This window comes from Providencia sp. PROV032, assembly GCF_028484875.1.
GTDB classification, from domain to species: Bacteria; Pseudomonadota; Gammaproteobacteria; order Enterobacterales; family Enterobacteriaceae; genus Providencia; species Providencia rettgeri_E.
Genome location: NZ_JAMPSX010000016.1, coordinates 1 through 57,671, shown reverse-complemented (window position 1 = coordinate 57,671; position 57,671 = coordinate 1). Strand labels below are relative to the sequence as shown.

General features: G+C 39.8%; 51 protein-coding genes, 2 pseudogenes and 1 other annotated feature (1 of these 54 running past the window's edge). Of the genes and pseudogenes, 25 read left to right on the top strand and 28 right to left on the bottom strand.

Annotated features, from left to right (window positions below):
• The 5 genes from oppA to oppF all read left to right on the top strand — a co-directional run.
• Positions 1-133, top strand: the end of a protein-coding gene (gene oppA, locus PSF42_RS11955) for an oligopeptide ABC transporter substrate-binding protein OppA (protein WP_125893087.1). Its footprint begins 1,508 nt before the window's first position; only the last 133 of its 1,641 coding nucleotides appear in the window; its start codon lies beyond the left edge, outside the window; the stop codon is at positions 131-133.
• 72 nt (positions 134-205) lie between these two features.
• Positions 206-1,126 carry an oligopeptide ABC transporter permease OppB gene (oppB, locus tag PSF42_RS11950; RefSeq protein WP_102138645.1) on the top strand — a complete coding sequence of 307 codons (921 nt, stop codon included), beginning with the start codon at positions 206-208 and terminating at the stop codon, positions 1,124-1,126.
• 14 nt (positions 1,127-1,140) lie between these two features.
• Positions 1,141-2,049 (top strand): oligopeptide ABC transporter permease OppC, encoded by a 909-nt coding sequence (oppC, locus tag PSF42_RS11945; protein ID WP_125893091.1) that lies wholly within the window; start codon positions 1,141-1,143, stop codon positions 2,047-2,049.
• Positions 2,050-2,059: 10 nt separating this feature from the next.
• Positions 2,060-3,049 carry an ABC transporter ATP-binding protein gene (locus PSF42_RS11940; RefSeq protein WP_125893092.1) on the top strand — a complete coding sequence of 330 codons (990 nt, stop codon included), beginning with the start codon at positions 2,060-2,062 and terminating at the stop codon, positions 3,047-3,049.
• The gene (gene oppF / locus PSF42_RS11935; RefSeq protein ID WP_004254119.1) at positions 3,046-4,047 is read left to right on the top strand and encodes a murein tripeptide/oligopeptide ABC transporter ATP binding protein OppF; all 1,002 of its coding nucleotides are present in this window, start codon (positions 3,046-3,048) and stop codon (positions 4,045-4,047) included. The genes PSF42_RS11940 and oppF overlap by 4 nt, the downstream gene beginning before the upstream one ends.
• A gap of 76 nt (positions 4,048-4,123) precedes the next feature.
• Here the strand turns inward: oppF and PSF42_RS11930 are convergent, their stop codons facing one another.
• Positions 4,124-4,456 (bottom strand): HI1450 family dsDNA-mimic protein, encoded by a 333-nt coding sequence (locus tag PSF42_RS11930; protein ID WP_125893095.1) that lies wholly within the window; start codon positions 4,454-4,456, stop codon positions 4,124-4,126.
• Between the two features lie 22 nt (positions 4,457-4,478).
• Entirely contained in the window at positions 4,479-5,939 is a 1,461-nt protein-coding gene (gene cls / locus PSF42_RS11925; RefSeq protein WP_125893097.1) for a cardiolipin synthase, read from the bottom strand.
• 289 nt (positions 5,940-6,228) lie between these two features.
• Between cls and PSF42_RS11920 the strand changes: the two genes are divergently transcribed.
• Both PSF42_RS11920 and PSF42_RS11915 read left to right on the top strand, forming a co-directional pair.
• Positions 6,229-6,402, top strand: coding sequence for a YciY family protein (locus PSF42_RS11920; protein WP_004254127.1), 174 nt, complete (start codon positions 6,229-6,231; stop codon positions 6,400-6,402).
• A 126-nt stretch (positions 6,403-6,528) separates the two neighbouring features.
• Positions 6,529-7,254, top strand: a complete 726-nt coding sequence (locus tag PSF42_RS11915) for a TonB family protein (RefSeq protein WP_248466576.1) — start codon at positions 6,529-6,531, stop codon at positions 7,252-7,254.
• 82 nt (positions 7,255-7,336) lie between these two features.
• Here PSF42_RS11915 and yciA read toward each other — a convergent pair whose 3' ends face one another.
• Positions 7,337-7,771, bottom strand: a complete 435-nt coding sequence (yciA, locus tag PSF42_RS11910) for an acyl-CoA thioester hydrolase YciA (protein ID WP_125893101.1) — start codon at positions 7,769-7,771, stop codon at positions 7,337-7,339.
• Positions 7,772-8,060: 289 nt separating this feature from the next.
• Here yciA and PSF42_RS11905 point away from each other — a divergent pair, with 289 nt between their 5' ends.
• A complete protein-coding gene (locus tag PSF42_RS11905; RefSeq protein WP_248466575.1) occupies positions 8,061-8,258 on the top strand; it encodes a YqaE/Pmp3 family membrane protein in 198 nt (65 codons plus the stop codon).
• Positions 8,259-8,315: 57 nt separating this feature from the next.
• Here the strand turns inward: PSF42_RS11905 and PSF42_RS11900 are convergent, their stop codons facing one another.
• Positions 8,316-8,873 carry a septation protein A gene (locus PSF42_RS11900; RefSeq protein WP_125893103.1) on the bottom strand — a complete coding sequence of 186 codons (558 nt, stop codon included), beginning with the start codon at positions 8,871-8,873 and terminating at the stop codon, positions 8,316-8,318.
• A gap of 225 nt (positions 8,874-9,098) precedes the next feature.
• Here PSF42_RS11900 and PSF42_RS11895 point away from each other — a divergent pair, with 225 nt between their 5' ends.
• Entirely contained in the window at positions 9,099-10,901 is a 1,803-nt protein-coding gene (locus tag PSF42_RS11895) for a SulP family inorganic anion transporter (RefSeq protein ID WP_272680067.1), read from the top strand.
• A 54-nt stretch (positions 10,902-10,955) separates the two neighbouring features.
• Here PSF42_RS11895 and PSF42_RS11890 read toward each other — a convergent pair whose 3' ends face one another.
• Positions 10,956-11,708, bottom strand: a complete 753-nt coding sequence (locus PSF42_RS11890) for a YciC family protein (RefSeq protein WP_125893107.1) — start codon at positions 11,706-11,708, stop codon at positions 10,956-10,958.
• A gap of 403 nt (positions 11,709-12,111) precedes the next feature.
• On the opposite strand from PSF42_RS11890, the gene ompW reads away from it, so the two are divergent.
• Entirely contained in the window at positions 12,112-12,762 is a 651-nt protein-coding gene (ompW, locus tag PSF42_RS11885) for an outer membrane protein OmpW (RefSeq protein WP_213912677.1), read from the top strand.
• Between the two features lie 346 nt (positions 12,763-13,108).
• Here the strand turns inward: ompW and PSF42_RS11880 are convergent, their stop codons facing one another.
• The 8 genes and pseudogenes from PSF42_RS11880 to PSF42_RS11845 form a co-directional block, all read right to left on the bottom strand.
• Positions 13,109-14,791, bottom strand: a complete 1,683-nt coding sequence (locus PSF42_RS11880) for a ShlB/FhaC/HecB family hemolysin secretion/activation protein (RefSeq protein ID WP_272680066.1) — start codon at positions 14,789-14,791, stop codon at positions 13,109-13,111.
• 536 nt (positions 14,792-15,327) lie between these two features.
• Entirely contained in the window at positions 15,328-17,481 is a 2,154-nt protein-coding gene (locus tag PSF42_RS11875; RefSeq protein WP_272680065.1) for a two-partner secretion domain-containing protein, read from the bottom strand.
• 498 nt (positions 17,482-17,979) lie between these two features.
• Positions 17,980-18,786 carry a tryptophan synthase subunit alpha gene (trpA, locus tag PSF42_RS11870; RefSeq protein ID WP_125893115.1) on the bottom strand — a complete coding sequence of 269 codons (807 nt, stop codon included), beginning with the start codon at positions 18,784-18,786 and terminating at the stop codon, positions 17,980-17,982.
• The gene (gene trpB / locus PSF42_RS11865) at positions 18,786-19,976 is read right to left on the bottom strand and encodes a tryptophan synthase subunit beta (RefSeq protein WP_125893117.1); all 1,191 of its coding nucleotides are present in this window, start codon (positions 19,974-19,976) and stop codon (positions 18,786-18,788) included. Before trpB ends, trpA begins: the two co-directional genes overlap by 1 nt.
• A 62-nt stretch (positions 19,977-20,038) precedes the next feature.
• Positions 20,039-21,415, bottom strand: a complete 1,377-nt coding sequence (gene trpCF, locus PSF42_RS11860; protein ID WP_272680064.1) for a bifunctional indole-3-glycerol-phosphate synthase TrpC/phosphoribosylanthranilate isomerase TrpF — start codon at positions 21,413-21,415, stop codon at positions 20,039-20,041.
• A 1-nt stretch (position 21,416) separates the two neighbouring features.
• Positions 21,417-22,409: pseudogene (gene trpD, locus PSF42_RS11855) on the bottom strand (anthranilate phosphoribosyltransferase); the annotation flags it as partial.
• Between the two features lie 72 nt (positions 22,410-22,481).
• Positions 22,482-23,051: pseudogene (locus tag PSF42_RS11850) on the bottom strand (glutamine amidotransferase-related protein); the annotation flags it as partial.
• Positions 23,051-24,625, bottom strand: a complete 1,575-nt coding sequence (locus tag PSF42_RS11845; protein WP_272680063.1) for an anthranilate synthase component 1 — start codon at positions 24,623-24,625, stop codon at positions 23,051-23,053. The gene PSF42_RS11845 and the pseudogene PSF42_RS11850, both read right to left, overlap by 1 nt.
• Before the next feature lie 26 nt (positions 24,626-24,651).
• Positions 24,652-24,753, bottom strand: a sequence feature (Trp leader region).
• A gap of 162 nt (positions 24,754-24,915) precedes the next feature.
• Here PSF42_RS11845 and rnm point away from each other — a divergent pair.
• The 4 genes from rnm to aphA all read left to right on the top strand — a co-directional run bounded on the left by rnm (position 24,916) and on the right by aphA (position 28,790).
• On the top strand, positions 24,916-25,788 hold the full coding sequence (rnm, locus tag PSF42_RS11840; RefSeq protein ID WP_272680121.1) for an RNase RNM: 873 nt from the start codon (positions 24,916-24,918) through the stop codon (positions 25,786-25,788).
• Between the two features lie 149 nt (positions 25,789-25,937).
• On the top strand, positions 25,938-26,558 hold the full coding sequence (locus PSF42_RS11835; RefSeq protein WP_125893127.1) for an L-threonylcarbamoyladenylate synthase: 621 nt from the start codon (positions 25,938-25,940) through the stop codon (positions 26,556-26,558).
• 200 nt (positions 26,559-26,758) lie between these two features.
• Entirely contained in the window at positions 26,759-27,676 is a 918-nt protein-coding gene (rluB, locus tag PSF42_RS11830; RefSeq protein ID WP_272680062.1) for a 23S rRNA pseudouridine(2605) synthase RluB, read from the top strand.
• Between the two features lie 400 nt (positions 27,677-28,076).
• Entirely contained in the window at positions 28,077-28,790 is a 714-nt protein-coding gene (aphA, locus tag PSF42_RS11825; protein ID WP_125893131.1) for an acid phosphatase AphA, read from the top strand.
• A 60-nt stretch (positions 28,791-28,850) separates the two neighbouring features.
• On the opposite strand, the gene PSF42_RS11820 is transcribed toward aphA, so the two are convergent.
• The 3 genes from PSF42_RS11820 to PSF42_RS11810 all read right to left on the bottom strand — a co-directional run bounded on the left by PSF42_RS11820 (position 28,851) and on the right by PSF42_RS11810 (position 32,905).
• Complete coding sequence (locus PSF42_RS11820) at positions 28,851-30,998, bottom strand: two-partner secretion domain-containing protein (RefSeq protein ID WP_272680061.1); 2,148 nt, start codon at positions 30,996-30,998, stop codon at positions 28,851-28,853.
• A gap of 545 nt (positions 30,999-31,543) precedes the next feature.
• Positions 31,544-32,134 carry a cob(I)yrinic acid a,c-diamide adenosyltransferase gene (gene cobO / locus PSF42_RS11815; RefSeq protein ID WP_272680060.1) on the bottom strand — a complete coding sequence of 197 codons (591 nt, stop codon included), beginning with the start codon at positions 32,132-32,134 and terminating at the stop codon, positions 31,544-31,546.
• 6 nt (positions 32,135-32,140) lie between these two features.
• Positions 32,141-32,905: a YciK family oxidoreductase gene (locus PSF42_RS11810; protein ID WP_272680059.1), complete on the bottom strand. Its 765-nt coding sequence runs from the start codon at positions 32,903-32,905 to the stop codon at positions 32,141-32,143.
• Positions 32,906-33,083: 178 nt separating this feature from the next.
• On the opposite strand from PSF42_RS11810, the gene sohB reads away from it, so the two are divergent.
• The gene (gene sohB, locus PSF42_RS11805) at positions 33,084-34,130 is read left to right on the top strand and encodes a protease SohB (protein ID WP_125893139.1); all 1,047 of its coding nucleotides are present in this window, start codon (positions 33,084-33,086) and stop codon (positions 34,128-34,130) included.
• A gap of 96 nt (positions 34,131-34,226) precedes the next feature.
• On the opposite strand, the gene PSF42_RS11800 is transcribed toward sohB, so the two are convergent.
• Positions 34,227-34,484 (bottom strand): DUF2498 family protein, encoded by a 258-nt coding sequence (locus PSF42_RS11800; RefSeq protein ID WP_102138622.1) that lies wholly within the window; start codon positions 34,482-34,484, stop codon positions 34,227-34,229.
• A 290-nt stretch (positions 34,485-34,774) separates the two neighbouring features.
• Here PSF42_RS11800 and topA point away from each other — a divergent pair, with 290 nt between their 5' ends.
• Both topA and sodC read left to right on the top strand, forming a co-directional pair.
• Positions 34,775-37,381, top strand: a complete 2,607-nt coding sequence (gene topA, locus PSF42_RS11795; protein WP_125893141.1) for a type I DNA topoisomerase — start codon at positions 34,775-34,777, stop codon at positions 37,379-37,381.
• Positions 37,382-37,699: 318 nt separating this feature from the next.
• Positions 37,700-38,224 carry a superoxide dismutase family protein gene (sodC, locus tag PSF42_RS11790; RefSeq protein WP_125893143.1) on the top strand — a complete coding sequence of 175 codons (525 nt, stop codon included), beginning with the start codon at positions 37,700-37,702 and terminating at the stop codon, positions 38,222-38,224.
• Between the two features lie 276 nt (positions 38,225-38,500).
• Here the strand turns inward: sodC and PSF42_RS11785 are convergent, their stop codons facing one another.
• Positions 38,501-40,534: a M13 family metallopeptidase gene (locus PSF42_RS11785; protein WP_125893145.1), complete on the bottom strand. Its 2,034-nt coding sequence runs from the start codon at positions 40,532-40,534 to the stop codon at positions 38,501-38,503.
• A 316-nt stretch (positions 40,535-40,850) separates the two neighbouring features.
• Here PSF42_RS11785 and cysB point away from each other — a divergent pair, with 316 nt between their 5' ends.
• From cysB to PSF42_RS11770, 3 genes are all read left to right on the top strand, one after another.
• On the top strand, positions 40,851-41,825 hold the full coding sequence (gene cysB, locus PSF42_RS11780; protein ID WP_272680058.1) for an HTH-type transcriptional regulator CysB: 975 nt from the start codon (positions 40,851-40,853) through the stop codon (positions 41,823-41,825).
• A 292-nt stretch (positions 41,826-42,117) separates the two neighbouring features.
• Positions 42,118-44,790, top strand: a complete 2,673-nt coding sequence (acnA, locus tag PSF42_RS11775; RefSeq protein WP_272680057.1) for an aconitate hydratase AcnA — start codon at positions 42,118-42,120, stop codon at positions 44,788-44,790.
• Between the two features lie 296 nt (positions 44,791-45,086).
• Entirely contained in the window at positions 45,087-45,530 is a 444-nt protein-coding gene (locus PSF42_RS11770) for a hypothetical protein (RefSeq protein WP_272680056.1), read from the top strand.
• Between the two features lie 110 nt (positions 45,531-45,640).
• Here PSF42_RS11770 and hemB read toward each other — a convergent pair whose 3' ends face one another.
• Both hemB and ribA read right to left on the bottom strand, forming a co-directional pair.
• The gene (gene hemB, locus PSF42_RS11765) at positions 45,641-46,618 is read right to left on the bottom strand and encodes a porphobilinogen synthase (protein ID WP_110731948.1); all 978 of its coding nucleotides are present in this window, start codon (positions 46,616-46,618) and stop codon (positions 45,641-45,643) included.
• Positions 46,619-46,808: 190 nt separating this feature from the next.
• Positions 46,809-47,405, bottom strand: a complete 597-nt coding sequence (gene ribA / locus PSF42_RS11760; RefSeq protein WP_102138729.1) for a GTP cyclohydrolase II — start codon at positions 47,403-47,405, stop codon at positions 46,809-46,811.
• Positions 47,406-47,618: 213 nt separating this feature from the next.
• Here ribA and PSF42_RS11755 point away from each other — a divergent pair, with 213 nt between their 5' ends.
• The 5 genes from PSF42_RS11755 (at position 47,619) to yciH (ending at position 51,077) form a co-directional block, all read left to right on the top strand.
• Positions 47,619-48,341, top strand: coding sequence for a phosphatase PAP2 family protein (locus tag PSF42_RS11755; protein WP_125893155.1), 723 nt, complete (start codon positions 47,619-47,621; stop codon positions 48,339-48,341).
• A gap of 145 nt (positions 48,342-48,486) precedes the next feature.
• Entirely contained in the window at positions 48,487-48,804 is a 318-nt protein-coding gene (locus PSF42_RS11750; protein ID WP_125893157.1) for a LapA family protein, read from the top strand.
• A 6-nt stretch (positions 48,805-48,810) separates the two neighbouring features.
• Positions 48,811-49,983 (top strand): lipopolysaccharide assembly protein LapB, encoded by a 1,173-nt coding sequence (gene lapB / locus PSF42_RS11745; RefSeq protein ID WP_125893159.1) that lies wholly within the window; start codon positions 48,811-48,813, stop codon positions 49,981-49,983.
• 45 nt (positions 49,984-50,028) lie between these two features.
• Positions 50,029-50,754, top strand: coding sequence for an orotidine-5'-phosphate decarboxylase (gene pyrF, locus PSF42_RS11740; protein WP_125893161.1), 726 nt, complete (start codon positions 50,029-50,031; stop codon positions 50,752-50,754).
• Positions 50,751-51,077, top strand: coding sequence for a stress response translation initiation inhibitor YciH (gene yciH, locus PSF42_RS11735; protein ID WP_213912692.1), 327 nt, complete (start codon positions 50,751-50,753; stop codon positions 51,075-51,077). Before pyrF ends, yciH begins: the two co-directional genes overlap by 4 nt.
• A gap of 66 nt (positions 51,078-51,143) precedes the next feature.
• Here the strand turns inward: yciH and nadS are convergent, their stop codons facing one another.
• The 8 genes from nadS to rsxD form a co-directional block, all read right to left on the bottom strand.
• A complete protein-coding gene (nadS, locus tag PSF42_RS11730; protein WP_125893165.1) occupies positions 51,144-51,428 on the bottom strand; it encodes a NadS family protein in 285 nt (94 codons plus the stop codon).
• A 1-nt stretch (position 51,429) separates the two neighbouring features.
• Positions 51,430-51,762 carry a type II toxin-antitoxin system RelE/ParE family toxin gene (locus PSF42_RS11725; protein ID WP_102138728.1) on the bottom strand — a complete coding sequence of 111 codons (333 nt, stop codon included), beginning with the start codon at positions 51,760-51,762 and terminating at the stop codon, positions 51,430-51,432.
• A 145-nt stretch (positions 51,763-51,907) separates the two neighbouring features.
• Positions 51,908-52,126: an osmotically-inducible lipoprotein OsmB gene (gene osmB, locus PSF42_RS11720; RefSeq protein ID WP_213912693.1), complete on the bottom strand. Its 219-nt coding sequence runs from the start codon at positions 52,124-52,126 to the stop codon at positions 51,908-51,910.
• Between the two features lie 202 nt (positions 52,127-52,328).
• Entirely contained in the window at positions 52,329-54,272 is a 1,944-nt protein-coding gene (locus PSF42_RS11715; protein ID WP_125893169.1) for an exoribonuclease II, read from the bottom strand.
• A gap of 138 nt (positions 54,273-54,410) precedes the next feature.
• On the bottom strand, positions 54,411-55,052 hold the full coding sequence (gene nth, locus PSF42_RS11710; protein WP_125893171.1) for an endonuclease III: 642 nt from the start codon (positions 55,050-55,052) through the stop codon (positions 54,411-54,413).
• Positions 55,053-55,071: 19 nt separating this feature from the next.
• Complete coding sequence (locus PSF42_RS11705; protein WP_125893173.1) at positions 55,072-55,788, bottom strand: electron transport complex subunit E; 717 nt, start codon at positions 55,786-55,788, stop codon at positions 55,072-55,074.
• Positions 55,788-56,417 (bottom strand): electron transport complex subunit RsxG, encoded by a 630-nt coding sequence (rsxG, locus tag PSF42_RS11700; RefSeq protein WP_125893175.1) that lies wholly within the window; start codon positions 56,415-56,417, stop codon positions 55,788-55,790. Before rsxG ends, PSF42_RS11705 begins: the two co-directional genes overlap by 1 nt.
• A 10-nt stretch (positions 56,418-56,427) precedes the next feature.
• On the bottom strand, positions 56,428-57,513 hold the full coding sequence (gene rsxD, locus PSF42_RS11695) for an electron transport complex subunit RsxD (RefSeq protein ID WP_125893177.1): 1,086 nt from the start codon (positions 57,511-57,513) through the stop codon (positions 56,428-56,430).
• Positions 57,514-57,671: the final 158 nt, after the last annotated feature.

Below are 57,671 nucleotides of genomic sequence, written 5' to 3'. Positions count from 1 at the left end.
TAACGACTCCGGTGTTGTTCCTCTTTACTACTATGTTAATACGCGTTTAGTGAAACCTTATGTAGGGGGATATAGTGGCAAAGACCCATTAGATAACCTGCATACTAAAGATTTATATATTATTAAACACTAATAAAAGTTGCTCTGGCTCCATTGATTGGGGCCAGATATTCGCCTATTTGGGCAATAGAAGTAGGAAAGAGCGATGTTGAAATTTATTTTTCGTCGGTTGTTAGAAGCCATTCCGACTCTTTTGGTTCTGATTACCATTTCGTTTTTCATGATGCGATTAGCACCGGGGAGCCCATTCACTGGCGAGCGGAAATTGCCACCGGAAGTGATGGCAAATATTGAAGCTAAATATCATCTAAATGACCCAATGTATAAGCAGTACTTTAATTATTTAATTCAGCTTTCAAAAGGTGACTTCGGACCCTCATTTAAGTACAAAGACTACAGTGTGAATGATTTAGTGGCTAAAGCATTTCCTGTTTCTGCAAAATTAGGGGCAACCGCGTTTATTGTTGCTGTTTTATTTGGGGTATCTGCCGGGGTGATAGCCGCACTCAACCAAAATACCAAATGGGACTTTACAGTCATGGGGTTTGCCATGACGGGGGTTGTTATTCCAAGCTTTGTTGTGGCACCGTTATTGGTGCTGATTTTTGCCATTCACTTGAAATGGTTCCCTGGTGGTGGATGGGATGGCGGGAACCTAAAACATATGGTTCTGCCCATGGTTGCGCTTTCATTAGCGTATATTGCGAGTATTTCCCGTATTACACGCGGTTCGATGATCGAAATTATGCATTCTAATTTTATTCGTACTGCCCGTGCAAAAGGGTTACCACTAAGAACTATCATTTTACGCCATGCCCTTAAACCTGCGTTGCTTCCTGTGCTTTCCTATATGGGCCCCGCCTTTGTAGGGATAATTACAGGGTCAATGGTCATTGAAACCATTTTTGGGTTACCGGGGATCGGCCAACTCTTTGTTAACGGAGCACTTAATCGTGATTATTCGCTGGTATTGAGCTTAACAATTTTAGTTGGGGTACTGACAATTGCATTTAATGCGATTGTCGATGTTTTGTATGCCGTTATTGACCCTAAAATTCGTTACTAAGTCGGAGAAACACGATGCTATCGAACCAGAAAAATAGTGAAGCTCTGGCGAACTTTTCAGAGCAGCTCGATATTGAAGGGCGCAGTTTATGGCAAGATGCCCGGCGCCGTTTTATGCACAACCGTGCGGCCATTTTCAGCTTATGTGTCTTGTTTTTAATTACGTTGTTTGTCATTTTTGCGCCCATGTTGTCGCCTTTTTTGTACGACGATACCGATTGGGAAATGATGTCAATGCCTCCTGATATGGTCAGTGGACATTATTTTGGTACCGATGCTTCAGGCCGAGATCTATTAGTGCGTGTTGCCATCGGTGGGCGAATTTCCTTAATGGTTGGGGTGGCTGCGGCACTAGTCGCTGTGGTAGTAGGGACTTTGTACGGTTCATTAGCTGGCTATGTAGGTGGAAAAGTGGATTCCATCATGATGCGTATATTAGAAATTTTAAACTCCTTCCCATTTATGTTTTTTGTGATCCTATTAGTCACATTGTTTGGTACCAATATTTTACTGATATTTGTGGCGATAGGAATGGTGTCATGGTTGGATATGGCGCGTATTGTTCGCGGGCAAACACTTGGATTAAAGCGTAAAGAATTTATTGAAGCAGCGCTTGTTTGTGGTGTGAGTACGCGGCAGATTATTCTGCGACATATTGTCCCTAACGTTTTAGGGGTGGTCGTGGTATACGCTTCACTATTAGTTCCAAGTATGATTTTGTTTGAATCATTCTTAAGCTTTTTAGGCTTAGGGACACAAGAACCGTTAAGTAGTTGGGGGGCTTTATTAAGTGATGGGGCGAACTCAATGGAAGTCACTCCGTGGTTGTTATTGATCCCTGCTGGTTTTTTAGTCATCACGCTATTTTGTTTTAACTTTATCGGTGATGGGCTGCGTGATGCGCTCGACCCGAAAGATCGCTAGAGGGAATAATATGTTAAATAACTCAATGAAAAGCCCTCTGTTATCCGTGAATGATCTCAGTGTGACATTCGCGACCCAAGATGGTGATGTGACGGCAGTGAATAAATTGAATTTTGAGCTAAGTGCTGGGGAAACGCTTGGCATTGTTGGCGAATCAGGTTCAGGAAAATCACAAACCGCGTTTGCTCTCATGGGCTTACTCGCCAAAAATGGCAAGATTAATGGCTCAGCCATGTTTAATGGCCGTGAGATTTTGAACTTAAGAGAAAAAGAATTAAACCGTATGCGTGCGGAAGAGATTTCAATGATTTTCCAAGACCCAATGACATCATTGAATCCGTATTTGAAAATTGGTACTCAACTGTCGGAAGTGCTCATGTTACATAAGGGCATGAGTAAAAGAGCGGCTTTCGAAGAGTCAGTTCGGATGTTAGATGCCGTTAAAATGCCAGAAGCACGTAAGCGGATGAATATGTATCCACATGAATTTTCAGGAGGTATGAGGCAGCGAGTCATGATAGCAATGGCATTGTTATGCCAACCAAAATTGTTAATTGCTGATGAACCCACGACTGCACTTGATGTGACAGTACAAGCGCAAATCATGACGTTGCTCAATGAGTTAAAACATGAGTTTGATACGGCGATTATTTTGATCACCCATGACCTTGGGGTCGTCGCAGGGGTATGTGATAAAGTCCTCGTGATGTATGCGGGACGCACGATGGAGTACGGTACCGCTAAAGACATCTTTTATCACCCATCTCATCCATATTCACTTGGTTTGTTAGCTGCTGTTCCGCGCCTTGATGGTGATGATGAGAGTTTAGCTACCATTCCCGGTAACCCGCCTAATTTACTACGTTTACCCAAAGGCTGTCCATTTTCACCTCGTTGCCAATATGCGGTTCAGCAATGTATTGACCAAGAACCTGCATTAACCACATTTGGTCAAACTCGGTTACGTGCCTGCTTTAAGCCGCTGGAGGAGTTGGTATGAGTACTCATGAAAATCGACCGGTATTGTTAGAAGTGAATGACCTTAAAGTCCACTTTGAGATCCGAGATAAAAAACAGTGGTTTTGGCAACCAAATAAAAGCCTTAAAGCAGTAGACGGTGTAACACTGCGTTTATATGAAGGTGAAACATTAGGTGTCGTCGGGGAATCAGGGTGTGGTAAATCCACTTTTGCTCGGGCACTCATTGGGTTAGTGAAAGCAACGGATGGTACGGTAAGTTGGCTTGGGCAGAATTTATTAGGTAAAACTGATAAAGAGTGGCGTAGCGTTCGCAGCGATATCCAAATGATTTTCCAAGATCCACTGGCTTCGCTTAATCCGCGAATGACCATCGGTGATATTATCGCAGAGCCATTAAAAACCTATCATCCTAAAATGCCACCATCACAAATCACAGAAAAAGTGAAAAAAATGATGATGCGGGTTGGCTTATTACCTAATTTGATTAACCGCTATCCCCATGAGTTTTCGGGGGGGCAATGCCAGCGTATCGGTATCGCAAGAGCATTGATTTTAGAACCTAAACTCGTGATTTGCGATGAGCCAGTTTCTGCATTAGATGTGTCAATTCAAGCACAAGTTGTTAATTTATTGCAAGAGTTACAACGTGAAATGAAATTGTCGCTGATCTTTATTGCGCACGACTTGGCGGTTGTTAAGCATATTTCTGACCGTGTATTAGTGATGTATTTGGGACATGCTGTGGAACTTGGTACCTATGATGAGGTATATAATAATCCCTTACACCCTTATACACGCGCATTGATGTCAGCTGTGCCTGTTCCTGATCCTGATAAAGAAAAAAATAAGGTAATAGAGCTTTTAGAAGGTGAATTGCCATCGCCAATTAACCCACCTTCAGGTTGTGTATTTAGAACTCGTTGCCCATTAGCAGATGAAGAGTGTGCAAAAACAAGGCCGTTATTAGAAGGAAGCTTTAAACATGCGGTGTCTTGTTTGAAAATTGACCCACTGTAATGGTTTTCTCATGATGGTCAAAAGGGGGCTTTTGCTTTAATTAATCTAAAAGGGACGAAACGTCCCTTTTAATCAACTACTTCTTCCAAAAAATATGGTGAAATGGTTTAGAAGGGTGGCGGCTAATTAATACGCGAGCAAAAATATCGTCTAATTCGGCGTCAGGGCTTTGAGCTAACCCAATAACCACCTCACTTAATTGGTTTAAATCAAGCTCTTCGGTAATCATCTCTTGCCAATTAAGGGTAACAGGAACAATTTCTGCGGCACCTAACTCTTCAAACTGCAAAGCAAAAATTAATTGGTCAGCGGGCTCTAAATTATCCATTGCTCCGTCAAGAAAAAGGTCATAAGCCATTTCAATGATGTCATCTTCATCGATTAAAGGTGTGTTTTGTATTTCAGTCATGACCTTTCCTAATTAACTTAATTTATAACAATGGGCTAAAGAAGTAGCAAATGCGCTCAACAACGCGGTTCCAGAATGGGCGTTGTTCCCACTCTTCGATTTCTAAACGCGTTGAACGTGCAATATAATCATACTGAACTAGCGTGAGATCGCTACCAAAACTTTTATCATCAATGACTACGGTGATTTCAAAATTGAGCCATAAGCTACGCATATCAAGATTCACTGAGCCGACAAGGCTAAGCTCACCATCAACCAATACGCTCTTGGTGTGCAATAAGCCATCTTCAAATTGGTAAATTTTAACGCCAGCAGCTAATAATTCACTATAAAATGAGCGGCTTGCCCAGCGAACAAGGAATGAGTCATTTTGCCTTGGCATAATAATACTAACATCGACACCCCGCATTGCTGCTGTACAAATTGCATGCAAAAGGTCATCGCTAGGCACAAAATAAGGGGTAGTCATGATCAGTTGTTTGCGTGCAGAGAACATTGCAGTCATCAGCGACTGTTGAATCAACTCATCAGGGAAACCTGGGCCTGAGGCGATAATTTGAGTTGTATGCCCATTCGCTTGTTCAAAAGGCATAATATTACTGTCAGGCGGTGGTGGAAGTACGCGTTGGCCAGTTTCCATTTCCCAGTCAAAAGCATACACAATGCCTAATGTGGTACTCACAGGGCCTTCCATCCGCACTAAAATATCAACCCATTCGCCAACCCCTGCATCTTGTTTAAAATAACGCGGGTCAACCATATTCATACTGCCTGTATATGAAATATAGTTATCGATAACGACTATTTTACGGTGTTGACGTAAATCCATTCGACGCAAGAAGAAACGCATCAAATTAACTTTTAGCGATTCTATAAATTCAATACCTGCCGCGCGCATTTTTTCAGGGTAATCGCTACGGAAAAAATGCCAACTTCCCGCGGAGTCCACCATAATTCGGCACTTAACCCCCCGTTTAGCGGCGTTGAGTAATGCTTCGGTAACCCCATCGACTAAACCACCAGGCTGCCAAATATAGAACACCATTTCAATCGAGTGCTGAGCATTGTTGATATCATTGACAATCGCTTTTAATGAATCTTCACAAGTGGTTAGAAGTTGAATTCTATTACCTTTAACCCCAGCAATGCCTTGGCGCTTTTCAATTAACTGAAATAATGGCTCAGCAACAGGGCTGTTATCAGTGGCAAAGATATGTTTTGAATTCCGTAAATTTTCTAACCAAGTAGCGACAGAAGGCCACATGTCACGCGCTTTATCAACCCGGCGTTTACCAAGGTGAAGCTCACCGAAGGCAATATATGCAATAATTCCGACTAATGGCAGAATATAAATGATCAGGAGCCATGTCATGGCTGAGGTGACAGGCCTTCTTTTGACTAAAATGCGGACGGTAATTGCTGCAATAATTAGCCAATATAGGAAGAACAAAAGCCAACTCATAAGTGTATAGACGGTTGCCATAACGGGTCAGATGCCTCACTAATAAGAAAAAAGGTTCGGAAAAAGATAATTTAGCTAAAAAAACTGTTAGCAAAATATCAACTTAATAGAATTTAGCAAAATTTTGCAGTAAAAGCTTTGTGAAATAGAGGAATTCGTTAGGAAATAATAGTTTCTTAAATTGATATTACCTTGATGAAATCAAAGGAAGCGTGCTAAGCCGACAGAAAAACTTCCTCTTGGTTCTTTTTTTCAAAGGAATATAATATTTTTTTCCACTAATTTTTAGACAATAAAAGGACACGATTAAATGAGACGTAGTAGGCATGAAGTAGGGCGTTGGCGTATGTTAAGACAATCCCTACGTCGCCGTAGACGCTGGTTAGAAGGGCATTCTAGGCGAAACATGCGCATCTATGCAATGCGTAAAATTGATATTTACCATCGTCGGCATTCCCTGCTTTTTACTCAATGGATTGAGTAAGGTTATTACAGCGTACACTCACATTTTTCACTTTGTATGACAAACCTTATTGAATATGATTGCTATTTGCATTTAAACTATCAGTCATATTCTTTTTGGTAGACAGGTGTAGGGTAGAAATTGCATATGCGTTGGATGCGTTGGACTTTAATAATCGTCATTTCATTATCTATTCATGCGGGCCTTGCGATGGCATGGATTTTTAATCAACCAAACTTGGTTAGAGACCCGGAGCCATTGACGATTGCTATGGTTTCTTTTGCCGCCCCTGAAGCCGCTTCTGAGCCCGTTGAACAGGTTGAAACACCGGTAGAGCCAGAACCTGAACCTGTTATTGAGCCAGAACCTGAACCGGTAGTTGAACCGGTCATTGCACTGCCTAAGAAAAAGCCTGAGGTGAAGAAAAAACCTAAGCCAAAACCAAAACAGGAAGAAAAGAAAAAAATTAAAGAAGATGTTAAGCCCGTTGAGAAGCAGCTGGCCATGAACAATCTGAAATCAGACGTCATTGCACCTAAAACGAATAATAGCCCTATCAAGACTGCAAATAATACAGGGGCAAGTAATAGTCAATCGACTAAGAAAGGCGGCCCGAGGGCTCTGCATAAACAAGCTCCTGCTTATTCAGAACGTGCGCGTCGTTTAGGTAAAGAAGGGTATGTGAAAGTTCGCTATGACATTAATGATGATGGCCGAGTGACAAATATTGAATTTGTTGAAGCTACACCTAAAGGGCTGTTTGAGCGAGACGTGAAACGCGCAATGAACCGTTGGACTTTTGAAAAGCAACCGGCAAAAGGCTACGTGACTGAAATTTATTTCAAATTGGATGGCACTGTTAGCCAAGTCTAATGGTTATAATCAGTCTGTACAAAAAAAGCACCACAGCGATGATGGTGCTTTTTGTTTTTTACATAATGAATGGAGCAAAAACTTAGGCTTCGTTAGTTTTTTGATCTGAACTTGCTAACTGAAAATGTTGTTTTTCTTTGGGTAATGAACGTGAAGTACTATCATCATTAACTGCGACATAAGTAAATATCGCATCAGTAGCACGGTAACGTTGGCCAACAGGCTCCGTTGCGACTTTTTTTACCCAAACCTCAATATTAATGGTAATTGAGCTTTTCCCCGTTTTTAAACAGCGTGCATAGCAACAAACAACATCGCCTACGGCAACGGGCTTTTGAAATTTAATACCGTTTACCGCCACAGTGACCACGCGTCCTAGCGCAATCTCTTTTGCTAAGATAGCGCCACCTATATCCATTTGTGACATCAACCAGCCGCCAAAAATATCACCATTTGCATTAGTATCTGCAGGCATGGCTAATGTACGTAAAACTAACTCACCGTTCGGCAATTGCATATCTGACTCGTATTAAAAGGGTTATTACTTTTGATTTTGCATTTATAACAAATTACATATGCAATAGTAAACCGGAACTACTCAGTTATTGATTGATAATAGCTATTTAATTGAATTGCTGCAAAAATAAGATAAATAGAGTAGCCATTGCTGATAAACGGGTTTTAAACTTGGCAATAAGATCAATTTTTGCAAAGAAAAAGCAAGAAGTGTTTTTTATATTTAGTCAATTGATTGAATTGGCTATACTCAATAGTATGAAATTTATTTATTTACTTAGAGGTATGAAATGAGATTGTTATTGGCAATATTATTACCTTGGTTGCAATTTTTTACGATAGGGCGTCCTTTTGCTGGGATCATTTGCTTAATTTTACAGATCACCCTTATTGGTTGGTTACCCGCTGCCATTTGGTCGGTATATGCGCTATCACAGTACAATACAGATAAAAAAATTGAAAAAGCATTTGGTGAAAAACGTTATTAAGATATAAAAAAACCTGCTAATCAATGTGTATTAGCAGGTTTTTAACACTATTTTTAATTATTCTTCGTGTTTTTCTGCGGGCTCTTTAACCATATTTTTAAAAATATAGACCACACTCAGTACTGTAAATATTAATGTTCCTGCTGTCAGACCAAAGACTTTGAAATTGACCCAGATATCTTGAGCCATCCAGAAAGCAACGTAAATATTCAGCAATGCGCAGAAAATAAAGAAAATAGCCCATGCACTATTGAGTTTTATCCAATAACTATCGGCTAATTTTATTTCTTGGTTACTACCTAACATTCGCTGAATTAAAGGCTTTTCAGTAAACCATTGGCTAAAGAGTAATGCACCAGCGAATGCACCATAGATAATAGTGACTTTCCACTTAATAAATGCATCACTATGGAAAATAAGCGTTAAGGCAGCAAAGCCCATCACGATTGCACAGGTAATTTTTGCAACTTTTTCAACTTTCTTATAGATAAGATAAGTTGCTAATAACGCCAAAGGAGTGGTAACCATTAAAGCACCACTCGCATAGAAAATATCGTATCTTTTATAGACAATAAAAAAGATTATCAAAGGAATAAAATCAATAAGTTGTTTCATAACAGTGAATGCAGCGCCTCAACGTAAAGGTAATAGACTAGTTTAACCGATTTTGGCTTTAATTGTTAAAAGTTTGCACCTTTTTACCAATAAACATGCTTTGTTACCAATCATATTTGCACTATTTTACGATTATTTGACTTACTTCTAGATAAACTTTATTAGTTCGGATATATATAGTATGGAAAATAATTTAACTTACTAATTTATAGGTGCTTTTCTCCCATGATAAAGGCAAGGCTATTTGTCTGGATGCCAGGTTTAAAAACACTGTTTAACTATCAACGTACAGACCTAGGCCCTGATGTTAAAGCAGGGTTGTCTGTCGCTGCGGTTGCTTTACCTGTTGCTATTGCCTATGCCGAATTAATGGGGGTGAATGCAATTGTTGGATTATATTCATGTATTTTACCTATGTTTTTCTATGCGCTGTTTGGCACGTCGAAGCAATTAATTATTGGGCCTGATGCCGCAACATGTGCGGTGATTGCAGCTGCAGTTGCTCCACTCGCAATGGGAGACGAAACTGTTCGTTGGCAGCTGATTATTGTCATGAGTTTTATGACTGGGATTTGGTGTTTGATTGCTGCAAGATTTCGTTTAGGGACTTTTGCCGATTTTTTATCTAGACCAATATTGCAAGGTTTATTAAATGGGGTTGCTCTCACGATCATCGTTAGTCAAATTAGTAAAATATTTGGTATTACGACCTTACCTTCAGGGTTTATTGAGCGATTAATAGCTTTTCCATTAGCGATAGTAGAAACACATATTCCAACATTATTCCTTGCTATTGTGACATTGGTGATTACCTTAGTGATTAAGCGAGTACGTAGTAAGTGGCCATCTTTATTAATTGCAATGGTTTTGGCAACAGCGGCAAGTATTTTATTTAATCTTGAGCAATATGGTATTAGCACAGTAGGGGATTTAGGTGAAGGGCTACCCCATATACCAATGCCTGATTTTCCACCGAGCTTACTCCGAGACCTCGTTATTCCATCATTAAACTTAGCCGTGATTAGCTTTGTCAGTTTTATGATGACGGCTCGCAGTTTTGCAAGCAAAAATGGTTATACCGTCGATGCAGACCAAGAATTAAGAGCGTTAGGGATGGCAAATATTGCTTCTGCTTTTGGCCAGGGATTCGCAGTTAGTGCTGCGAGTAGCCGCACAGCGGTTAATGATATGATGGGAGGGAAAACACAATTGGTTTCTCTCGTTGCGGCGGTAACAATTTTAGCGGTTTTACTTTTTTCTGTGAATTTATTGGAATATATCCCTATGGCTGCTTTAGGGATGGTTTTAATTATTTCGACTTATTCATTGCTTAGTTTTCGTAGCATTTTATCAATGCGCAAACGCAATAGAGAAGCTTTTTTCTTATGTATTTTTACATTATGTGCAGTGCTGGTGGTTGGTTTGATCAGTGGTGTCGGCTTAGCTGTTCTACTGGGTTTGTTGCAGTTTATCCGAGTCATATTTAGGCCAACAGACCAATTATTAGGTGTTGATGAACATGGTATGCTTCATTCTATGACATCCGAAAATAATATTCAGGAAGTCGATGGCGTCCTGATTTATCGATTCAATTCTCCCCTCACTTATTTTAATGTGAATTACTTTAAAGAGCGATTGAATAAACATATAGATAATCAACGAAAAAGACCTGCTTGGGTGATTGTGGATGCTGCCGTCAGTTTTACGCATAATGATGTGAGCGTCTTTTCTACATTGAATGACATTGTAACGTCTTTGAAAGCCAAAGGGGTAACTTTGGTATTAGCAGGGCGTAGAACTTCGCTAAATCGCTGGTTAGAACAAAATAAAATCAATCGTTCAGATGATGACCTATTAGTAGTACCGGATATTTATTTTGCTATTCGTTTAATTCAAAGTAAGCAACAAATCCAAATGAAATGTGTTGAGGAAAGAAAAGCACAAGAGTACCAAAGGGATTCAAATATATTAGAGCATGACGGTGAAAATCAAATTACACCAACGGAAATTCTTTCAGATAACTCTTAGAAATAACATAAATAGAAAGGTACCTTTTGATACCTTTCTGTTTTATGGGTTAGATTAATTTTTAGTGACTAACATATATAAACGATAAAAGTAAATTAAAGCGAATGCAGCTACAACATTATTGAGTAGAAAAGAGATGCCATTAATAAGGATATGATTCATATTAAGGTTGCCCAATAGCACACTGATAAGCATTTGAGCTGCCATCCAAATTAAAATCATCGGTAAGACAACACGCCAGTTTGCATAGGCCAATTTCCAGCTTTTTCCCATCGCACTGAATGAATTGGTACTTTCTGAGATTAAAATTGCTGGTGCTAAGGAGAAACCAATGGCGAGTACAATACCAGGTAGAACCATAATTGTGATGCCTAATTGGATAAGCAGTGAGCAAACAACCAATAGAAGAAACATAGATGGTGCTTTGTTCAGTGACGATGTTATTGCCTGAAGCCCGGTCATCTCTTCACCGCGAGACATACCAGAGATATAGGATAACGTACCACAAATAAGGAATAAGCTTCCAAGAGTGACGGAAAGGATCAACCCGAAAGAAACGCGTAATATACTACTTTTATCTTCTTCGGATAGACTTAAAATCCAGTCTTGTAAGCCCGTATTACCGGATTCAATCATCTTACTTTGTGCTTGTGCTAGAACAGCTATCATCTGCTCACTAGGGATCATCACTGCATAGATCACAAGGCTCACTACGGTGGCTAAGAGCACAATAGTGAAAAGGCCACTCAATTGATTTTTAAAGAAATTGATACTATCACTAATGAGTGAGTTGGCCGAAATGGACATGACACTGCTCCTATCTACAAACGGGATCAAAATTTTAGCCCAATTGTAACCGAGTATCACGCCTAGAGGTAGAGAAAGATAATAAAAACCGGGAGGTTAAGGAAATATATTGGATATAAAAGTTCAATTTAATTAACCAAAATAAGTGGAAGTATCTAAGTTGCATTTTAAATATATATTTAAGTTTCTGGGGAAATATATATATTTTGAAATCAAGTTTTTATTTTGTTAGTTATTTTCTAAAAATTGATTTAAATCAAAAATAAAAAAATAAGAGATGAAATAATAAAGCGACATTTATTGGTTTACCTATAAATTATCAAAAGATGTGATCTTGATTTGAACATCAATTTAAATAATACGGTATATTTTCCTAAAATAAAAAACAGGAATGGGATTGATAATGAAAAAACTCACTGCGCTTGTATTAGCTGCTGCAACTTTAGCTCCAGCAATTTCTATTGCTCATGAAGCTGGCGACTTTCTTTTCCGCGCGGGTACTGCAACAGTCAGACCTAATGTTGGAGGAGATGATGTTAAAATTAATGGATTAGGTAATTTAGGTACCTTTGATGCAAATAATAATACTCAATTAGGTTTAACATTTGGGTATATGATCACTGATAATATTGGTGTTGAATTATTAGCAGCAACTCCGTTTGAACATAAAGTTGGTACAGGCCCTACAGGTAATATTGCAACGGTAAAACATTTACCACCAACATTAATGGCGCAGTATTATTTTGGTAGTAAAGAAGATAAATTACGCCCTTATTTAGGTGCTGGTGTTAACTATACCTTCTTCTTTGATGAGAAATTTAACTCAACAGGGAAAGAAGCTGGCTTATCTGATCTAGATTTATCAAGCTCGTGGGGCTTTGCAGCACAAGCAGGTATGGATTACATGCTGACTGATAACTGGATGCTAAACGCTTCTCTTTGGTGGATGAATATTGAGAGTGATGTGAAATTTAAAGCAGGTGGTGAACAGTATAAAGTGAATACTCGTTTAGACCCATTTGTATTTATGTTCGGTGCGGGTTACCGTTTTTAAGAATTTGATAGGACGCAATACAGGTAGTACCTGAATTCTGAAGGATTAGAGAGAAGTAGGAAATCCGAGAATATTCGTATTCTCGGATTTTTCAATTTTTATTAGTGTCAAACATATATTTAATAGTCAGCGATCATAAAAGTAACAATTATTATTGATAATGATGTTTATAATATAATAATTGGTTTTATAGAGTGATAATAAAGTAAAGGTACTTATTGGCTGTCACTATTTAGGGCAAATAATAACAAATAATAAAAGATTGAGACTAATTACCTTGAAATAAAAAAACTGAATACAGGAGCATATTCAGCTTTAAGATATTATTCAAATTTGCAATATTAAATTACCAAAACCATTGTACGTTTAACCCTGCATTAACGCTACTAGTTTCATATTCATCCGGTTTATGAAGTGGTACACCTAAAAATAAATCATAACTGAAGATATTAATATTACCCCTCATGCCTATAGCCGTTCCTAATAATTGGTCATCAGAATAGAGACCAATTGGATATACACCTCCGAATATTCGACCATAGTCAAGTGCGTAGTATGGGTAAAAGGAAAAGTCAGGAATATAAAAGTTTAGTTCATTTCGTAAGTAAAATCCCTTATCTCCGATTAATGAAAACTCCTCATCGAAACCACGTACAGTCCAACGGTTACCTAACGAGAATTGATCTTGAATAGTTAAGCGATCTCGTGAATATTGTACAAATAGTTGTGGGTTATAACTCATAATAAAATTGTCAAAGACAAAAGGAAACATACCGGAAATATCGGCAGTATAAACACGGCCCATAGTGCTAACATCACCATACTTCATATCCCAGCTTTCTTCAGCGCCAAACCAAGGTACATTGCGTTGGTAATATATTGAAGCATCGACGGTTGAATTATTGATATTTTGACGGTGGCTAACGCCGAGTTTAAGACTGGTAAGGTCACGTTGTTGAGAAAGTAGTGCTACATCCTCCAACTTATATTTTGATTTTCTTTTAATTAACTGAATTGATGCTGTATCTTTAAATGTTTGCCCCCGTAAAAAGACATTACTGGCAGTGGCGTTATAATATTTACTATCACCATAATATTTATAACTAAGTACAGAGTCATTAATAGTTTGCTTATAGTCACTTTTACTTGCATACAATGAGAAAAGCCAATAATTATAGGGAACTGCATAATAAATAGACGCATTACTAGTGCTATTGCGTGCTTGGTTTTTTAAATTTTTCCCTGCAGAGACATATATAGTATCGTTTAAACTGGTTAAGTTGTTAGCATATAGGGTTACGCCAGCTTGATCTTTACCTGTTTGGCGGCTTCCAGAGTTATTGTAATATCCACCTACATTGAAGTGAGAAGATTTTTCTCTTTGTATGGAAATATCAGATGTGGAAAACTCTTTACCTGGCGCTAATTCAATATTCACTTTAGCACCAGGGATCCGCTCAAGGTTTTCTAAACCTTGTTCAATGTCACGGATATTCAGAATATCTCCTTCTTTAGCGGGCATAATTGCCCCCAAGGTAATATAAGTATCACTACCTTCAGCAAGTTTAACATTAGCCACTTTGCCTGGAATAATTTGCAGTGTTAAAGTCCCTTCACTGATATTTTGTTCTGGAATATTAACTCTAGTGGTAACGTAACCTGATTTAATTATTTTATCTTGTAAGCCTTTTGCTAAGGTTTCAACACCATTAATACCAATACATACACCAACAACTTGGTTTGCATATGTTTCAAGAGGACGCATAGAAGGGAGTTTAGGTTCAGAGAGCAAAATGACTTGCTTCATTTGAAAGCAATCTTTTTCATCATCGAAAACTAAAATATTATTTGACCGCTCTCTTGTTTTACCTAAGACATCTTTAGTTTCTAGTTGAGTCTGTTGTTGGCGAGAGCGATCTTGGCTGGTTTGGTTATTGATTTGTTGGTCAATAATTTGTGCAGTATTACCTGATACGTATAATGGAAAAGATAATAAAGTTGCAGATAAAAAAATAAATCGAAAATTCATGGTTACCACATATATTCTTATGATTAAAATATAATTAGAAGAGGCTTGTAGAAAATAATTTCTATCTTATATGAGAATTATCTTATCTATGTATAGCATTGTTAGCATTTTAAGACGGTTTTCATATATCCCCTTATAATAAAATTGTCGTTATGAAAATATTTATTTTTAGCTGATTTGAAATTACTAAGATTATGCTTTAAATTTAAATTTATTAAAAATTAATTATATTAACTAACTAATGAAAAACAAAATGGGAGGTTAATGCTAATATTGATTTAGTTATGGTTTTATATTTTTAGATGCGATTGTTTTTTTAATGAAATCAAAAGGTAATATTTACTCCGTTATAGGGTGAATAGGGTTTTATACTTAGATGTATAAACACGAAAATGAAAGGGGAAATAAGATAAACATTAGTATGTTTTAACCATTAAATATTTTAATAAGAAATAATAACTATCGGGTTTTTTAGCTAAGTGAATATAAGGTAGGTATCATGAATCAGGAGACCAAAGGCCTCCTGAATCATCTAATTAGTAATAATTAGATGTGTTTAAAACGACAGTAGAGCCTAAGATGCGGCCATAAGGACCATTGTAAATTACAGGGCTTGTAATCTCAGTTTTTCCATATGAACTTAATACCCCATTGTTGTTTTCTACGCGGCTAAATGCGTTAATGGAGAGATCTTTACCAGCACGGATAAAGCCAGAATAGGTATTATTTAACCTATTCATATCCAAGTTAATGGTTTTAGACGCTAGGATTTTTCCGTAGCTATTTTCAAGGTTGTTTTTTAAGTTGATTTTAACATCGCCATCAGTTCCTACATTTTGGAACGTATTAGCTGAGATAATTCCATATTTATTATTTAAATTAGTTCCTTTGATAGTTACAGAACCATTTTTGGCATAGATACCACCAGTATAGCCGGCAGCACCGAAGATATTTCCGCTATTATTGAATTGTGCTGAATTAGTGTTATCTATCTGACTCGAATTTATGACAACATTAGAGTCTGCAGTAATTAAGCCTTTATCATTTCCAACATAGGTTGCTTTGATATTAAGGTTGTTCCCTTTGATATATCCATTTTGATTATTTAAAGTAGTTACATTGTATTTAGATTTACCTGCATTTGAAATGAGTGAACCGTCATTGTAAAGGATATTTGCATTAATATTTAATGCCTTACCACTATCAATAACACCATGACGGTTATTTAATAAATTACTTGATAGCGTAATATTAGTTTGGCCGTTAGTTGATTTTATCAAAGCATTCTGGTTTTGTAGTGTTTCAGCATCAATATCGATTCTTCTTTTTGCGATAATTTGGCCATTACTATCATTAGTAATAATATAACGCCCTGTTAATGCAACGTCCTGTCCTGAAAGAACTGAATTATTGTTATGGAGTTTGGTAGTATCGATGGTTAATTTCCCACCGGCTCTGATACCACGCTCAGGCTCATTGATAGCGCCATGATAGATAGAATATGAATTATCTATAGAGTTTGTAGAAGTAATATCAATATTGCCTTGTTTAGTTTTAATTGAGCCGTTGTTGTTAGTTAAATGATTTGTATTAATTTCTATATCTTGCTGTGCATGAATAACCCCCCTCTGGTTGTTATTGATAGTACCAGCGGCGATTTTGATATTACCACCGTTAGATTTAATTAACCCCGCATTGTTGCTAATAACTGTATTGTGATTGTTGATACTTATATCACCTTGAGCAACGATGGATGAGTTGTTATATAAACCGTTAGATTTAATATCGATGGTTCCATTCGAATTCATTAGTGCATTTTGGTTATAAACTAGTCCAGTCGAATCTATTTTAATACCACCTGAACCTGCTGATAACATACCTAGGTTAGAGACACCAGTTCCACTCTCAGTAGAAACTAAAGTAATTTTATCTGCGTACATACCACCCATAGCGGCAACATCAATACCAACACGAGGTGTTGAATTTGAGCCTGGTAGTTTAGTGATGTTAGTTGCATCTGCATCAACAAAGTTATTACCAGTAATAACATTAATTTCTTTAGCTGTAATATTTCCACGAATAACTGCCGAACGAGCGATGATATCTGTTGGTGAGTCTGACTGTAGACGGTTGTTTATCGTGATTTGACCATTTGAAACGTTGTAGCCAAGAACTTCACCTCCAGCGACAATTGGTTTACCCGTTGTGAGTGTCACACGATCGGTATTGATAAAACCACAGTTATTACATGTGATGCCAGATGCGTTAGCAACGATAACTTGTGCTTTATCACCAGCGACTTCAATCATACCACCTAAGGTGCTTGCTTTATTTGAATTAACTTCATTTAAAATAACTTTCGCAGGGCCATTGCCATTGCCTAAATTTAGGTTTCCATTAATTTGGCCGCCTAAAGTGGTATTTGTGTTGGTCGTACTGTTGTTTAAAATAACACCTTTTTGGTCAACATCAAATTGGCTATAGATGTTATGTGAGACACCTTTGTCACTTGCTCCTTTAATCTGCACAATAGTAGGGCCATTGCTTTGATTTATAACACCAGCACCATTGGTATTAATAACCGCGCCGTGAGCAATAGATATTGAACCTAAAATAATAGATACATTTAAAAAGAGTGGTTTAATTTTCATCATAGGATGAGTAATTGAATGGTTAGAAGTATGTTTCATAAATATCCCTAAAATAGACTATAGATAAAATTAAAAATAGCTAATAAAAATCCCATTAAAGCATAAGAATTATGCATGATATTAATTTTCATTAAAATTTAATTGTACTTAAGTCGGTGCTGGGGAATGTAAGAAGAGTAAAATATCTATATTGTAACATAAATGGTATATTATATATTTAACCTGAAAATAATTATTTAAATCAATTGGTAATGATTACTCCGCTACGGATTTAATACGAAAAAACACCAGTGTAATAACACGTAGCTATTGATTTTGACATTAGCGTATTGTATTAATAAATATTATGATTGGTGGTTTTTGATGATGTAAGATTTTTTTATTCGAATAAGGTCGAGTATATTTTAGCGTATTTTTATTGTCGAAATGAAAATAATACTAAAATAGTCAAAGTAGACTATTTTAAAATTAATTATCTTATTTTAGTAATCAAGTCATTAAATATGAATATGACTTGATTACTCTTTATTCGTCCATCTACCTTTGTGTTGCGGCTTTCATATTTTCAACAAACTCCGTTAATGATTTAAGCATAACATCAGGTCGATTGAGGTTATTTTCGATAATTTTAACTACTGCGGAACCTGAAATCGCACCAGCGGCACCATTTTTAATGGCTTCTCTGACTTGTTCCGGTTCTGATATTCCAAAACCTTGCAAGGCAGGAGCTGCTTTATATTGGTTTAATTGACTTATTAAATGAGTCAAAGGCATTTCAGCGCGTTTTTCTGTACCCGTCACACCAGCACGAGATAACAAATAAGTATAACCTTGGCTGTGTTCGCCAATTTGCTGGAGTAACTTTTCATCAGCATTTGGTGGGCAAATAAAAATAGGGGCGATACTGTGTTTTAATGCAGCTTCACGAAAAAGTTTTGATTCAGACATAGGAACATCTGCAACGAGTACAGAGTCAACGCCTGCATTTTCGCAGCGAATATAAAAATTTTCGATACCATTGGTGAATACTAAATTTGCATACACTAATAAACCAATAGGAACAGTAGGGTGCTTTTCTCTAATTCGACGGAGTAATTCGAAACAAATTGTCGGGGTGATTTCACTTTTAAATGCACGTAAATTAGCATTTTGGATGGTTGGACCATCTGCCAGAGGGTCAGAAAATGGAATACCGATCTCTAATGCATCAGCACCACCAGCAATCAAAGCATCGACAATTTTTAATGATAATTCAGCATCTGGGTCACCTAAAGTGACAAATGGAACAAATGCGCCTTGGTTATTGTGAGCTAAACGTTCAAAAAGTTGTGTGTAGCGTTCCATTAGATTTCTCCTTTGCTGGCTAAAATATCATGCACTGTAAAAATATCTTTATCACCGCGACCAGACAAATTAACGATTAATAATTGTTCTTTGTTGGGTGCTTGCTCTGCCATTTTCAACGCATGTGCCAGTGCATGAGACGATTCTAGTGCAGGAATAATCCCTTCTTTACGTGATAATAATTTAAACGCATTCAAGGCTTCATCATCGGTAATAGAAACATATTCAGCGCGACCAATACTGTTTAAATGCGCGTGTTGTGGCCCTACAGAGGGAAAGTCCAATCCTGCAGAGATGGAATACGATTCTTCAATTTGACCTTCACTCGTTTGCATCATCGGTGATTTCATACCGAAATAAATCCCTACACGGCCATGTTTTAACGGTGCGCCGTGTTGCCCTGAATCAATGCCTAACCCAGCAGGTTCAACCCCAATTAATTTCACATTTTCTTCTGGAATAAAAGAGGCAAACAAACCTATGGCATTTGAACCACCGCCAATACAGGCTACTACAGCATCAGGCAAACGGCCTTCTTTTTCGAGGATCTGTTGTTTTGCTTCGTCACCAATCATGCGTTGGAATTCACGTACAATTGTTGGATATGGGTGAGGACCTGCCGCTGTTCCTAATAAATAGTGGGCTTTATCATAGCTGCCAGACCAGTCCCTTAATGCTTCATTGCAGGCATCTTTTAATGTTGCCGAGCCACTATGAACAGGAATAACTTCAGCGCCCATCAATTTCATGCGAAATACATTGGGAGACTGGCGTTCTACATCTTTGGCACCCATATAGATACGGCATTTCATGTTCAGTAATGCACAAGCCAGTGCTGTCGCAACCCCATGTTGCCCAGCACCTGTTTCTGCAATAATTTCAGTTTTTCCCATTCGCTTAGCCAGTAGTGCTTGGCCTAATACTTGGTTAGTCTTATGGGCACCGCCGTGCAGTAAATCTTCCCGCTTTAAATAGAGTTTTGTTTTTGTACCTGCGGTTAGATTTTTACATAACGTTAGCGCAGTCGGGCGACCTGCATAGTTTTTTAGTAAGTCGTGAAACTCACGAATAAATTCATCATCATTCTGTGCGTCGATAAACGCGTCTTCTAATTGGTTTAATGCAGGAATAAGAATTTCTGGGACATATTGCCCACCAAACTCGCCAAAATACGGATCTAATTTGCTCATTATTTATTGTCCATTTTTTAAGTTACATTAATTGGTGTTGGAGTTTTATCTTTCGTTGTGTATTAGTGAGCCGTTGATTCGGCTAACAACGCTGATAACACCAAATTTATTTTTTGTTCGCTTTTTATACCCGGTTCAATTTCAACCCCTGAATTAAAGTCTAATCCGTTGCACAGTAACTTTGCCGCGTCTAGGCAGTTATCAAGGGTAAGCCCGCCCGCTATCATTAATTTCTGTGTTGTGGACGAGGGCGCTGCTGACCAATCGAAGGTTTTGCCAGTTCCACCGGAGCCATTATCCAGTAGTAACACATCAATACCTTGTGTGTCGTAGTCATTTAAAGTCGTTCGTGACATATCGAGTGCTTTCCAAACTTCACAGTAGCTTGGTAGAAATGTTCTTAACGTATTGATATAAGAAACATCTTCATCGCCATGTAATTGCACAGCAGATAACGCAAGCTGCTTAGCGATATGGGCAACAAAGTCAGCGGACTGATTACGGAAAACACCGACATATTTTAAAGGCGCGGCATGAATGATATTTTGCGCCCGTGACAGCGTCACTTTTCGGGGGGAGGTTTCAGCAAAAATTAACCCGCCGTAGTATGCGCCTGCTTCAAATGCGGCTTTTGCATCTTGTTCGCGGGTCAAACCACAGACTTTATGCTCTCCAACTAATAGGCGATGAATAGCTTTATCTAGGTTGGCTTGCTCCATTAGGGCACTGCCAATTAAAAAGCCATTTGCAAATTTTCTAAGTGATTGGATATGCTGATGTAAATTGATCCCCGACTCACTAATTACGATGGTATCTTCAGCTAAGCGAGGCGCGAGTTCACGAGTTCGATTTAAATCAATAGAAAGGTCACGTAAATCACGGTTATTGATGCCAACAACCTTGGCTTTTAACCGAATCGCTCTCTCTAATTCTTCTTCATTACTGACTTCTGTTAAAATTCCCATACTCAGTTGATGAGCAACTTCAGCTAATGCTATATATTCATCATCATCTAAGACAGATAACATCAGTAAGATAGCATCCGCTTGATAGTAACGTGCGAGATAGATTTGGTATGGGTCAATAATAAAATCTTTGCACAACACGGGTTGTGTTACGGTATTACTGACAATCGTCAGGTAATCCATTTTACCTTGAAAATATTTTTCATCTGTGAGAACTGAAATGGCGCTGGCATAAGGTGCATATGCCTTGGCTATCATAGCAGGGTCGAAGTCTGCACGCAGCAAGCCCTTTGATGGAGATGCTTTTTTGCACTCTAAAATGAAAACAGGGCGTTTTGCGCTTAGAGCGTGATAGAAGCTACGCTGACTAGGCTGAATATTATCAATAAAGCTCTCTAACGGTTGCTTGGTTTTGCGTTCAATTAAATAGTCAACTTTATCATCAACAATTTTTTGTAAGACAGTCGCTTTCATTTTATTGGTTCCTTGCCGCGAGTGCTGTAACGCGGTCAAATGCTTTACCGCTACGAATGATTGCGAGTGCATGCTCGCTGTTTTGTTTTAAATCTTCATGGCCATTAATACGCATCAACATGGCAACATTGGCCGCAACCGCGGCTTCGTGAGCGGCTTGCCCATGGCCTTGAAGTAAATGGCTAAGTAATAGGCGGTTTTCATCTGGTGTACCGCCTTCTAAGTCACGTAATTGATATGGTGCTAACCCAAAATCATCTGCTGTTAATTGGTAATGTTGTACTTTGCCATCTTTTAATTCAGCAACTTGCGTGACTGCATGTAATGAAACTTCATCCATCCCCCCACTGTGTACCACAGCAGCACGGGTAAAACCAAGCATCTGTAATGTTTCAGACACGGGTTTTACCAATGACGCTTGATAAACACCGATAAGGGCAATCGGTGGGCGAGCCGGATTAATTAAAGGCCCCAATACATTAAATAACGTTCGAGTTTTTAGTTGAGTACGTACAGGGGCCGCATGGCGGAACCCACTGTGATATTGCGGTGCAAATAAGAAACAAACTCCAAGCTCATCTAATGCGTCACGAGCACTTTGTGCACTAAGATCTAGAGCGATACCAAAAGCTGCAAGTAAATCTGAAGATCCTGAACGGCTCGAAACACTGCGATTACCGTGTTTAGCGACTTTAATACCGCATTCCGCAGCAACGAATGCGCTCGCTGTTGAAATATTGATACTATTTGCGCCATCACCTCCCGTGCCAACAATATCACTGAATGAGTAGTCAGGACGAGGAAAGGGTTGTGCATTTTCTAAACAAGCTAGAGCAGCACCCGCAATTTCTTGCGGTTGTTCACCACGCATTTTCATGCTGATTAATACTGCAGCTAACTGAGGCTCTGTCAATTCACCTTGAATGATGGCATTAAATAAGAACTGGCTTTCTTGCTGAGTCAGCGGTTGCGCTTTAAATAATTTATCATAAATATTTTGCATAATTGGCTCTTTAGTCTTCCGTTAGTGCGAATGAGAGGATTCGATTGCATTGGGAGTAGAAAGAGCCCATGCCACGGTGTTTTCTAACAACTGTTTACCTTGCGTTGTTAAAATGGATTCAGGATGAAACTGGAATCCACATACTCTATCGCTATCACTACGAACAGCCATGACCATGCCATTTGACTGGGCACAAATGGTCAAGCTTTCAGGAATTTGGCTACCAACAAGAGAGTGGTAGCGAGCCACGGATATTGGGTTTTCAAGATGATTAAACATGGCTAAACCATCATGTGTGGCGATTGATGATTTACCATGCAAAATTTCACCTGCGGCAGAGACGGTTCCACCATAGGCTTCTACGATAGCTTGGTGACCTAAGCAAATACCGATAACAGGAATTTTGCCTTTTACTCGCATTAAAACTTCTGGCATTGAACCTGCTTCGCTCGGTTTTCCTGGACCGGGCGATAAGACTAAAATTGGTGAAACCATTTGTTCTAATACAGATAAAATATGTTCTACATTGACGGTGTTGCGGTAAATAACCACGTTATGGCCACCTGCACGCAGTTGGTCTACAAGGTTATAAGTAAAGGAGTCAACGTTATCGAGCAGTAAAATGTTGGCCATTAGAATAACTCCTTAACTTGGTGTGCTTGGGCAATTGCGCGGATCACTGCACGTGCTTTATTACGGGTCTCATCGGCTTCGGCTTGAGGGACTGAGTCTAGAACGACGCCACCTCCCGCTTGTACAGTGGCAATGCCATTTTCTACGTAAGCAGAACGAATGACGATGCAGGTATCAAAATCACCATTTCCTTGAAAATATCCTACGGCTCCGCCGTATGATCCGCGGCGCTCTTGTTCATATTGCGCAATCAGCTGCATTGCTTTGACCTTTGGTGCCCCCGTTAAAGTCCCCATATTCATACAGGCTTGATATGCATGAAAAACATCTAAATCTTGGCGTAATGTTCCTACGACATGAGAAACTAAATGCATCACGAAAGAGTAGCGATCAACCTTAGTTAGATTGGCAACGTAACGGCTACCCGCTTCACAAATACGGGCTAAATCGTTGCGTGCTAGGTCAACTAACATAATGTGTTCAGCAAGCTCTTTTTCATCTGAGCGCATGGAAAGCTCAATTCGGCTATCTAAATCAAGGTCTAATTCACCTTGTGCATTACGGCCTCGAGGGCGAGTTCCAGCGATTGGGTAAATTTCCACCTTGCGGTTTTCTGTCGCATATTTGAGAGCACTTTCAGGCGAAGCGCCAAAAAGTGTGAATGCGTCATCTTGCATGTAGAACATATAAGGACTTGGGTTTTGTGCTTTGAGTTTTTGGTACGCAATCAAAGGATGCGAGCACGGCATCGTAAATTTACGAGAGGGGACAACCTGAAATATATCACCGCGGTATATGGCTTCTTTTAATGAGGTAACAACGTCCCCATATTTTTGGTCATTTTTGTTTATCGATACAGAAAAATCGGGCGCCGTTGCTAAAGGAAGCGCCGGTAAGAAAGGCCGGCACGAAGTAATAATTTGTGAGTGACGTTGCTTCACAGTTTCGACATTTTGCTCATTTTGCGTAAATAAGACACTTTTTAGCCGAGCAGCCTGATTTTGATGGTCGATCACTAAATAATGTTCAGCAACAAAAAAACAATAGTCAGGGCACTGATTAACGGTATTAACGCTGGGTAAATCTTCAAAACTGGCGACTAAATCGTAAGCAAATAGCCCACTAACAAACATATTTTCAGGTTTTGTTGAATAAGTTTGCGCGAGCGCGGGTAGCGCACGCAAAACATCCAAACAAGATGCAGCCTTTAGACGACTGTCTTCGTCTAAATCTGTTGCTGGCGGGTTAAAGGTTACCGTTAAGCTATTTTCTTGCAGGTTATGATGTGCGATTAAATCTATTAATTGCGCTAACAGTTTTGGCAGTAAAGCCTGGCCATTTGGCGTTAACGCTTCGATTTCAACTTTTTGACCAAAAGCACGAATACGCAGCGCACTGTTGACAACAAGCAAGCTTTGTAAGTTAGCTTTATTATTAATTTCAGCAGATTCCAACAGCATTGTTGATGGAACTTGATGACACAGATGATTAAATAATAATGTTGGATCAGGCTGATAATTAATTGGGCTATCCAGATACGTAAAATGTGCTAATGTGGTGCTTTGTTCGTTCATTTTGTTGCCTTACATTAATTTTTGACATTAAAAAACCCGCCGAGGAAGGGCGGGTCTGGCACTGAAACATACAATAACTATGCGCGTGCGGCTTCCGCCCAATTTGGGAAGTCACGCCACCAACGATTTGATAAGTTAAATAAAGTCATTGTATGCCTCACTGGATAAATTGATTATTTTCGGTTTTAGTTATCTTGCGTACTAGTTAACTGGATCATGATATTTATGTCAAGGACTTTGTTAATTTATTAGGAAAATAGTTTTTCATGGAAATTGGAGAAGATATCAATATGTCGACAACCTCGACGCCATTAGTGACTCGTTATGATTTGCATAGCCATACGACTGCTTCGGATGGTGAACTCACTCCTGCCGCGTTAATCGAACGCGCGATTGAAAAAGGGGTTAATATTTTAGCAATTACCGATCACGATACTTGTGAGGGGGTACTTGAGGCCCGCCGCTATCTTACTGAAAATGAAAGGCCAATTGAGCTCATCAATGGTGTTGAAATTTCGACGCTTTGGGAAAATATTGAAATACATATTGTGGGATTAAATTTTTCTCCTTCACATCCAGCTATGGTTGAATTGTTAAAAGAGCAATCTGAGCGTCGTTTCCAACGTGGTATTGAGATGGGCAGGCGATTACAAAAAGCAGGCATTGATGATGCGTGGGAGAACGCACAGCGCATTTCTGGTGGCGGGCAGGTAACACGGGCACATTTTGCACAATATATCGTGCAAATAGGAAAAGAAAAAACCATTAATAACGTGTTTAAGCGCTATTTATCAAAAGGGAAAACAGGATATGTCCCTGCGAAGTGGTGCACAATTCAAGCCTCCATTGACGCAATCCATGCAGCAGGCGGTGTTGCGGTATTGGCGCATCCTGCTAAGTATCAACTATCCAATAAATGGCTAAAACGGTTAGTTGCGTATTTTAAACAGTGTGAAGGTGATGCCATGGAAGTTTCTCATTGCCAGCAACCCCCAAATGAAAAACAATACTTAGCTGAATTAGCCAATAATGCTAGCTTACATACATCCGTTGGTTCAGATTTTCATCGACCATGCTCTTGGATAGAACTTGGCCGAAACTTATGGCTGCCTAACGATGATAATGCAGTTTGGACGCTTTGGAATGCGGTAAAAAGTAGCTAATCAATTGATGTATTAATAATGCGGTGTAAAATAATTATTATAAGTGATGATTTATTCTGAGTAGGTCATCTCATAGAATTAAGAGATAGTAGCATTTATAGGTATTTTTGCCGGATGATGCTGTCGATACCCAAAAATTAGAGGTATGTATGAGCCAGTTTTTTTATGTCCATCCGGATAACCCTCAAGCAAGACTTATTAGCCAGAGTGTTGAAATTCTGAATAAAGGCGGTGTGATTGTTTACCCTACAGATTCAGGGTATGCCATTGGATGCCGTTTAGAAGACAAAGATGCTCTGCAGCGTATCTGTCGTATCCGTCAGCTAGATGCTAACCATAATTTCACATTAATGTGTAGAGATCTCTCTGAATTATCGAACTACGCACATGTTGATAACACCGTTTTTCGTTTAATTAAAAATAATACGCCAGGTAATTACACCTTTATTTTACGGGCAACAAAAGAGGTTCCCCGGCGCTTAATGAATGAAAAACGGAAAACCATAGGTTTGCGTGTGCCGTCGAACCCGATTGCTCGGGATTTACTCGAAGCGGTTGGCGAACCGTTGATGTCAACCAGCTTGATTATGCCGGGTGATGACTTCACGCAATCAGACCCTGAAGAAATTCGTGATTTACTTGATAAACAAGTCGATTTAGTGATCCACGGTGGTTATATTGGGCAAAAACCGACAACGGTGATTGACTTTACTGATGATACACCGGTTGTGGCGCGAGTCGGAACTGGGGATCCAACGCCTTTTGAGTAAATATCACTATTGGAAAGTCTAAGGTTCAGTACTGAATTAAATAATATTGTATTGAAAGTGCGATATACAGATAAGTAATAGGGGTTCAGGACAAACCTGTGTATAATGCGCGGGTTTTCAAATTCATTGCTTTTTGGTGCGGTAAAAATCACGCACCAAAAAGGTATTTGACGCCTGTGAAGGCGACAGCAGAGGGTTACATGAGCGTAAAACCGCAAAAAACTGAAAAATTACAAAAAATCCTTGCTCGTTCTGGGCATGGTTCTCGTCGAGAAATCGAAACATTCCTGCAAGCGGGTCGCATTAGTGTTGATGGCAAAATTGCTACACTAGGAGACCGTGTTGAAGTTACACCCGCAACAAAAATTCGTTTGGATGGCCGTTTATTAGCGATCAAAGAAGCTGAAAAGGAAATCTGCCGTGTCATGGCTTATTACAAGCCTGAAGGTGAATTATGTACACGTCATGATCCTGAGGGGCGCCCAACTGTTTTTAATCGTTTACCACGGTTAACGGGAGCACGCTGGATTGCTGTTGGCCGTTTAGATGTTAACACAAGCGGCTTATTATTATTCACGACAGATGGTGAACTAGCGAATCGTTTAATGCACCCTAGTCGTGAAGTTGAACGTGAATATGCAGTGCGCGTGTTTGGCGAAATTAATGATGCAAAAATTCGACAGCTAATCAATGGCGTACAACTGGAAGATGGCCCTGCTTCGTTTAAAACGGTGTCTTACCGTGGCGGAGAAGGAATGAACCAATGGTTTAACGTCACTTTAACTGAAGGGCGTAACCGCGAAGTTCGTCGCCTTTGGGAATCCGTTGGCGTCCAAGTCAGCCGTTTAATCCGTGTGCGTTATGGCGATATTGATTTACCAAAAGGTTTACCTCGTGGAGGATGGACGGAGCTTGGTTTAGCGCAAACTAACTATCTTCGTGAGCTGGTGGAATTGCCGGTAGAAACGGAAAGTAAGGTTGCAGTTGAGCGTGACCAACGTCGTATTAAAGCGAACCAAATTCGCCGTGCGGTAAAACGCCATACACAAGTCGCATCACGTCCTGCATCAAAACGTCAGTCATCAAGAGCAACAGCGAAACGTCGCACTCGCATCTAGACTGATTGTAATTCTCTAATATTAAACACGCTGAGACCATCTCCCTCAGCGTTTTTTTTATCTAATGTATTGTCTATTAAAATATATTCGCTTTTATATGAGAGAAATGACCTTAGGGTAATGATTGAGTTGAACATAGCCTTATTAATAATAAGAAATTTAATGGTCTAGTTCACATTATGATGAAACCTATCAATAAAAGATAATATATATGAGATGCTCATCTCATTTTAATGTAATTAAAAGTCTTAGTATGACCCTTCTTGTGGGATGTGACTCACAAAATACTGGGTTGCTAACTGATAATAAAGACAAATTTACAGATAGACCTATTACTTACCCAGTTTATCCAGATAAATAAAGAATGGTTTAAGTGGATAAACTTGAATAAGGACAAAACATGAAAAAAATAACACTGACTTTGAGTGCGATTGCATTGGCATTAAGTTTTACCGCGACGTCTCAAGCTAAAATTCCGATGCCAGAAACCGTAAGCCCTGGCGTTACCGTTGTTGAACTTGCTCAACAGCAGCCTGTTAACTGGGTTTCTATCGAACAAATTAAACAAAGCCTAGAAGGGAAAGCCCCGATGGCTGTTGGATTTGATATCGATGATACGGTGTTATTTTCGAGTCCAGGCTTTTACCGTGGTAAATTAGAGTTCTCACCTAACGATTTTAGCTATCTCAAAAATCAACAATTTTGGGAAAAAATGAATAATGAGTGGGATAAATTCAGTATGCCAAAACAAGTGGGTATTGATTTAGTCAAAATGCACTTAGACCGCGGTGATACTGTCTATTTCATCACTGGCCGTACGAAAACCAAAACTGAAACAGTCACTAAATACGTTCAGGAAGGTTTAGCAATACCGGCAGATAAAATGCAACCTGTCATTTTTGCGGGTGATGAGCCAGGCCAAAATAATAAAGTAAGCTGGATGCGCGATCACAAACTTACCATCTATTATGGTGATGCTGATGCCGATATCGCAGCAGCACATGAGTTAGGTATTCGCGGTGTCCGTATTTTACGCGCTGCAAACTCTTCTTACCAACCATTACCAAAAGCAGGGCGCTTTGGTGAAGAAGTTGTGATTAATTCAGAATATTAATTCTGTCATGAGTCGAATGAAGAGGAGGTCAAACGACCTCCTTTTTAATCGTTACCAATTTTAGTTAGTGATCGCAGAATCAATAATCACTCGATTACCTGAAATGCTCCCAGTTGTCCCATTAGTGACGATAGGACTGGTAATTTTCGTGGTATTAGTAGAACTTAAGACTCCATATTGGTTATTAATACGGTTTTTTGAGTCAATAGTTAGGTTTTTACCGGCTATCACTTTACCAGAGTAGTTTTCTAATGAACCTACATCAAGCTTTTGGTTATTAGCGGCTGTAATTTGGCCATAATTATTATTGAGTGCTGCTTTGAGATTAATATCAACATCGTTACGCGCAGCTGCATTGTTATTTACATTTGCAGCAATAGAGCCATTGGTATTGTATAACGTATCACCTTTAACTTTTATCGTGCCATTATTGGTTTGTAGGCCACCATTTTGGTCTGTTAGGCCAAATTTAGCATTAACAAGTTTAAAGTCATTACTGTTATTGTTATTCAAATAACTAGTTTCAATGTCGAGATTATTTTCAGCATTAATTAAACCTGCTTGGTTATCAATATTATGCGCCTTGATTGTAAGATTATTTCCTTTAATGTAACCAGAACGATTGCTCATTGAATTAGTAATAATGACGGATTTACCATTATTCGAGATAATTTCTCCTGAGTTAGTGAGTTGATTTGCATTGATATTCATCAATCGGCCACTATGAATGGTCGATGTTCCTCCATTAGTGAGTGATACCGATGCATCTAAATTCATCTGGCCATTAATGGCATTTATTTCAGAATTAGTTTGCGTTAAGTTCATCGTACTGATGTCTGCATGGCGTTGTGCAATGATTTTGCTATTTGATGTGTTATCAATCGCGGATTGTGCGCTGATCTTGCTATCTCGTCCTGCAGTAATATTGGAGTTTTCATTTACAATACGAACGGCATTGATCGTGATATCACGTCCGGCATTGAACCCTTTTACTGGATCATTTGGATTGGCGAGATTATCCCTGTTGTAAATTATATTCATGGAGTGAATGTTCATGTCACCTTTAGTAGACTGAACTATGCCATTATCATTTACAAATGAATCGGAAAGCGTATTGACATTCTGTTGAGCAATTATTGAACCACGATTATTACTTAGTGCCCCTAATGTACTTAGATTAATATCATTGTTATAGGATGTGATATCGCCATTATCGTTATTAATCGTTCCCATTCCTGCAACAGTGATATTGACGTTTTTATTACCTGCAATACGGCCGTTATTGGTAAGGCTTGCTGCTTTAATATCTATATCACCTCCTGCATTCATATTACCATTGGTATTATTCACCGTTCCTGCGGTATCAATAGAAATCGCGCCATTATAGGTACCGATATCCCCTAAATTACTGACACCGACACCGGTTTCAGTCGCTATTAAAGAAATTTTATTGGCATACATACCACCAATCGATGAAACATCAATCCCAACAATGGGTTTTGTTCCAATCGCAGTAGCAGTGCCCGTCACTTTCCCAGTTGAATTGACGTGATTGTTTCCCGCTATCACATTAAGGCGCTGCGTATCAATAATGCCATTAATGGCCACTGAACGCGCAATTAAATCAGTTGGAGAATTGGTATCTAATGAGCCATTGATAGCAACTTTACCTTGCTGCACATTATAGTTAGCAATGGAACCATCATTTGCTAGCTCTACTTTACCGGTTGTCAATGTTGTACGATTGGTGTTGATAAAGCCACAGTTGTTACATGTAACACCGGATGCATTAGCAACGATTACTTGTGCTTTGCCACCGGCAACCTCAATCATGCCATTTAATGTGGTTGCCGCATTTGAATTTACTTCGTTTAAGATAACTTTAGCTCGCCCGCCGGCAACATTGGTATTGCCACCAATTTTGCCGCCAATGAGGGTATTAGAATTTTTTGCACTGTTATTTAAAATAACGCCTTTTTGGTCAACATCAAATTGGCTATAGGTATTATGGGAAACACCTGCTTGGCTTGGTTTATTAATATAAACGACAGTGGGTCCATTACCTTGATTTAATATACCAGCACCATTAGTTGGTGTAATTTCTGCTTGAGCAATAGTCGTGGTTCCAACAATTATTGAAACACATAAAAAGAGGGGGTTAAATTTCAACCTGGTGAAACTTAAATGAGAATTTGGAACGTTTTTCATATATATCCCTTAAAATAAAATAGAAAAATCTAAGATAACTAACAATCCATTATTGCAGTTTAATTATGCTTAAATAGAAAACTAAATAAAATTAATAATGTTAACATGGGTAAATATATCGTTATTGATTGTTAATTAACTAAAACTGAATAAAAGCGGAATAATATCTACTGTTATAGGTTAATTTGTTTTTAATCAATGTATTAACTTTACTCAGATTTAGTCTGTTAGGTGGATTTTACTCACGTAGCAATACGTAATCATTTTAATTTGCGAGGGAGAGGGAACAAATAGCATTAATTATTTTTATATTTATTCTTAATCCTTATAAAATAATTTCGATAATTAATATATAAAAGTTAGCAAAAAGCTCACTCATCCAAAAAATATTTTCAATCTGGGGGGTACGCTAAATTAGTGTTGTTAATGATAAATGCTAAATAATAATTTTATAAGTTAACTAATAGTATAGTTAACTTATAATTAGCGAATAGTTCATAAGTGTAATAATAAAAATATTACTATTGCACTCTATTATCGGATTATTACCAATCAATCCCTTTTTGAGCTTTAATTCCAATATCAAACGCATGTTTCACAGGGCGCATTTCTGTTACTGTATCGGCTAACTCAATTAAGTCTCGGTGGCAACCTCTGCCGGTGATCACGACAGATTGATTGGCTGGGCGGCTTTGCAATGCTTGGAGCACTTCTGCTAAAGCGAGGTAATGATAACTCACCATGTAGGTTAGCTCATCTAAAATGACTAAATCGTACTGAGGATCGCTTAACAATTGCTTGGCGTGCTGCCATGTTTCCATACAGGCAAGGGTGTCTGTTTCTTTGTTTTGAGTTTCCCATGTGAACCCGGTTGACATAACATAGAAGGGAACCCCTTGAGGTTCGAGTAATTCACGTTCACCATTATCCCAGCCACCTTTAATAAACTGAACAACGGCCGTTTTTTTACCATGACCTACCGCGCGGCAGACTGTGCCAAAAGCAGCGGTTGTTTTGCCTTTCCCATTTCCAGTAAAGATAATCACGATACCCCGTTCAATTTGTGCAGCTTCAATTCGGGCATCCACTTTTTCTTTTAAACGTTGCTGGCGTTCTTCGTGTCGGCTTTGAGACATTGTTTTTTACTCCGCAGCACCCGGTTTTCGCCCTGGTTGAGCATCATAGCTTCCCCCTGTTTTACGCAGGCTATCATCACCCATTAAATAGATATAAATAGGCATGATATCAGAAGGGGTTTTTAACTTAAGAGGATCTTCGTCAGGGAATGCACTTGCTCGCATTGAGGTTCGTGTGCCGCCTGGATTAATACAGTTTACTCGAAGATTGCTCTGCTTGTATTCTTCGGATAATACTTGCATTAAACCTTCAGTTGCAAATTTGGAGACGGCATAGGCTCCCCAACCCGCGCGACCTTGTTTACCTACGCTTGAACTGGTAAAGATTAAAGAGGCATTAGGTGCTTTGAGCAATAGAGGGAGTAAAGCTTGAGTTAGCATAAACGTAGCATTAACATTTATTTGCATAACATCATGCCATAGGTCACTAGGCTGCTCAGTGATAGGGGCAACCACACCAAGTATTCCAGCATTGTGCAAAACGCCATCCAGATAAGGTGCAATAGAGGTAACTTGCGAGGCGAGTGCATGGCAGTCATCAATCGTTGCAGTTAATAAATCTAGCGTAAAGTACGGTGCAGTTTTTCCACCAAAAGCGGTTATTTCATCACTCACGGATTGTAATTTATGCTGTGTTCGACCAACAAGGATAAGTGATGCACCATAGCGCGCATAAGTGAGAGCTGCTTCACGGCCAATGCCATCACCGGCACCCGTTACGAGGATCGTTTTACCTTTCAATAGGTCTTGTCTAGGCTGATATTGGAGCATATTCTTTCCTACTATTGTGATTAGTATGTAAGGTTATCATCGCACTGATTGTGATAATTGGCTAATCTAACATAGTTATTAACGAAGTTTGTCGCGCTAACTCTGTTTTTTTCTGGTTGTTTGCGCGTAATCGTGAGATTATTTTTATATTTAAGATAAACATCAAAAGGATCAGATTGTGGAGTATTTCTCATTATATGGGCTATTTTTAGCAAAAGTCGTCACAATTTTGGTGGCGATAGTTTTGCTAGCTGTTTTTGTGTTTGGTGCAGGCATGCGTCGCCAAGGGACAAAAGGTGCTTTGAAAATCACAGACTTAGGTGAAAGTTATCGTGAGCGCCAACGCCAAATGCAACAAATTAAAATGAATGAACCAGAACATAAAGCGTGGTTGAAGGCATTTAAAAAACAGCAGAAAGCAAAATCAAAAAGTGAGAAAACAGGGGCTAAATTAGGCCAGACAGGGGTTAAAAAGCCTTGTTTATATGTATTAGACTTCAAAGGTAGCATGGATGCCCGTGAAGTCACGTCTTTACGTGAGGAAATCAGTGCCATTCTTGCAGTTGCTGACCAACAAGATGAGGTATTGCTAAGACTTGAAAGCCCTGGAGGAATGGTTCATGGGTATGGTTTAGCGGCTTCACAATTATTAAGGATCAAAGAAAAAAATATCCCGCTGACTATTGCGGTCGATAAAGTTGCGGCGAGTGGCGGATACATGATGGCTTGCATTGCAGATAAAATTATTGCAGCGCCATTTGCCATTATTGGTTCGATCGGCGTTGTCGCTCAAATTCCGAACATTCATCGGTTATTAAAAAAACATGATGTTGATGTTGAACTTCATACTGCGGGTGAATACAAACGAACATTGACCATGTTAGGTGAGAATACGGAGCAAGGTCGTAAGAAGTTTGTCGAAGATTTAAATTCAACACATGAATTATTTAAACAATTTGTTCATCAAAACCGCCCATCCTTAGACATTTCCGCAGTGGCAACAGGGGAGTATTGGTATGGTTCACAGGCGCTTGATAAAGGACTTGTGGATAATATTGGTGTGAGTGATGATTTTATTATTAATGCGATTGATACTAAGGAAATAGTGAGCATTCGTTATGTATTAAGTAAAAAAATGATGGATAAGTTTATGGGAAGCGCGGCAAAGAGCGTGGATAACTTATTATTGCGCTGGTGGCAACGCGGACAAAAACCACTCTTGTAACTTTGAGTTTCGCCTAGCGAATAAGCGTTTTTAAATCTACTATTAAATTACCGGCTTGTTAGCCGGTAATTTTTATATAAAGAGCAAACGTGTTAACTAGTTATTATCACTCAATTGGTATTGTTCTGATAGTACATGAGCAAGGTGTTTGTACATATTAAAAGCAGCTGTACTTTTTAAAGTGGGAATATTGTTCTCATCTAAGAAGAACTCGCCTTTAAATACCAGTGTACCTCGATGTTGCTCAACGGTATCAACAAACATACCATGGATGTAATCATCATGTTTCTTTATGATATCATTAGCTTTTTCAAGTAACTCTTTCTTTGTGATGAATGGTAAACTGTCTTGCATACGTTGGTTTCCTTGAAAAAATAATTGGTTGCTTCTAGCATTTTATCAGGTAGAGTGTGTGGTTTTCAATTGTGGTTAAACATCTTTATATGGTTAAAATCAGTCAACTAGAAGACTCTTTGTGCCTTTTAGAATAACGTGATTGAGTTTATAAGTTTTGTTTCAACACAAATAATTGTTTAAAAATATATTGATATATTGTGATTGTGTCGCAATATAAAAAAGAGATCCTCATTTTGCGCATTTTAATGTAGAAATGCGCCATTATTGATATTTAGGTAAAGGTAAATATGGGTAAAGCTCTTGTTATAGTGGAGTCCCCGGCAAAGGCCAAAACGATTAATAAGTATCTTGGCAGTGGCTACGTTGTAAAAAGCAGCGTTGGCCACATTCGTGATCTGCCGAAAAGCGGCTCTGGTTCACAAACCGGCTCACAAAAGAGTACAGGCTCATCTACCGACAAAACAAAGAAAGTAAAAAAAGATCCGCGTGATGCATTAGTTAAGCGCATGGGGATTGACCCTTATCAGGGTTGGAAAGCGAATTATCAAATTCTACCTGGTAAAGAGAAAGTAGTTTCTGAACTTAAATCACTGGCGGAGGATGCAGAACACATCTACCTCGCAACGGACTTGGACCGCGAAGGGGAAGCCATTGCGTGGCATTTACGCGAAGTGATAGGTGGAGACGATTCTCGTTTTAGTCGTGTTGTATTTAATGAGATCACTAAAAATGCGATCACTCAGGCATTTGATAGCCCTGGGGAATTAAATATAGATAGAGTTAACGCACAACAAGCGCGTCGTTTTATGGACCGAGTTGTGGGTTACATGGTTTCTCCACTGTTGTGGAAGAAAGTGGCTCGTGGCTTATCTGCTGGTCGCGTTCAATCAGTTGCAGTAAAACTGATAGTTGAACGTGAACGGGAAATTAAAGCTTTCGTTCCTGAAGAATATTGGGAACTGCATGCCGACTTAGCCGATAAAGATATCGCTAACTTACGTATGGAAGTCACGTCACAAGGTGGTAAGGCATTTAAGCCAGTCAATAAAGCGCAAACAGAGGCGGCGGTTAAATTACTGGAAAATGCCCGTTTTGCGGTTGTTGACCGTGAAGATAGACCGACATCCAGCAAACCGAGCGCTCCGTATATCACGTCAACGCTACAACAAGCTGCCAGTACCCGTTTAGGCTTCGGCGTGAAAAAAACCATGATGATGGCTCAGCGTCTTTATGAGGCGGGTTACATCACCTATATGCGTACTGACTCAACAAATTTGAGTCAAGATGCACTCGACATGGTTCGTGGTTATATTAATGATAATTTTGGCGCTAAATACCTGCCAAAAGATGCCAATGTTTATAGTAGTAAAGACAATTCGCAAGAAGCGCACGAAGCCATTCGTCCATCTAGTGTCGATGTTTTACCTGAGTCACTAAAAGACATGGAGAACGACGCGAAAAGGTTGTATCAATTAATTTGGAATCAGTTTGTGGCTTGTCAAATGACACCTGCGAAATATGATTCAACAACCTTAACAGTCAAAGCAGGGGATTTTGAACTAAAAGCCAAAGGGCGTACTCTGCGCTTCGATGGTTGGACGAAAGTCATGCCTGCACTGCGTAAAAATGATGAAGACAAAACGCTGCCACCAATACAAGTTGGTGCGGAGTTGTCTCTGGTTGAGCTATTGCCTAGCCAACACTTTACTAAGCCGCCGGCACGTTTTAGTGAAGCGTCCTTAGTTAAAGAGTTAGAAAAGCGTGGTATTGGCCGTCCTTCAACATATGCAGCGATTATTTCGACGATCCAAGACAGAGGTTATGTCAAAGTTGAAAACCGTCGTTTCTATGCAGAAAAAATGGGTGAAATCGTCACCGATCGTTTAGAGGAAAACTTTAACGACCTGATGAACTACGATTTTACTGCACGCATGGAAGACCAGCTTGACCACGTGGCTAATCATGATGCTGAGTGGAAAGCTGTATTAGATGAATTCTTCTCTGATTTTAGTAAGCAGCTAGATATTGCTGAAAAAGAGCCAGAAGAAGGGGGAATGCGCACCAACCCAATGGTAATTACCTCAATCACTTGCCCTGATTGTGAGCGCCATATGGGTATTCGTACCGCATCAACCGGGGTATTTTTAGGTTGCTCTGGTTACGCATTACCACCCAAAGAGCGTTGTAAAAAAACGATTAACCTTATCCCTGAAGACGAAGTCCTTAATGTCCTTGAAGGGGATGATGCGGAAACTAACGCATTAAGAGCCAAACGTCGCTGTCCAAAATGCGGGACAGCGATGGACAGCTATTTGATTGATAATGGCCGTAAATTACACGTTTGTGGTAATAACCCTGCGTGTGAAGGTTATGAAATCGAAGAAGGCGAGTTCCGTATTAAGGGTTATGACGGCCCGGTCATTGAGTGTGACAAGTGTGGTTCAGAAATGCACCTGAAAATGGGGCGTTTTGGTAAGTACATGGGTTGCACCAACGAAGAGTGTAAAAATACGCGTAAAATCTTACGAAGTGGTGAAGTTGCACCACCGAAAGAAGATCCAGTGCCATTACCAGAACTTCCATGTGAAAAATCTGATGCGTATTTTGTGTTACGTGATGGGGCTGCTGGCGTTTTCCTTGCGGCGAATACATTCCCTAAATCACGAGAAACACGTGCGCCATTAGTGGCAGAATTACAGCGCTTTAAAGACCGTTTACCTAAAAAGTTCGCTTATTTAGCTGAAGCACCAGCTGAAGATGGCGAAGGTAACCCAACTATCGTCCGTTTTAGTCGTAAAACGAAGCAACAATATGTTTCTTCAGAGAAAAACGGCAAAGCAACGGGGTGGAGTGCATTCTACGTTGACGGTAAGTGGGAAGTAAAAGAGAAGTAATAGTTCTCTTTTGTTTTCAAGAAAAAAAGCCAATCACTTAATTTGATTGGCTTTTTTGTTAACTTGTCAATTTCATATCAATACCTATCGGTGAATAACCCACTGTTATACTGTCATTTCCTTTATTTCTTATCGCTCACTGTGATATAGCCGCCAATTTTTAACTAAACTCAAATGTAGCACCAAAGTGATAACTAATTTGTGTTAACTTAAGATAGAGTTATTGTGGTTATCAATTGGCAGTAATAATCCTTACCTTGATAAAATATTTAGGTAAGTCGATGGAATGATAGATAAAAGTTATCCACCGGAGGCAAAATGAAGTTAAAAATGTGTTTACTGGCTGCATTATTGACAGCGGGGACAGCATACGCTGCTCAATCTACTGTTGTATTAAAAGAAGCAACCCCAACAGGTGATGGTAAAGCAATAGGTGAGGTTGTTATCTCAGAAACAGAATATGGATTACTATTTACGCCAAAATTAACGGGCCTACAAGCAGGCATTCATGGGTTTCATATTCATGAGAACCCAAGCTGCGAACCTGCAGAAAAAGACGGTAAATCGGTACCTGCACTAAAAGCAGGTGGCCATTTAGACCCCGCTAAAACAGGTGTCCACAAAGGCCCTTATGATAACACAGGGCATTTAGGCGATTTACCCGGCTTAGTTGCTGATAGCCAAGGTAATGCCAATTATGCGGTACTAGCGCCACGTTTAAAATCACTCAAAGATGTTCAAGAGCGCGCATTGATGGTGCATGTGGGTGGAGATAACTATTCTGATACCCCAGAGGCGTTAGGCGGCGGTGGGGCTAGAATGGCCTGCGGCGTCATCAAATAATACGCGTCATATTTCAAGCTGTGGCGTTGTTAGCTGCGCTTGCTAACCCTAGTCACATACTTATGTATGCTCCTAGGGCTTAGCGCCGCTTGCTGCCTAGCCACAACTTGAACTATTTAGCGTATTGTATTGATTATAAAGTAGTTTAAAAGACAGTATTGCATTGATTAGAATATGATTTAAACAGCAGAATTGTTAGGGCTCAGCGCCGCTTAATGCCTAGTCATAAAAAGAAGGCTCACGCTAAATTTCGAGCCTTCTTTTGTCATTGATAAATTACCAAATACGAATACGTTGCTCTGGCGCCAAATACAGATCGCTATTTTTATCAACATCGAATGTTTCGTACCAGTCATCAATATTGCGTACTACGCCATTTGCGCGGAATTGGTTAGGGCTATGAGGGTCCGTCATAATCTTATTGCGTTCAGATTCTTTATTTGACAGTTCTTGCCATGTACGAGCCCAAGCAATGAAGAAACGTTGTAACCCAGTTGTTCCGTCAATAATTGGAGCCTCACCATTTGGATAGTTTTCTTTGGCGAATTGTTTATAAGCGCTTAAGGCAATATTTAACCCGCCAAGATCACCAATATTCTCCCCTAATGTAAGTTCACCGTTCACCTTTAAGCCATCAACAGTAAATCCGTTATATTGCTCAACAAGCTTAGCGGTCTTCTCTTTAAAGTGGGTTTTAGCGCTTTCACTCCACCAATTACGTAACTGCCCGGTTCCGTCATATAAACTGCCTTGGTCGTCAAAACCATGGCCCATTTCGTGGCCGATTACAGCACCGATTGCGCCGTAGTTATAGGCTGGGTCAACATTAGGGTCAAAGAAAGGGGCTTGTAAAATCGCAGCGGGGAACACAATTTCGTTTTGAACAGGGTTGAAATAGGCATTAACTGTCTGTGGTGTCATACCCCATTCCCATTGACGAACCGGCTGGCCAATTTTGCCAATCATATCATCATATGACCAAGCTAAAACTTGCTTATAATTATCTAATAATGAATCTGGCTTAAGGTTAATTGCACTGAAATCATTCCATTGATCTGGATAACCCACTTTAACGGTGAATTGTTCCAATTTTTTAAGGGCTTCTTGGCGAGTCGGCTCATCCATCCAGTCATTAACTTTTAAGCGTGAATTAAATGTTCCTCTCACATAACTAACCAAATCTTTAATTTTTTCTTTCGCTTGTGGGTCGAAATATTGTTCGACGTAAATTTGACCTAACGGTTCACCTTGGAGAGAGTTAACGGTTTGCAAAGCGCGTTCTTGGCGGGTGCGTTGTTTTTCAATACCATTAAGTTTCTTCGAATAAAAATCAAACTGCGCATCAGCTATAGTTTGGTTTAAATAACGCGCGTGTTCACTAATGTATTGAAAGGTTAAGTAATCTTTTAGTGTTGAGACGGGAGTTTCTGCAAAAATTTTTGCAGTTTGTTCCACTGCGCTGTCGGTTTCAACGACCACTTTTGCAAGTTGTTTATCTGTTAACTTGCGGCTAGTAATAAAATTATCCCAATCAAATCCTTGGGTATGGTTTTTCATTTCAGCTAAGGTCATTGCATGGTAATTTTTGATGGTGTCACGGCGCGCCTCAGGGCTCCAGTGTACAGTTGCAATCGCTTTTTCTAAATCAAAAATTTTCTGTGCTTTTTGTGTCACATCTTTTTCACCCGCCAGCTTTAACATGGTAGCGATATAAGCAATATAACTTTTTCGAATATCTTCCATTTGCGGTGTGTTATCGAGGTAATAAGTACGATTAGGCAGGCCTAGACCACCTTGGCCGATATAAAGTACATAGGTATCAGGTGCTTTGGCATCTAAGTCTACCCAATAAGAAATCAGTGATTTATAGTCTGGTTGGGTCATTAACTTGCTAATATCATTATGGTCTTTAGCGTTAGTAATGGCATCTAAATCAGATTTTATTGGGGCAATACCCGCTTGCTCGATAGCTTTTTCATTCAGGTAACTGAGGTATAAATTTCGAATATTTCGTTGATTATGAGTGAGTTTGTTTTCAGGGATCTGCTGTAGTTGGTCAACAATTGATTGAATTTGTTTTTCTGTGTTTAAATATAACTCCACAAAAGAGTTAATGCGTGGCATACCGGTAGGAATTTGCGCTTTATTTATCCAATCGTCATTAACATAACGATAAAAATCATTTCCGGGTTCAATTACATCAGATAAAACAATTTTTTGTTGTCCATAAGTGACTTCTTTCGCCAATAGCGTAGGGGCAAAAGAAATCGTTGACATACCTATTAGCAAAGCCAAAACATTCAAACGCATGTAACCACCTCTCTTCGTTGAGAATTACGATATCCACTTCTAATACGTTAAACCTTGCAGTGAGGGTCTTGCAAAATTCATTTCACTTATTGAACCACATAATGAAATAAAGTTAATCCGTCTTTGCAGAATCTTACTGCCTTTCACCGTTGTGAATAGCATTTAGATGAAATTTTATCATCATACTGTTTATTCTTATGATAATGATGCTATATTTGTTATATCAAACAAACCCATTATAACTTTTAGTTATATTTAATATTCTTTAGCTATAGATAGCAAAAGCACATTATTCATGTATGAGGTAGACTGAAATATGAAATTGCAGCAATTACGTTATATTGTTGAAGTGGTTAACCATGACTTGAATGTCTCCTCAACTGCTGAGGGGCTTTTTACGTCGCAGCCCGGTATCAGTAAACAAGTGCGGATGCTTGAAGATGAGTTGGGGATCCAAATTTTTGCACGTAGCGGTAAGCACTTAACGCACGTTACCCCTGCAGGGGAAGAAGTCGTGCGGATCTCTCGCGAAGTGTTATCAAAAATAGAAGCGATCCGCTCGGTTGCAGGGGAACATACTTATCCAGATAGAGGCAGCTTGAGTATTGCCACGACACATACACAAGCACGCTATGCTTTACCTCCGACAATCAAAGGCTTTATTGAACGTTACCCACAGGTTTCATTACACATGCAGCAGGGGTCACCAACGCAAATCGCTGAAGAAGTTTGCAAAGGTAACAGTGATTTTGCGATAGCAACCGAAGCATTACACCTTTATAACGATTTGATTATGTTGCCATGCTACCATTGGAATCGCTGTGTGGTTGTGCAAAAAGGCCATCCACTTGCGGAGAAAAAAAATGTCACTATTGAAGATATCGCTGAATATCAAATTGTAACCTATACCCATGGGTTTACTGGTCGTTCAGAATTAGATGTAGCATTTCAGAAGATTGGCCTTGAGCCCAAAATTATTTTTACTGCAACCGATGCCGACGTGATCAAAACCTACGTTAGATTAGGGCTAGGGATTGGTATTATTGCGAGTATGGCCGTTGACCCGGTGAGTGATAGCGATTTAGTTGTGATTGATATGCGTGATAAATTCAGCTACAGCACAACCAAGATCGGTTTTAAACGCATCAGTTTCTTACGCAGTTATATGTATGATTTTATGTGGCGCTTCGCACCTCATTTAACGCGAGATGTCGTTGATAAAGCCGTTGCCATTCGTAACAATGAAGAAATTGAAGAATTCTTCAAAGATATGAAATTACCTATCATATAATTTTTTTATACTTCTGTTTTGCCCGAACGTATCAATAAAAACCCTAGTGACTGTATTTCTGGGGTTTTTATTGTCAACACACCAGTCGGGTATCGCGTAATTTGAATAAACTTATTTTCTGGTTTATTTCCCTTCTTATCTCAAATTTCCTATTATTAATAGAGAAAATTTCAATATTTGGCACAAAATCTATAAATCAAATCTCTAGAGCAACTATGATTACAATTGGTTAACAAAAAATAATGGTGGTAAATACACATATTGCCATAGCCATAAAAACCAAGGAGGAGTTATGTCGTTGAGACTAAAAACAACGAGTGCCTCGACACTCAATGTTGGAAACAAGCAGTATAATTACTTCAGTTTAGCACTAGCTGAAAAAAAGCTCGGTTCGGGAACTAAGCTACCTAAGTCATTAAAAGTCTTACTCGAAAACCTATTACGCCATATTGATGGGAGCTCAGTTGTCGAACAAGATTTACAAGCTATCATTGACTGGCAAAAAAACGCGCATGCAGATAGGGAAATTGCGTATCGCCCAGCCCGTGTTCTTATGCAAGATTTTACGGGTGTTCCTGCTGTTGTTGACCTTGCCGCGATGCGTGAGGCGGTTAAATCACTCGGCGGTAATGTTGAGCAAGTGAACCCGTTGTCTCCTGTTGATTTAGTGATTGACCACTCGGTGATGGTGGATGAGTTTGCTACCCAATCTGCTTTTGATGATAACGTTGAAATTGAAATGGCGCGTAACCATGAACGTTATTTATTTCTTCGTTGGGGGCAAAAAGCATTTAACCGTTTTCAAGTGGTGCCGCCGGGTACCGGTATCTGTCATCAAGTTAATTTAGAATACCTTGGTAAGGCGGTATGGTATGAAGAAATTGACGGTAAATTATATGCTTATCCAGATACCTTAGTCGGGACAGACTCCCATACAACCATGATCAATGGGCTCGGTGTACTAGGATGGGGAGTTGGTGGTATTGAAGCTGAAGCCGCGATGTTAGGCCAACCGATTTCAATGCTGATCCCTGATGTTGTGGGTTTTAAATTAACCGGGAAATTATCTGAAGGGATAACGGCAACCGACCTTGTATTAACCGTAACACAAATGTTACGTCAACATGGCGTGGTGGGGAAATTTGTAGAATTTTATGGTGATGGCTTAGCTGATTTACCATTAGCAGACCGTGCAACGATTGCAAATATGTCACCTGAATATGGCGCAACTTGTGGGTTTTTCCCGGTTGATGAAGTGACACTGTCTTATTTGCGTTTAACAGGCCGCAGTGACGATGAAATTGCGCTGGTGGAAGCTTATAGTAAGGAGCAGGGGTTATGGCGTTATGCAGGTGACGAACCTATTTTCACCAGTACACTTGAGTTAGATATGTCAACGGTGGAGTCCAGCTTAGCAGGGCCTAAACGCCCACAAGACAGAGTGGAACTTAGTCAAGTGCCAAAAGCATTTCGCGGTGCGGTAGAGTTAGAAGTTAACAAGAAAATTCAATCAAGCTATCCTTCTGTTAAATATCAAAATAAAACCTTTGAGCTCACTGATGGCGCTGTCGTTATTGCGGCAATTACATCTTGTACAAATACGTCAAACCCAAGTGTATTAATGGCAGCAGGGCTATTAGCAAAAAAAGCCGTTGAAAAAGGCTTAGTCCGTCAGCCGTGGGTTAAATCATCATTGGCACCGGGCTCTAAAGTGGTTACTGATTATCTTGCGGTTGCGGGTTTAACACCGTATTTAGATAAACTTGGATTTAACCTTGTTGGGTATGGATGTACAACTTGTATCGGTAACTCAGGCCCATTACCAGAACCAATAGAAGAGGCGATTAAACAAGCAGATCTTACCGTTGGTGCCGTGCTGTCGGGTAACCGTAACTTTGAAGGGCGAATTCACCCACTGGTGAAAACCAACTGGTTAGCATCACCGCCTTTGGTGGTTGCCTATGCGCTGGCAGGGAACATGAATATCAACTTGAAAACCGATCCTATTGGGGTCGATAAATCCGGTAACGATGTTTACTTGAAAGATATTTGGCCATCCAGTGCTGAAATTGCGCAAGCTGTGCAGCAAGTTAAAACAGACATGTTCCGTAAGGAATATAGTGCGGTCTTTGAAGGTGACGATGCTTGGAGAGCATTACAAGTTGAAAGCTCTTCAACTTATCATTGGCAAGAAGACTCGACTTATATTCGCCATCCACCTTTCTTTGAAGGTATGCAAGTGCAGCCAGCACCGGTCAAAGATATTCATGGCGCAAATATTTTAGCTATCCTCGGCGACTCGGTTACTACTGACCACATTTCGCCTGCGGGGAATATCAAAAAAGAGAGCCCAGCTGGGCGATATCTGCAAGAGCACGGTGTTGCTGTCACAGATTTCAACTCTTATGGTTCGCGTCGTGGTAACCATGAAGTAATGATGCGAGGGACATTTGCAAACATTCGTATTCGTAATGAAATGGTTCCAGGTGTTGAAGGGGGATATACCTTGCATATCCCTACAGGCAAACAGATGGCGATTTATGATGCGGCAATGTTGTATCAACAAGAAAATAGACCATTAGCCATTATCGCAGGTAAAGAATATGGTTCTGGTTCTAGCCGAGATTGGGCTGCGAAAGGGACGAATTTATTGGGTGTACGCGTCGTCATTACTGAATCATATGAACGTATTCACCGTTCTAATTTGATTGGTATGGGGGTTATACCTTTGGAGTTTAAAGATGGGGTCTCTCGCAAAACACTCGGTTTAAAAGGTGATGAACGCATTGATGTCATTGGGTTACAGTCAATTACCCCAGGTCAGGATATCACAGTGAGAATTACTTATGGCAATGGTGATATAAAAGAAGTTATCACTCGCTGTCGTATTGATACGGCAACGGAGATGGATTATTACCGTCATGGGGGGATTTTGCATTATGTGATAAGGCAGATGCTACATTAGTCATTAAACCATCACACTTAAACGCCTGTAAGATTGTATCCTACGGGCGTTTTTGTTTTTTAATATTTAATCTTATTTATCAATCTTGTTTTTTCTCAATATTTTTGATGGCAATCTACGTTATGGTGTGCAATAGACGGTAAATTACAGGAGAAAATAGTCGCTACTCGGCTAGATGAAAATAGGGTGAATTTCGCCATAAATAAGTTTCTTTGTGCAAAATGATTGAATGTAATGGCTTTAGTACAGGTCACCATGTGACAGAGCTTATCGAAAACACTATAAAGGAAATGAGTATGGCAGATATCAATGAAACCGATTTCTATAAAGGGGCGTTGTGGGCAGCAGATATCTTATTAACCACATCCCATTTTGATGGCGCGAACGAAGAGGTTCGTGACATTTTGGAGCACATACCTAACTTATATTCTATTGTGATGAGAACACCTGAAACGGAAGTTCATGATTTGCGTCTATATGCAGACAAAGAATTTCCACTGGGCTTAAATGCAGATTACACCACTATTACGATTACACCATTACAAGACTTCTTTGATATTTTGCCAATGCCAGATCAAAACCCTGAAAGTATTACGGTTGAAGTTGATTACTGGGGAGTAGTTGCAACGACATCTGCGGGTAAACAAGATTTGTTAATTGCAGGCCTAGCAACGGCAGAACAAGCAAAGCATTATGCCCAAACTTTAACTCAACAACTTGAATTGCAAAGAGCAAAATAGCGAAGTGGCGATAAGTTAGGCGATTTGAGTACCATTATTCAACAAAAATGGCAAAAAACCGCAATACTGTATTTATGTACAGTGATGCGGTTTTTTTTAACTGAATGAGATTATAACGCGTTGGCTTCGGCTAACTGTAAAGCAAAATAAGTGAAAATAAGATCAGCCCCTGCGCGTTTGATAGACCCGAGTGTTTCAAGAGCTACACGCGTTTCATCAATTGCACCTGCTTGAGCAGCAAACTTAATTTGCGCATATTCGCCACTGACTTGATAAGCCCCGATAGGTAATTGGGTATGCTCACGTAAATCACGAATAATATCCAAATAAGCCCCAGCAGGTTTAATCATTAGCGCGTCAGCACCTTCACGTTCATCAATTAGTGATTCATGTAGTGCTTCACGGCGGTTCATTGGGTTCATCTGATAGGTTTTTCTATCCCCTTTAAGGCATGAACCCGCTGCATCTCGGAATGGGCCATACAGTGCTGAGGCAAATTTTGTGGAGTAAGACATAATGGCGGTGTCTGTAAAACCAGCTTCATCAAGTGCATGGCGAATTGCAGCAACTTGGCCATCCATTGCGGCAGAAGGGGCGATAAAATCAGCACCTGCGCGTGCAGCAGCAACAGCTTGTAGACCTAGGTTATGGATAGTTGCATCGTTATCAACGACATGGCCATGCATGACACCACAGTGACCGTGAGAGGTATATTCGCAGAAGCAGGTGTCAGACATCACTATCATTTCAGGGACGGTTTCTTTGCAGATACGTGACATACGTGCCACTAAACCATTTTCTTGCCATGCATCACTACCATTATCATCAAGATGATGGGAAACCCCAAAGGTCATCACTGATTTTATTCCTGCATTTGCAATTCGCTCAATTTCATAAGCAAGACGTTTCTCTGGAATACGCATAACACCCGGCATGCTATTGATTGGCATATAGTCGTCGAGTTCTTCTTCAACAAAAATTGGCAAGCAAAGGTCATTAACGGAAAGATGTGTTTCTTGGAATAAAGTGCGGAGTTTTTCAGTTTTACGCAATCTTCTCATGCGTTGAATGGAATGCAGGTTGTTCACAGTATCTCCTGGTAGTATGCGGAATAAACCTTAAGAACCCAGTTTATTCATCAGGGTAATCAGATGGCTAACAGTATAAACCTTATGGAAAGAAAGTGAATATAGTAGCCAATAAATGACACACTTCGAGAGGTTATAATGCAATAGGGGAAAATAAAGGGAAGAGCAGAGCACTCTTCCTTTGGTGAGATCACTGGTGCTTAAATAGCATGTGTCCCATTTTTTCTGCTTTAACGTCAAGATAATGTTCGTTACTTGGATTACGGCCGACAATCAGTGGTACACGCTCTACAACGTTGATTCCTGCTTCACGCATGATGTCGATTTTTTTCGGGTTATTCGTCAATAAACGGACTTCGTTAATCCCCAATAATTTATACATATCAGAGCATAAGGTAAAATCACGTTCATCGGCTTTAAATCCGAGTTTGATGTTGGCTTCAACTGTATCGAGGCCTTGATCTTGTAATGCATAAGCGCGAATTTTGTTCAGTAAGCCAATGTTTCGGCCTTCTTGACGATGATAAAGTAATACTCCTCGGCCTTCTTTACTAATCTGGGAAAGTGCGGCTTCTAATTGAAAACCACAATCGCAGCGTAGACTAAATAATGCATCTCCGGTTAAACATTCGGAGTGGATCCGGCTGAGAACTGGTGTATTTCCTGATATATCGCCAAAAATTAACGCTACATGATCACGACCTGTTGCGATTTCTTCAAAACCCACCATTAAAAATTCACCGAAAGGTGTCGGGAGCTTTGCTTCAGCAACGCGTTTTAGCTGCATATTTTCTTTCATTAGTTAAAGTAACTCTTGCTTAATTAATAACGTTTATCGATACAAAGTAGCTTAACTATATTACATCGATGCTATATGACGTTTAGCATATAGAGGTTGGTATTCTTTGCACACTGCCAACACTGTATTACTATAACAGAGTTAATAATGCGTGAATGGAATATTTGTATATTTAATAGAACTTTATTTGGAATACATTGAATGAAAAAAACTGTTTTGGTCGTTTGTGCTTTTGCATTGTTATTAATAATACCGCCCACGTTGATGATGATTACAGGCTGGCACTGGTCACCAGAAAACCAGTTTCACTCAATAAAATGGCTGCTTTGGCTAACGAACACGGCAGGAGCGCCTTATAGTATTTTAACGTCTTTACTATTCCTTGGCGCTGTCGCATTGGTTTTCCGTTCAAAAAAGAAACAATGCCTGAAGATTTTGCTTATTCTTATTAGTGTTGTATTACTGCAACAAGGCTTAAAAAGCGCATTAAAGAACACATTTAAAGAACCGCGTCCTTATGTAGAATGGCTAGCAAGCGAATATCAAATTCCTACATCAGATTTTTATGAGTTAAAACGCAGTATACGAGCGAAACTAATTAAAGATACCGTTAAACAAGATGAGAATGTGCCTAAATGGCAGCGTAAGCATTGGCAAGCAGAAACAGGCTATTCTTTCCCCTCGGGTCATATGCTATTTGCAGCGGGCTGGGCATTGTTTTTAATTGCGCTTTTTTGGCAACAACGTTTATATGCGTTATCGATAGGGCTTGCTATTTGGGCTGAGGGTATTGCCTTTAGCCGTATGTTGTTGGGCATGCATTGGCCTATTGATATCATTACTTCCGTGGTCATCAGTGCTTGTTTTACGGTATTTGGTTATTATATTTTGCGTTTATGGGGGCTATTGAGTAAAGCCGATTAATCTTTCATCAAGTTCCCCCTAATTAGGGGGTTTTTAACTTTAATTTCCTATTGTATAAAATAAATTACTTTGTCTGAATGCGTTGGAAATGCTACCTTAAGAGGTAGATATTATTGGATGAATAGAACTGATAACGGGAATAAATGTGAAATATTTTCTGATTTTATTACTAGCGGTCGCTTTTTTTATTATTTCGATTACGCTAGGTTCAAGCAATGATCAGGTTATTACATTTAACTACCTGATTGCAAAAGGGGATTTCTCATTATCAACCCTTCTTGCATCACTTTTTGGTGTCGGTTTTGTGCTAGGGTGGCTAATTTGTGCTGTGTTTTATTTACGAGTCATTGTTAGCCTAAAAAACGCACGTCGTAAAATTAGACGTTTAGAATCACAATTAGGTGCTGGAGAAAATAATATTTCCGATTCAACCTCATTAGTGACGGCTCAGAACAAGGAATAATCCTGTATGTTCGAGTTGCTGTTTCTGCTGCTACCAGTTGCTGCTGCTTACGGTTGGTACATGGGGCGCAGAAGTGCTCAACAAGATAAGCAACAACATGCGAATCGCTTGTCACGTGATTATGTGACAGGCGTTAACTTCCTATTGTCTAATCAACAAGATAAAGCTGTCGATTTGTTCCTCGACATGCTAAAAAATGAAGACAGTTCCGCTTTTGAGGCTCATCTCACTTTGGGAAATTTATTTCGCTCTCGAGGTGAAGTTGAACGTGCCATTCGTATTCACCAATCGCTGGTAGAAAGCGCCGCTTTATCATTTGAACAACGCTTATTAGCAACCCAACAACTTGGCCGAGATTATATGGCTGCAGGGGTTTATGACCGTGCAGAAAATATGTTTCAGCAATTAACGGATGAAGTTGATTTCAAACAAAGTGCTTTGCAATCCCTATTAAATATTTACCAACTAACCAGTGACTGGACTAAAGCCATTGAAACGGCTGGAAAGCTGGTTAAATTAGGGGCCTCAGAGCTACGAGAGCAAATTGCCCATTTTTATTGCGAATTAGCGACCCAACAACTTGCGAGTGATGATCTCGAAGATGCACTGACATTGTTAAATAAAGCTGAGCAAGCCGACAACCACTGTGCTCGGGTTTCAATTATGAAAGGGCGATTGTTTATCGAACAAGGTAATTACGATAAAGCGATTCATGTTCTAAAACAAGTTTATGAACAAGATAGAGAACTAGTTACTGAAACCCTACCATTACTGTTTGATTGTTATCAACATATAAGCCAAGCGGATGAATGGGAAGATTATTTACGTCAGTGTGTTGCAGGTAATTCAGGGGCTATCGCAGAACTTTATTTAGCTGATATTATTGTTGAAAAACAAAATCATGAAGCGGCTGCAAATTATATTAACGACCAAATTCAACGTCACCCGACCATGCGTTTATTCTATCGTTTAATGGACTACCATCTTGAAGAAGCGGAAGATGGAAGGGCAAAAGAAAGTTTGATTTTGCTTCGTAAAATGGTAGGAGAACAAATTCGTACAAAACCCGATTATCGTTGTCATAAATGTGGGTTTACATCGCATGCATTATATTGGCATTGCCCATCTTGTCGCTCTTGGGACACAATTAAGCCTATTCGCGGGCTAGACGGGCAGTGACAGCGTCACCTTATTAAATAATAACGACTCTTTAAAGGCTAAGAAATGATTTCCTCAACTGAGAACCACACACATTCGCCAATTATTGTGGCACTTGATTATGAAGATGCTAATGAGGCTTTGGCTTTTGTGGATCGCATTGACCCACGTGATTGTCGCTTAAAAGTAGGCAAAGAAATGTTTACTTTTAATGGTCCTCAATTTGTTAAGTCACTCCATGAACGTGGTTTCGATATTTTCTTAGATTTGAAATTCCATGATATTCCAAATACGGTGGCTCGTGCCGTTGCGGCTGCGGCTGAAATGGGGGTTTGGATGGTTAATGTTCACGCTGGTGGAGGCGCTCGTATGATGGAAGCCGCGCGTCAATCACTTGAACATTATGGTAAAGATGCACCATTACTTACCGCAGTAACCGTATTAACGAGTATGGATGAGTCTGATCTTATCGGTGTTGGGATTAACGCTTCACCAGCAGATCATGCAGAGCGTTTGGCCTTATTAACGAAGCAATGTGGGTTAGACGGTGTTGTTTGCTCAGCCCATGAAGCACAACGCTTAAAACAGCTATGTGGTGCTGATTTCAAATTAGTTACCCCAGGTATCCGCCCTACGGGAAGTGAGGTTGGGGATCAACGTCGTATCATGACACCACAAGATGCAGTGAAAGCGGGTGTCGATTATATGGTGATTGGGCGCCCGATTACACGTAGTGAAAACCCAACAGGGACATTGCAACAAATCAATCAATCTATTGAAGGTTTGCTATGAGTGATTCTAATAGTCGTCTTGTTTACAGTACAGAAACAGGGCGTATTGCTGAAGATAAACCCAAAGTTGAAAGACCTAAAGGCGATGGTATTGCGCGAATTCGCCGTGAGACTTCAGGCCGTAAAGGGAAAGGGGTTTGCGTTATTACAGGTCTTGACCTTGACGATAATGAATTGGCTAAATTGGCCGCTGACCTTAAAAAGAAATGTGGCTGTGGCGGTGCAGTCAAAGATGGTAACGTTGAAATTCAAGGTGATAAACGCGATGTTATTAAACAGTACCTTGAGGCGAAAGGGTTTCACGTTAAGTTAGCTGGTGGCTGATTAACGTAAGGTTTTTTATCGTGAGTGGCTATTAGAAAGCCACTCATTTTATAAATATTGAAATGATTAGATTTCGGCTAATTCAGTAAACAGGGCTGGATTACGCTTAATCGCGATGAGTATTTTAGCCGCTAACCCTGTTGGGTTTCGTCGTTTAAGCTCCCAACTTTTAATGGTATCGATACTCGTACCTAGTGCGTGAGCTAATTCGCTTTGTGATACATTCAGTTGTTCTCGAATTGCTTTGACGTCAGTTATTTCGTAACGTGTGATATTGGCAGCTTTTTGCTGGCCTTTTTTAATTTCAACAGCTTCTTCTAAAGAGGCTTTTAATTCGTTGAATATACTCATTTTACACCTCATTTTTTAGTAATTTCGTTAGTTTCTTTAATTCTGCTTTTTCTAAGTCACTTAGCGTGTCTTTGACATTTTTTGGGTAAGCCATTATAAAATAAATAATTTCTGCTGTAGCTAGGAAATAAATAACGCGTACACTTGCACTTTTCCCTTTATTACCCGTTGCCATCCTAATTTTACGTAGCCCACCTGTGCCTTGGATGATATCGCCTTTATCTGGCCATGCGATAAGTTCATTTTGTAATATCCTAAGTTCTTCTTGTGTCGCTATAGATTGGATTTGTTTAGTAAAAAAGCTCGTTTCAATAAATTCAATTGCGTGGCTCACAGGGTTCCCTCCCTTTGTGTTATTTGTAAGTGTACTTTGTACACTTTTTGTCGTCAATAGTTTAATCGATTATCGGATATTAAAATAGCGTTCATGATGAACGCTATTTTAGACTAAGGAGAGGTCGTAAAGGAGATAGTGGTCTTTATTTACCAACTTGGTGGCCAATAATTCCACCGATAGCCGCACCACCAACAGTTCCTATAGAGCTTCCACCTGTCAATACAGCACCACCAACAGCCCCTACACCAGCGCCGATCGCGGTGTTTTTATCGCGTTTAGACATATTTGAGCAGGCACTGACACTGATAGCGACAGTGGCTATTACCGCAAATGATAAAATACGTTTGTTTACTATGTTCATTTTATTGACCCTTAGTGCAGATTTAACAGTTAATAAAATATCACGATAGGTAAATTTACGAATAAGAATAATCAGGAAAAAATATCGGAAAACGCATACAGTTTAACGTTTAACCGAATTTGAGGTTGAAAAACAATAAATAGAGGAATAAAAGACCATAGGAATCAAAAGCTATGGTCTTTTAAGTGTAGCATAAACGTTGTTACTCGGCGGGTCTAGCGACGATATTGCGTGTTTCCATACGTACTTCGCTAATGGTGACATTGATAATATCATTAAGCTGGTAAGCAACTTCACCTTTCACAAGAACATTACCTGTTTCTTGGCTACATTGAATTTCATCACGAACGCTATGAATAAAGGGAGCCGGAACAAATGCGACAGCACCATTGTCGACTAAACGGACTCGTACTCCACCACGGGTAATATCAATAATTTCAGCCGGGAATTTTGTATCTGTACCTTCAAAAGGTTTTAAGTAACGAGAGTAGAGCCAATCACCAACATCGCGTTCAGCCATACGGTTTGCACGGCGACGTTCCGCTAGTTTGATTGATAATTCTTCAGAGGGTTTATCTGTTGAAGGTTTACCCGCAATAATAGATTTGATTAAGCGGTGATTGACGATATCGGTGTATTTACGAATTGGTGAAGTCCAAGTCGCATAAGCTGCAAACCCTAAACCAAAATGTGGTCCGGGATCCGCTTTGACTTCTGCGAAAGTTTGATAACGACGAATACGGCTATCAAGGAATTGTGTCGGCTGAGCATCTAATTGACGACGTAGTTGACGGAAACCTTCTAGTGTTAATAGCGATTCTGCCGTGGTTTCAATGCCATTGTCTTTTAGTGTTTGAACAACTTGGTCAATTTGCAGTGGTTCAAACCCCATATGTACATTAAATACGCCAAATCCTAACTTTTCTTTTAGTACTGCTGCGGCACAAAGGTTAGAAGTAATCATCGCTTCTTCAACGATGCGATTAGAACTGCGGCGACGCTCGGTCACGATATCTATCACATTTCCGCTATCATCTAATATAAAGCGGTAATCAGGGCGATCTTTGAACACGAGTGCATTGTTTTCACGCCATTGCAAACGCCTGTCAGCCATTTCTTTAAGCAGTAAAATTTGCTGTTTATCAATATCATTCTCAGGCTGCCAACTACCTGTATTTTCAAGCCAATCGGAGACTTCGTCATAAACTAATTTAGATTTTGATTCAACCCAAGCACTGAAAAATTCAATGTGATCATCAATACGTCCATCTTCTTTGATTAGCGCAATACAGACTAAAGCAGGGCGACGCTCATTTGGGCGCAAAGAGCATAGGTCGTCTGACAACTTGCGCGGTAACATTGGAATATTAAAACCGGGCAAATAGTTGGTATATCCACGGGCTAAAGCCAGTTTATCCAGCTCGCTTCCTTCAGGGATATAGCTTGTTGGGTCAGCAATAGCGATATATAGCTTTAAGTCACCGTTATCGATTCTTTCGACATAGAGTGCGTCATCCATATCTTCAGTGCTAGCACTGTCAATCGTCGTAAAGTGTAAGTGAGTTAAATCAATGCGTTCAATGCCTTGGTCATCTCGCTCGCTATCAACCATTTGAGGTTCATCACGGTCTAATTGGTGACGGCGTAACGTTACCCACCATGGTGCAAAATGGTCATCACCATCGGTGATAAACTCAGTAATTTCAGCGTAGAAGGTTTTATCACCTTTTAATGGGTGGCGACGCATTTGTGCAACCACCCAATCATCTTGCTTAAATTCATGAGTAATGCCATTGACTGGACGGCAAGAAATCATGTCTTTAAGTAAGGGATGGTCAGGGATCACAAATAAGCGGTTATCATTTTCTTTTTTCTGTATTTTCCCAACAAACCTTTCTAAGAAAGGTTCCACCAGTTCTTCTGGTTCTGCGAATTCACGGTCTTTATCTGTATGAACAGCGGCGATAACACGGTCACCGTGCATGACTTTTTTCATTTGAGGCGGTGGAATAAAATAACTTTTTTGGCCATCAACTTCGAGAAAGCCAAAACCTTTTTCTGTGCTTTTCACCAGCCCTTCGACGCGTGGAGTCTGGGCATGTAATGTTTGTTTAAGTTGCGCGAGCAGTGGGTTGTCTTGGAACATACTTACCGTTTTATTGATATTGGGTTTGGCTCTATTGTTACGTAAGACAAAGTCTTAGAGCAAGGAAAAAATGCGTTACTGACTAGATTCTTCATTAAAAATATCGATTATCTGTAACCTATAAAATTAGTATCGTGGTTAATCTTCTGGATAAATTTTTTCTTTAAATTCGCATAAATCTTCGATAATACAAGAGCCACAGCGGGGTTTGCGGGCAATACAAGTATAACGGCCATGCAAAATAAACCAATGGTGGCAATCGACTTTAAACTCTGGCGGTACAACTTTAAGGAGTTTTTCTTCAACTTCAACGACATTCTTGCCTGGGGCAAAATTAGTGCGGTTACAGACACGAAAAATGTGCGTGTCAACAGCGATAGTCGGCCAACCAAATGCGGTATTAAGAACCACATTTGCCGTCTTGCGACCGACACCCGGCAAAGCCTCTAAGGCCTCTCGGTTTTCAGGAACTTGGCTGTTGTGTTTTTCAATTAAAATTTGGCAGGTTTTATAGACACTTTCAGCCTTGGTATTAAATAAGCCAATGGTTTTAATGTATTCTTTTATCCCATCAACACCGAGCGCCATAATAGTTTCAGGCGTATTAGCAACTGGGTAGAGCTTTGCTGTCGCCTTATTGACGCTCACATCAGTCGCTTGAGCTGATAATAAAACGGCGATTAACAGCTCAAAGGGGGAGTTAAATTCTAACTCCGTTGTAGGGTGTGGGTTGTTATCCCGTAGACGAGTTAGAATTTCAATGCGTTTTGATTTATTCATTGCTCACAAAATATCACTGTTAAGAAATATGGCTGCCGCAACCTTGCTGTTTTTCATATTCACGTTCTGGTTGGACACCAGATTGTCGTGCGGCTCTTTTTTTCATTTTTTCATCAATTAAATACTTCGCAGCTAAAAGTAGCGCGAGGCCAATAAAGGCACCTGGTGGTAGCATAGCGAGTAAAAATGGCGAATCAAGGTGTAACACTTCAATACGAAGGGAGGTGGCCCAAGAACCGAGTAACAAATCAGCACCATCAAATAAGGTCCCATTCCCTAAAATTTCACGAATTGAACCTAAGACAAGCAAGGTTGCCGTAGCGCCTAAACCCATAGCAAATCCATCAAGGGCGGACAACCCAACAGGATTACGAGAAGCATAGGCTTCTGCGCGCCCAATAACAATGCAGTTGGTGACGATGAGTGGGATAAAGATCCCAAGAGATTCATATAAACCAAATGCATATGCATTGATTAACATTTGTACAGCGCTGACAACAGACGCAATAATCATCACATAGATAGGGATTCGAATTTCCGAAGGAACCCATCTGCGTAAAGCAGAAACGGTAACATTAGTACAAACTAAGACTAATGTTGTCGCTAAGCCTAGTCCTAAGGCGTTTGTTGCTGTCGATGAAACAGCAAGAAGAGGGCAAAGCCCCAATAATTGAACTAATGCAGAGTTATTTTTCCACAAACCTTGCATTAATAAGTCTTTAGATGAATCGCTCATTATTCGTCCCCACAGAGTGGATAATTCGATAATTGTTGTGGAATTTGTTGCATAAATACCGCGGTACGTTTAGTCGCATTGACGACCGCTCTAGGTGTAATTGTTGCGCCAGTAAATTGATCAAATTCACCTCCATCTTTTTTAACGGCCCATTTAGGGTCATTTTCAGAAGTTATTTTTTTACCACTAAAATAGGTGATCCAATCAGATATTCGTGTCTCAATTTTGTCCCCAAGCCCGGGGGTTTCATGATGTTCTGTTACGCGAGTACCCAGTACGGTGCCGTGAAAATCAGCTCCAACTAATAAATGTATAGCCCCAGAGTAGCCATCTAGTGCGGTTGTTTCTAATGCAGCTGCAACGGGTTCACCATTTTTACGGGCGAGATATAAACGCCTAGGTTGTTTGCTGCCAAGTATGGCCTCATTAGAGACTAAATAACACTCTTTTGCGAGGTCGTTGTCATATAAATCATTTGGTATCACTTGGTCGAGTAGTTTTTTTTGAACAATAGCCGCTTGCTCAGCAATAGTTCCTTTCGTTAACGTGTACACCGTAGCACTAAGCGCAGTCGTACCTGCTGCAAAGATGGCTAACGTTACCCCATGGCGTCTCATCGTGTTCAACATACGGTTATCCTTACTTATGTCCATGACCGTACGCACGAGGCTGCGTATAGTAATCAATTAATGGGACGGTAATATTGGCGAGCAACACGGCAAATGCAACAGCGTCAGGGTAACCACCGTATACACGGATCACCCAAACAAGGAAACCGATAATCACACCAAAAATAATCCGGCCCTTAGGCGTAGTCGATGCAGTGACAGGGTCTGTAGCAATAAAAAATGCCCCTAGCATAGTCGCGCCAGACAACAGATGAACCCATGGTGAGGCATGCTGGCTATCATCAATCAAGTAACTAACAACAGTTAAGACCGCCAATGTGCCTAAGAATGACACCGGAATATGCCAGCTAATAATTCGGCGCTGTAATAAGAACAAACCACCGATTAAATAGCCAATATTTACCCATTGCCAACCAATACCCGCTAAGGAACCTTGTAAAATAGGTTGCTGTAAAACTTCAGAAATAGAGTGAGTCAGTAACCCCGTTTTAAAACTATCAAGCGGGGTTGCTTGGCTCATACCATCAATGCCTGTACGTAATTGCTCGAGGGTAATACCTGTTGGCGTATGACCACTGAAAATAATGGATAGGCTATCAAGTGCTGAAATCGACATATTCTGTAATTCATATGGGGGGAGCCAGTTTGTCATATGAACAGGGAATGATATTAGCAAGACAACATAACCCACCATTGCAGGGTTAAATGGGTTTTGTCCCAAACCGCCATAGCATTGCTTAGCAATTGTTATGGCAAAAAATGTCCCTAATACGATCATCCACCACGGTGAGAGCGGAGGTAGGCTGATGGCTAATAATAGCGCGGTCACAATGGCGGAATTATCTTTTAGTACAGGAACCACAGGTTGTTGGCGTAAACGAATAGAAACTGCTTCTGTGATAAGGGCAGTTAGCACTGCTAAAATAATTTGGTATAAGGTACCAACGCCAAAAAAATAAACTTGAGCAACAATACCCGGTATTGCCGCTAAAAGTACCCAAAACATGACTAAACTGGTGCTTTGTTTGTTATGAGTAAATGGCGCGCTAGCAATTTTTAAACGGCGATTTTTCGCATCAATTGGCCTAAATTTCATCTCGTTATCACTTACTCTGTAGTCGTCTGTTCATGTTGTTTTTGTGCTTGCTTAGCTTTTACTCGCGCGATCGCTGCGGCAACGGCAATTTTTCGAGGATCGGTTTCCTCTTCAATAGGTTGTTCAGCTGCTGGGGTGAGCTCCTCTTGTGCAAGTTG

What these genes read in the sequence shown, in the direction of transcription:
- PSF42_RS11845 (WP_272680063.1), bottom strand. Translation starts at nt 24,625, where the DNA reads ATGAACGAACAAAGCACCACATTAGCACATTTTACGTATCTGGATAGC.
- PSF42_RS11880 (WP_272680066.1), bottom strand. Translation starts at nt 14,791, where the DNA reads ATGAATTTTCGATTTATTTTTTTATCTGCAACTTTATTATCTTTTCCA.
- PSF42_RS11900 (WP_125893103.1), bottom strand. Translation starts at nt 8,873, where the DNA reads ATGAAACAACTTATTGATTTTATTCCTTTGATAATCTTTTTTATTGTC.
- nth (WP_125893171.1), bottom strand. Translation starts at nt 55,052, where the DNA reads ATGAATAAATCAAAACGCATTGAAATTCTAACTCGTCTACGGGATAAC.
- PSF42_RS11715 (WP_125893169.1), bottom strand. Translation starts at nt 54,272, where the DNA reads ATGTTCCAAGACAACCCACTGCTCGCGCAACTTAAACAAACATTACAT.
- aphA (WP_125893131.1), top strand. Translation starts at nt 28,077, where the DNA reads ATGAAAAAAATAACACTGACTTTGAGTGCGATTGCATTGGCATTAAGT.
- cls (WP_125893097.1), bottom strand. Translation starts at nt 5,939, where the DNA reads ATGGCAACCGTCTATACACTTATGAGTTGGCTTTTGTTCTTCCTATAT.
- pyrF (WP_125893161.1), top strand. Translation starts at nt 50,029, where the DNA reads ATGATTTCCTCAACTGAGAACCACACACATTCGCCAATTATTGTGGCA.
- acnA (WP_272680057.1), top strand. Translation starts at nt 42,118, where the DNA reads ATGTCGTTGAGACTAAAAACAACGAGTGCCTCGACACTCAATGTTGGA.
- rsxG (WP_125893175.1), bottom strand. Translation starts at nt 56,417, where the DNA reads ATGTTGAACACGATGAGACGCCATGGGGTAACGTTAGCCATCTTTGCA.
- PSF42_RS11920 (WP_004254127.1), top strand. Translation starts at nt 6,229, where the DNA reads ATGAGACGTAGTAGGCATGAAGTAGGGCGTTGGCGTATGTTAAGACAA.
- PSF42_RS11940 (WP_125893092.1), top strand. Translation starts at nt 2,060, where the DNA reads ATGTTAAATAACTCAATGAAAAGCCCTCTGTTATCCGTGAATGATCTC.
- osmB (WP_213912693.1), bottom strand. Translation starts at nt 52,126, where the DNA reads ATGAACATAGTAAACAAACGTATTTTATCATTTGCGGTAATAGCCACT.
- rluB (WP_272680062.1), top strand. Translation starts at nt 26,759, where the DNA reads ATGAGCGTAAAACCGCAAAAAACTGAAAAATTACAAAAAATCCTTGCT.
- trpA (WP_125893115.1), bottom strand. Translation starts at nt 18,786, where the DNA reads ATGGAACGCTACACACAACTTTTTGAACGTTTAGCTCACAATAACCAA.
- PSF42_RS11800 (WP_102138622.1), bottom strand. Translation starts at nt 34,484, where the DNA reads ATGCAAGACAGTTTACCATTCATCACAAAGAAAGAGTTACTTGAAAAA.
- PSF42_RS11810 (WP_272680059.1), bottom strand. Translation starts at nt 32,905, where the DNA reads ATGCTCCAATATCAGCCTAGACAAGACCTATTGAAAGGTAAAACGATC.
- trpCF (WP_272680064.1), bottom strand. Translation starts at nt 21,415, where the DNA reads ATGAAAGCGACTGTCTTACAAAAAATTGTTGATGATAAAGTTGACTAT.
- PSF42_RS11705 (WP_125893173.1), bottom strand. Translation starts at nt 55,788, where the DNA reads ATGAGCGATTCATCTAAAGACTTATTAATGCAAGGTTTGTGGAAAAAT.
- PSF42_RS11895 (WP_272680067.1), top strand. Translation starts at nt 9,099, where the DNA reads ATGATAAAGGCAAGGCTATTTGTCTGGATGCCAGGTTTAAAAACACTG.
- yciA (WP_125893101.1), bottom strand. Translation starts at nt 7,771, where the DNA reads ATGCAATTGCCGAACGGTGAGTTAGTTTTACGTACATTAGCCATGCCT.
- PSF42_RS11905 (WP_248466575.1), top strand. Translation starts at nt 8,061, where the DNA reads ATGAGATTGTTATTGGCAATATTATTACCTTGGTTGCAATTTTTTACG.
- sodC (WP_125893143.1), top strand. Translation starts at nt 37,700, where the DNA reads ATGAAGTTAAAAATGTGTTTACTGGCTGCATTATTGACAGCGGGGACA.
- oppC (WP_125893091.1), top strand. Translation starts at nt 1,141, where the DNA reads ATGCTATCGAACCAGAAAAATAGTGAAGCTCTGGCGAACTTTTCAGAG.
- PSF42_RS11875 (WP_272680065.1), bottom strand. Translation starts at nt 17,481, where the DNA reads ATGAAACATACTTCTAACCATTCAATTACTCATCCTATGATGAAAATT.
- trpB (WP_125893117.1), bottom strand. Translation starts at nt 19,976, where the DNA reads ATGAGCAAATTAGATCCGTATTTTGGCGAGTTTGGTGGGCAATATGTC.
- PSF42_RS11755 (WP_125893155.1), top strand. Translation starts at nt 47,619, where the DNA reads ATGAAAAAAACTGTTTTGGTCGTTTGTGCTTTTGCATTGTTATTAATA.
- lapB (WP_125893159.1), top strand. Translation starts at nt 48,811, where the DNA reads ATGTTCGAGTTGCTGTTTCTGCTGCTACCAGTTGCTGCTGCTTACGGT.
- PSF42_RS11785 (WP_125893145.1), bottom strand. Translation starts at nt 40,534, where the DNA reads ATGCGTTTGAATGTTTTGGCTTTGCTAATAGGTATGTCAACGATTTCT.
- oppF (WP_004254119.1), top strand. Translation starts at nt 3,046, where the DNA reads ATGAGTACTCATGAAAATCGACCGGTATTGTTAGAAGTGAATGACCTT.
- oppB (WP_102138645.1), top strand. Translation starts at nt 206, where the DNA reads ATGTTGAAATTTATTTTTCGTCGGTTGTTAGAAGCCATTCCGACTCTT.
- PSF42_RS11930 (WP_125893095.1), bottom strand. Translation starts at nt 4,456, where the DNA reads ATGACTGAAATACAAAACACACCTTTAATCGATGAAGATGACATCATT.
- nadS (WP_125893165.1), bottom strand. Translation starts at nt 51,428, where the DNA reads ATGAGTATATTCAACGAATTAAAAGCCTCTTTAGAAGAAGCTGTTGAA.
- rnm (WP_272680121.1), top strand. Translation starts at nt 24,916, where the DNA reads ATGTCGACAACCTCGACGCCATTAGTGACTCGTTATGATTTGCATAGC.
- PSF42_RS11890 (WP_125893107.1), bottom strand. Translation starts at nt 11,708, where the DNA reads ATGTCCATTTCGGCCAACTCACTCATTAGTGATAGTATCAATTTCTTT.
- PSF42_RS11915 (WP_248466576.1), top strand. Translation starts at nt 6,529, where the DNA reads ATGCGTTGGATGCGTTGGACTTTAATAATCGTCATTTCATTATCTATT.
- ompW (WP_213912677.1), top strand. Translation starts at nt 12,112, where the DNA reads ATGAAAAAACTCACTGCGCTTGTATTAGCTGCTGCAACTTTAGCTCCA.
- PSF42_RS11770 (WP_272680056.1), top strand. Translation starts at nt 45,087, where the DNA reads ATGGCAGATATCAATGAAACCGATTTCTATAAAGGGGCGTTGTGGGCA.
- PSF42_RS11820 (WP_272680061.1), bottom strand. Translation starts at nt 30,998, where the DNA reads ATGAAAAACGTTCCAAATTCTCATTTAAGTTTCACCAGGTTGAAATTT.
- topA (WP_125893141.1), top strand. Translation starts at nt 34,775, where the DNA reads ATGGGTAAAGCTCTTGTTATAGTGGAGTCCCCGGCAAAGGCCAAAACG.
- ribA (WP_102138729.1), bottom strand. Translation starts at nt 47,405, where the DNA reads ATGCAGCTAAAACGCGTTGCTGAAGCAAAGCTCCCGACACCTTTCGGT.
- cobO (WP_272680060.1), bottom strand. Translation starts at nt 32,134, where the DNA reads ATGTCTCAAAGCCGACACGAAGAACGCCAGCAACGTTTAAAAGAAAAA.
- cysB (WP_272680058.1), top strand. Translation starts at nt 40,851, where the DNA reads ATGAAATTGCAGCAATTACGTTATATTGTTGAAGTGGTTAACCATGAC.
- PSF42_RS11835 (WP_125893127.1), top strand. Translation starts at nt 25,938, where the DNA reads ATGAGCCAGTTTTTTTATGTCCATCCGGATAACCCTCAAGCAAGACTT.
- yciH (WP_213912692.1), top strand. Translation starts at nt 50,751, where the DNA reads ATGAGTGATTCTAATAGTCGTCTTGTTTACAGTACAGAAACAGGGCGT.
- rsxD (WP_125893177.1), bottom strand. Translation starts at nt 57,513, where the DNA reads ATGAAATTTAGGCCAATTGATGCGAAAAATCGCCGTTTAAAAATTGCT.